This is a genomic window from Tenacibaculum sp. AWR4_210 (assembly GCF_056160945.1).
Window position 1 is genome coordinate 345,366 of sequence record NZ_JBSWYF010000003.1, and the last position, 57,671, is coordinate 403,036.

The 57,671-nt window shown below is 40.0% G+C and carries 35 protein-coding genes and 1 riboswitch (2 of these 36 cut by a window edge); of the genes, 15 read left to right on the forward strand and 20 right to left on the reverse strand.

From position 1 onward, the window contains the following. The 3 genes in view from ACXAG7_RS07540 to ACXAG7_RS07550 are tightly spaced (at most 2 nt apart) and all read right to left on the reverse strand, a layout consistent with a single transcriptional unit that may run on beyond the window. Positions 1-913, reverse strand: partial view of an ABC transporter permease gene (locus ACXAG7_RS07540; RefSeq protein ID WP_408043213.1) — the 5' portion only. The gene continues 305 nt to the left of window position 1, outside the view; the window shows 913 of its 1,218 coding nt (coding positions 1-913); its start codon is at positions 911-913; its stop codon lies off the left edge, out of view. A gap of 2 nt (positions 914-915) precedes the next feature. Beyond that, positions 916-2,145, reverse strand: a complete 1,230-nt coding sequence (locus ACXAG7_RS07545) for an ABC transporter permease (RefSeq protein ID WP_408043212.1) — start codon at positions 2,143-2,145, stop codon at positions 916-918. Continuing rightward, positions 2,138-2,851, reverse strand: a complete 714-nt coding sequence (locus ACXAG7_RS07550) for an ABC transporter ATP-binding protein (RefSeq protein ID WP_408043211.1) — start codon at positions 2,849-2,851, stop codon at positions 2,138-2,140. The genes ACXAG7_RS07545 and ACXAG7_RS07550 overlap by 8 nt, the downstream gene beginning before the upstream one ends. A 146-nt stretch (positions 2,852-2,997) precedes the next feature. On the opposite strand from ACXAG7_RS07550, the gene ACXAG7_RS07555 reads away from it, so the two are divergent. After that, positions 2,998-3,414, forward strand: coding sequence for a thiol-disulfide oxidoreductase DCC family protein (locus ACXAG7_RS07555; protein WP_476666489.1), 417 nt, complete (start codon positions 2,998-3,000; stop codon positions 3,412-3,414). A gap of 46 nt (positions 3,415-3,460) precedes the next feature. Here the strand turns inward: ACXAG7_RS07555 and ACXAG7_RS07560 are convergent, their stop codons facing one another. Then, on the reverse strand, positions 3,461-5,416 hold the full coding sequence (locus ACXAG7_RS07560; protein WP_476666490.1) for a TonB-dependent receptor plug domain-containing protein: 1,956 nt from the start codon (positions 5,414-5,416) through the stop codon (positions 3,461-3,463). A gap of 81 nt (positions 5,417-5,497) precedes the next feature. Beyond that, a riboswitch (cobalamin riboswitch) is annotated at positions 5,498-5,694 on the reverse strand. A gap of 157 nt (positions 5,695-5,851) precedes the next feature. Between ACXAG7_RS07560 and cobU the strand changes: the two genes are divergently transcribed. The 6 genes from cobU to chrA are packed head-to-tail and all read left to right on the forward strand — an operon-like array spanning position 5,852 to position 10,950. Continuing rightward, positions 5,852-6,355, forward strand: a complete 504-nt coding sequence (gene cobU / locus ACXAG7_RS07565; protein ID WP_476666491.1) for a bifunctional adenosylcobinamide kinase/adenosylcobinamide-phosphate guanylyltransferase — start codon at positions 5,852-5,854, stop codon at positions 6,353-6,355. 5 nt (positions 6,356-6,360) lie between these two features. Then, positions 6,361-7,410: a nicotinate-nucleotide--dimethylbenzimidazole phosphoribosyltransferase gene (gene cobT / locus ACXAG7_RS07570; RefSeq protein ID WP_476666492.1), complete on the forward strand. Its 1,050-nt coding sequence runs from the start codon at positions 6,361-6,363 to the stop codon at positions 7,408-7,410. A gap of 4 nt (positions 7,411-7,414) precedes the next feature. Continuing rightward, a complete protein-coding gene (locus ACXAG7_RS07575) occupies positions 7,415-8,182 on the forward strand; it encodes an adenosylcobinamide-GDP ribazoletransferase (protein WP_476666493.1) in 768 nt (255 codons plus the stop codon). Then, complete coding sequence (cobC, locus tag ACXAG7_RS07580; RefSeq protein ID WP_476666494.1) at positions 8,167-8,694, forward strand: alpha-ribazole phosphatase; 528 nt, start codon at positions 8,167-8,169, stop codon at positions 8,692-8,694. Before ACXAG7_RS07575 ends, cobC begins: the two co-directional genes overlap by 16 nt. Before the next feature lies 1 nt (position 8,695). Then, positions 8,696-9,811 carry an ABC transporter substrate-binding protein gene (locus ACXAG7_RS07585; RefSeq protein ID WP_476666495.1) on the forward strand — a complete coding sequence of 372 codons (1,116 nt, stop codon included), beginning with the start codon at positions 8,696-8,698 and terminating at the stop codon, positions 9,809-9,811. Positions 9,812-9,813: 2 nt separating this feature from the next. Continuing rightward, positions 9,814-10,950, forward strand: a complete 1,137-nt coding sequence (chrA, locus tag ACXAG7_RS07590; RefSeq protein WP_476666496.1) for a chromate efflux transporter — start codon at positions 9,814-9,816, stop codon at positions 10,948-10,950. Positions 10,951-11,081: 131 nt separating this feature from the next. On the opposite strand, the gene ACXAG7_RS07595 is transcribed toward chrA, so the two are convergent. The 9 genes from ACXAG7_RS07595 to ACXAG7_RS07635 all read right to left on the reverse strand — a co-directional run bounded on the left by ACXAG7_RS07595 (position 11,082) and on the right by ACXAG7_RS07635 (position 42,806). Continuing rightward, positions 11,082-12,035, reverse strand: a complete 954-nt coding sequence (locus ACXAG7_RS07595) for an acetyl-CoA carboxylase carboxyltransferase subunit alpha (protein ID WP_408043202.1) — start codon at positions 12,033-12,035, stop codon at positions 11,082-11,084. A gap of 93 nt (positions 12,036-12,128) precedes the next feature. Then, positions 12,129-13,034 (reverse strand): DMT family transporter, encoded by a 906-nt coding sequence (locus tag ACXAG7_RS07600; RefSeq protein ID WP_408043201.1) that lies wholly within the window; start codon positions 13,032-13,034, stop codon positions 12,129-12,131. Continuing rightward, positions 13,021-14,106: an LptF/LptG family permease gene (locus ACXAG7_RS07605; protein WP_408043200.1), complete on the reverse strand. Its 1,086-nt coding sequence runs from the start codon at positions 14,104-14,106 to the stop codon at positions 13,021-13,023. Before ACXAG7_RS07605 ends, ACXAG7_RS07600 begins: the two co-directional genes overlap by 14 nt. A gap of 1 nt (position 14,107) precedes the next feature. After that, positions 14,108-15,238: a tRNA guanosine(34) transglycosylase Tgt gene (tgt, locus tag ACXAG7_RS07610; protein ID WP_408043199.1), complete on the reverse strand. Its 1,131-nt coding sequence runs from the start codon at positions 15,236-15,238 to the stop codon at positions 14,108-14,110. 91 nt (positions 15,239-15,329) lie between these two features. After that, complete coding sequence (gene rluF, locus ACXAG7_RS07615) at positions 15,330-16,223, reverse strand: 23S rRNA pseudouridine(2604) synthase RluF (protein ID WP_476666497.1); 894 nt, start codon at positions 16,221-16,223, stop codon at positions 15,330-15,332. Between the two features lie 77 nt (positions 16,224-16,300). Further along, the gene (locus ACXAG7_RS07620; RefSeq protein WP_408043197.1) at positions 16,301-17,248 is read right to left on the reverse strand and encodes a PorP/SprF family type IX secretion system membrane protein; all 948 of its coding nucleotides are present in this window, start codon (positions 17,246-17,248) and stop codon (positions 16,301-16,303) included. A gap of 3 nt (positions 17,249-17,251) precedes the next feature. Further along, positions 17,252-38,680 (reverse strand): T9SS type B sorting domain-containing protein, encoded by a 21,429-nt coding sequence (locus ACXAG7_RS07625; protein WP_476666498.1) that lies wholly within the window; start codon positions 38,678-38,680, stop codon positions 17,252-17,254. Positions 38,681-38,724: 44 nt separating this feature from the next. Next, the gene (locus tag ACXAG7_RS07630; protein ID WP_476666499.1) at positions 38,725-40,566 is read right to left on the reverse strand and encodes a PorP/SprF family type IX secretion system membrane protein; all 1,842 of its coding nucleotides are present in this window, start codon (positions 40,564-40,566) and stop codon (positions 38,725-38,727) included. Positions 40,567-40,574: 8 nt separating this feature from the next. Next, positions 40,575-42,806 carry a T9SS type B sorting domain-containing protein gene (locus ACXAG7_RS07635; RefSeq protein ID WP_476666500.1) on the reverse strand — a complete coding sequence of 744 codons (2,232 nt, stop codon included), beginning with the start codon at positions 42,804-42,806 and terminating at the stop codon, positions 40,575-40,577. A gap of 175 nt (positions 42,807-42,981) precedes the next feature. On the opposite strand from ACXAG7_RS07635, the gene porQ reads away from it, so the two are divergent. Beyond that, complete coding sequence (porQ, locus tag ACXAG7_RS07640; protein WP_476666501.1) at positions 42,982-44,031, forward strand: type IX secretion system protein PorQ; 1,050 nt, start codon at positions 42,982-42,984, stop codon at positions 44,029-44,031. Between the two features lie 342 nt (positions 44,032-44,373). After that, complete coding sequence (gene cmk, locus ACXAG7_RS07645) at positions 44,374-45,063, forward strand: (d)CMP kinase (protein WP_408043191.1); 690 nt, start codon at positions 44,374-44,376, stop codon at positions 45,061-45,063. A 209-nt stretch (positions 45,064-45,272) separates the two neighbouring features. Here cmk and ACXAG7_RS07650 read toward each other — a convergent pair whose 3' ends face one another. Both ACXAG7_RS07650 and ACXAG7_RS07655 read right to left on the reverse strand, forming a co-directional pair. Continuing rightward, positions 45,273-46,310: an RluA family pseudouridine synthase gene (locus ACXAG7_RS07650; protein WP_476666502.1), complete on the reverse strand. Its 1,038-nt coding sequence runs from the start codon at positions 46,308-46,310 to the stop codon at positions 45,273-45,275. A gap of 9 nt (positions 46,311-46,319) precedes the next feature. Then, a complete protein-coding gene (locus ACXAG7_RS07655) occupies positions 46,320-46,883 on the reverse strand; it encodes a PASTA domain-containing protein (RefSeq protein WP_408043189.1) in 564 nt (187 codons plus the stop codon). Positions 46,884-47,096: 213 nt separating this feature from the next. Here ACXAG7_RS07655 and ACXAG7_RS07660 point away from each other — a divergent pair, with 213 nt between their 5' ends. Genes ACXAG7_RS07660 through ACXAG7_RS07670 form a run of 3 tightly spaced genes read left to right on the forward strand, consistent with a single transcriptional unit; the run spans position 47,097 to position 50,297 of the window. Beyond that, a complete protein-coding gene (locus ACXAG7_RS07660) occupies positions 47,097-48,086 on the forward strand; it encodes a D-alanine--D-alanine ligase (protein WP_476666503.1) in 990 nt (329 codons plus the stop codon). Positions 48,087-48,095: 9 nt separating this feature from the next. Then, entirely contained in the window at positions 48,096-48,548 is a 453-nt protein-coding gene (coaD, locus tag ACXAG7_RS07665; protein WP_408043187.1) for a pantetheine-phosphate adenylyltransferase, read from the forward strand. A gap of 3 nt (positions 48,549-48,551) precedes the next feature. Beyond that, a complete protein-coding gene (locus ACXAG7_RS07670; RefSeq protein ID WP_476666504.1) occupies positions 48,552-50,297 on the forward strand; it encodes a M14 family metallopeptidase in 1,746 nt (581 codons plus the stop codon). Positions 50,298-50,375: 78 nt separating this feature from the next. Here the strand turns inward: ACXAG7_RS07670 and ACXAG7_RS07675 are convergent, their stop codons facing one another. Beyond that, a complete protein-coding gene (locus ACXAG7_RS07675; RefSeq protein ID WP_408043185.1) occupies positions 50,376-50,549 on the reverse strand; it encodes a hypothetical protein in 174 nt (57 codons plus the stop codon). Between the two features lie 148 nt (positions 50,550-50,697). On the opposite strand from ACXAG7_RS07675, the gene fumC reads away from it, so the two are divergent. Both fumC and ACXAG7_RS07685 read left to right on the forward strand, forming a co-directional pair. Further along, positions 50,698-52,095, forward strand: a complete 1,398-nt coding sequence (gene fumC / locus ACXAG7_RS07680) for a class II fumarate hydratase (protein ID WP_476666505.1) — start codon at positions 50,698-50,700, stop codon at positions 52,093-52,095. Positions 52,096-52,250: 155 nt separating this feature from the next. Further along, complete coding sequence (locus ACXAG7_RS07685; RefSeq protein WP_408043183.1) at positions 52,251-52,724, forward strand: nucleoside deaminase; 474 nt, start codon at positions 52,251-52,253, stop codon at positions 52,722-52,724. Between the two features lie 46 nt (positions 52,725-52,770). On the opposite strand, the gene ACXAG7_RS07690 is transcribed toward ACXAG7_RS07685, so the two are convergent. After that, positions 52,771-54,240, reverse strand: a complete 1,470-nt coding sequence (locus ACXAG7_RS07690; RefSeq protein WP_476666506.1) for a hypothetical protein — start codon at positions 54,238-54,240, stop codon at positions 52,771-52,773. 178 nt (positions 54,241-54,418) lie between these two features. Here ACXAG7_RS07690 and ACXAG7_RS07695 point away from each other — a divergent pair, with 178 nt between their 5' ends. Beyond that, complete coding sequence (locus tag ACXAG7_RS07695) at positions 54,419-55,291, forward strand: aldose 1-epimerase family protein (RefSeq protein WP_476666507.1); 873 nt, start codon at positions 54,419-54,421, stop codon at positions 55,289-55,291. Here the strand turns inward: ACXAG7_RS07695 and ACXAG7_RS07700 are convergent. The 3 genes in view from ACXAG7_RS07700 to menC are tightly spaced (at most 6 nt apart) and all read right to left on the reverse strand, a layout consistent with a single transcriptional unit that may run on beyond the window. Further along, on the reverse strand, positions 55,288-56,361 hold the full coding sequence (locus tag ACXAG7_RS07700) for an AMP-binding protein (RefSeq protein WP_476666508.1): 1,074 nt from the start codon (positions 56,359-56,361) through the stop codon (positions 55,288-55,290). The genes ACXAG7_RS07695 and ACXAG7_RS07700 overlap by 4 nt on opposite strands. Positions 56,362-56,365: 4 nt before the next feature. Further along, positions 56,366-57,328, reverse strand: a complete 963-nt coding sequence (locus ACXAG7_RS07705) for a lysostaphin resistance A-like protein (RefSeq protein ID WP_476666509.1) — start codon at positions 57,326-57,328, stop codon at positions 56,366-56,368. 6 nt (positions 57,329-57,334) lie between these two features. Beyond that, positions 57,335-57,671: the 3' end of an o-succinylbenzoate synthase gene (menC, locus tag ACXAG7_RS07710; protein WP_476666510.1), read on the reverse strand. It continues 698 nt past the right edge of the window; only the last 337 of its 1,035 coding nucleotides appear in the window; its start codon lies off the right edge, out of view; its stop codon occupies positions 57,335-57,337.

Below are 57,671 nucleotides of genomic sequence, written 5' to 3' on the forward strand. Positions count from 1 at the left end.
CGGTAATCAGTAAGATGTTTCCAATGGCAAACACTCCAGCGATTAAGGTAGCAATCCCAACAAACCAAGTTAAAAACTGCATTCCCGTTAAAAAGCCTGTTACCTTGGCAATTTCTTTCCCGAGGTTAAACCCGTCAAAAGCTCTGTTGTCTTCAGGATGTACTTTGTGCAAATTCTTTAGTAAGAGTTTTACATCCGACTCTACTTGTTCTATATCTGCATCAGCTTTTCCAGTAACTACCATCCAACGAAACTTATCTCCTTGGTTGTATACCAGACGATAGGTACTAAATGGAATGTGGATATTATTACTCCCTTCAAAACGTCCTGGCTTATACACTCCTACGACCATGTATCCGATATTGTTAATTTTGAGAAAACTACCAATAGCTTCTTCATCTATGTCATACAATTGCTTGAACACCTCCGTACTTATCACACATACCTTTCTATTCTGATTTATATCAGATTGATTGATAAAGCGTCCAGCGGTCAACTTTTTCTTTTGAATTTTATCCAATTCTGGGTAATCACCAAAAATAGTCAGGTTGGCGGTTTTCGTCCCCTTTACCACTAAACTTCCAGTCACATTTCGAGGTACGACGAACTCGATTCCATTGATCTCAGATCTAATTTTTTCGACGTCACTATTCGTTAAATTGATCTGACGTCCCTTTTGGAAACCTTTAAACGGCATCGACGTTCTTCCTCCTGCCATAAATACACTGTTGGTCGCAAAATCACCAAACAAGCTGTTAAACCCATTTTCTATTCCTTTTGCTGCTCCTAAGAGCCCCACCAAAAGTAAAATTCCCCAAAAGGCTCCAAAAATGGTAATCGCAGTTCTCATTTTGTTCTTGCGAATGCTCCCGTATATTTCTTGCCAGGTATCTTTGTCAAATAAAAATTTCATAATTAATCAGCTCTTAATGCAACAATAGGTTTAATTCTGGCAGCTCGTTTTGCAGGTAAATATCCGGCGAGCATACCTGATAAAATTAAGGTGATAGTGGCCCCAACAACTACAGGAGTAGAGACACCTGGGTTGAGTATAAAATATTGCTTTAAACTTGGACCTACAACTTCTAATATACCCACTCCGATGGATAATCCTATATATCCTGACAAGGCTGTAATGATAATTGCTTCCAACATAATCATCATAACAATCGATTTCGGAGTCGCCCCTATTGCTTTTCGAATTCCCAATTCTTTGGTACGTTCCTTCACGATATATACCATGATATTACTAATCCCCACCACACCGGCAATTAAGGTTCCAAACCCGATAATAAGAATCAAGATTCCCAAACCAAACATCATACTCGACACCTGCTTGTTATCTGAAGCGTAATTATTGATTCGGATACCGCGTTGATCATTCGGTGCTACTTCGTGTTTTATCTTTAACGCTTTGCGCAATTGATTTCCAAAAACGATGGCCTGATCAACACTTAACTTTGGATTGTACATCATTCCAAACTCATCGATGTGATCGTTATTACCATAAATACGTTGTAAGGTAGTAAAGGGAGCATAAATATAACGTTCATCACTATCGCCTCCTGGATCAGAAAATACCCCAATTACGCGGTACATGATTCCACCGATATTGATTAATTTACCGTAGGCGCTCAGCTGTCCAAACAAATCCTTTTCAACCATACGACCAATAACGACTACTTTCGATCGCTCTTTGATATCGCGATAGTTCAAAAATCGACCTTCAGTAACGGTAGCCGACTCTAACAAGTCGTATTTTGGATATACCCCTCTCAAGGTATAATTATCCTCTTTGGTTTTGTATACCACCTTGACACCGCGTTGAATACGTGGACTAATCATTTGCAACTTATCTGCAAACTTTTCCTTTATAAACTCAAAGTCGTCATTTCTAAATTGGATGCGCCTTCCTATTTGATTTCCTTTATAGGCCTTTGTAGTTCTGTTTGACCAAACGTACATAGAATTGATAGCATCCCCTGCAAACTCTTTTTTAAAGGTATTTTGAAGCCCGTTTCCAATTCCGAACAGCAAGGTAAACAGTAAAATCGCAAACGCCACCGTAAAGCCTGACAATATCGAACGCAGCTTATTTTTACTGATACTCTGAAATATTTCTCTCCAGCGATCTAAATCAAACATACTTATGAACTTTAGCTTTTGATTTACCCGACTCTGTTAATTCATCACTGATGATGACCCCATCTTTCAATCGAACCACCCTATCTGTTTGTTCTGCAACATCTTCTTCGTGAGTAATAACGAATACCGTCATTCCTTCGTCATTAATTTCCTTCAGTAAATCCATTACCGAATCCGTTGTCGATGAATCGAGGGCTCCGGTAGGCTCATCCGCCAATACTACTTTGGGCTTGGTTGCCAAGGCTCTGGCAATGGCTACCCGTTGTTTTTGTCCTCCCGACAACTCATTAGGCAGGTGATTTGCCCACTCCTTTAAGCCTACTTTTTCCAAATAGTCCAACGCTATTTGAATGCGTTCTTTTCGCCCTACTCCTTTGTAATACAGCGGAAGTGCGACATTTTCAACGGCTGTCTTATATGAAATCAGGTTAAAAGACTGAAAAACAAATCCCAAGAATTTATTTCTTAGAATAGCAGCTTTCTTCTCATTTAAATCCTCAATTAACTGATCATTTAAATAATATTTTCCTTCATCGTGTACATCGAGTAAGCCTACTATATTCAGGAGTGTTGATTTCCCAGATCCCGATGATCCCATAATAGAAACAAATTCTCCTTCTTTAATATGTAAGTTCAATCCTTTTAAAACGTGCAGTGAATCTTTACCAATTGGATAAGATTTGTGCAGATTTTCGATTCGTATCATCTGTTAGTTTGTTTTATGATAAGTAATCCTTCTCATCATTAGAAAATTCTTACTCAATATCCGCTTTCTTTTACAAGACGCTCATTTATAATTAATGTTACAAAAACAATTGGTAATTTTATCAAATAAATAACAATCTGAATCAAATGTTCGATATTCCTAAGGGCAAGCGACTTGTTTTATTTGATGGAGTATGCAATTTTTGCGATGCTTCGGTCCAGCGCATTTTAAAATATGACAAAAATAATTTGTATGTTTTTGCGGCCTTGGATTCGAAAACTGGTAGTGCGGTGCAAGCCCATTTAAATCTCACATCTGAAGCTGTGGATTCCATCATTCTTTATGAACCTGGGGGTTCCTGCGATATAAAATCGACGGCAGTGCTCAAAATAGGGACTAGTTTTGGCGGATTTTGGTACCTCCTTGCCATCGGATGGTTGGTGCCGAGATCACTCCGAGATGTACTGTACGATTGGGTGGCCAAAAACCGCTATCGTTGGTTTGGGAAAAGGGCTGCATGCCGCATTCCAACTCCTGTTGAACAGGCAAAGTTTTTACCATAAAAAAAGACGCACCGAAGTGCGCCTTTTTTGGAAACAAACAATTCGTTTAAAAGTTTAAACGAACTCCTAATTTTACATTTCTTCCTAAGGTTGAAAACCCTAAGGTTTCTTCAAAATCAGTATTGAAGATATTCGATACCGTTCCGAAGAAGGTAACTTTTTTGTTTAACAATGAATAATTCGCTGTAAAATCGAGTAAATTATAACTGTCAATGGTTACCGTTTCACCTCGTGGTCCAAAAGATCCGTACTTATCAAATACTGTACGATCACCAATGTGCTTATACACAAAGGCAAAAGCTGCATTTTTAATAGGCGTTAACTCAACTCCTGCCACAACTTTGTGTTTCGGAATATAATTGTTAGCTCCTTCATTATCATCTTTATTCGTATAGGTATAATTTGCCGTCAATTTAACATACTCGAGAGGTTTCGCCTCTGAAAGTACTTCTACCCCATTGGTTTTTACAGTTCCATTAGAGTTTGCATACACTCCCCAAGGAGCAGCTGACAAACTTTGGAATACTATCGCATCGTTCACCTTACGGTTAAAGAATACGGCATTCAACTTGTAATTTTTATAATAAGACTCAAATCCAGCTTCAAAAGTAGCACTGGTTTCCGGGTTTAAAGTAAGTGCTCCGTATTGTGAAAATAACTGGTAAGTACTCGGTGCAATAAAGGCCGTTCCGTACGACGCTAACAACTTCACTCCGTAATCATTAGTATTCATTACATTGTATGATACGTTTCCGTCATAAACAAAATGATTCCCGTAATTACTGTGAATATTAAGACGTCCTCCTGCGTTCACATTCAATCCAAAATCACTGATATAAACCATAGATACGTACGGATCTGAAGTAGTAAAGTTTGCTACGTCCTTATTAATTTGGGCAAAAGGCGTATTGGTTTCGTTCTTGTGCTCTTGGAAATTGAAACCAGTAATCACTTGGAATTTGTTATCCATAAAAGCATATTTGTTTACCACGTCAATGTTTACCGCAGTTCCTTCATACATACTTTCGTTAATCGATTTAGAAAAGCTACTGTACTGCTTTAAATTACGTGTTATTTTATTAAAAGACGCCAACACGTACACTTCTCCATTTTCATAACTAAACTTCGGTTTTACACCGTAGCGAACTTGAGAAAATGCCCAAGTATTTCTCGCTTCATCTCTGTAGGCACCTGCATCAAATTCCGAATCAAACTCATCGTAGTTAAGAAATAATCCTAAATCGAGATTCTCCGTAAAATCATAGCCTAATTTTACCAAGGCATTTTTGCTGTAAAAAGAATCATCTTCAAAAACTTGATCCGTTTTGCTCTTAGCAGCTGACAATCCTTCAACTCCAGTTAAATCAAAATAGGCCAAGTACTTCAAATTCCCAAGCGTTCCGTTGATACTAACGTTTTGATTTTTATTATTTGGACGGGCACTAAACGACTTGCTATCGTTGTACGTACCGATACTCGCTTCATAGGTAGCGCGGATCGCTTGTTTTGACGATTTCTTTAATATGATATTAATTACCCCTGTTGCAGCTCCTGTTCCATACAAGGTAGAAGCAGCTCCTTTTAAAACTTCAATTTTTTCAATCTGGTTTAACGACAACAAACGCAAATCATAGCTCTGATTGATCCCCGATGCATCAGATACCGGAATACCGTCTATCAACACCAACACCTGTCTACTTCTTCCTCCACGGATATAAGTTCCTATTTGACGTCCTCTATTCGAGTTTGCACCATTAATTTCAATTCCTGGTAAATTGTTTAATAACTGAACTACTGTGTTTCCAGCGTTTTGTTGAATTTCCTTTTGAGAGATGGTATAGATCACCTTACCCGTGTGCTCTTTTTTCAAATCAAACTTGGTTGCCGTTACCACAACTTCGTCCAACTCTTCATTTTTCGTTTGCTCATTTTCCTGAGCGTACAAACTTCCCCCTACCATTGATAGTGCCAAGGCACCAACAAAAAATAATTGTTTTCTCATTAGTAAATGTTACTTTAATTTTTAAATATTCAGGAAAAAAATCAGCGCAGTAAACCGCCCCCAAACTTTTATCCCGAAAGTTCGAATTCTTGAAAATTGGCAGGTCTCCTGGCTTGCGTCTTATTATCTACCTTCCCATAAATACAGTGGTAATCTTGAATGATAATAAGCGGTTTAGCTTACAGTTGCGGGAACAGCTTCGGATTTACACCGAATTCCCTTTTAATTTTCCTCGCCCGTTGGGCAACAAAGGAAAAACCAAAATTCGGGGCAAATGTATAGCATTCTTTTAATTACTGAATCATATATTACCGTTTTTTTATCAATATTTTAATTTTTCATTTCTTTTCGTGCTACTTTCTAACGAATTCGTGATAAAAAGTCTTTTTTGCTATCAAAATCTTTCTAATCTTTGTATTTCAAAATTTATCTTCTATGATTTACTACATCTCTGGAGGAGAACGTTCCGGAAAAAGCTCTTACGCAGAGCGACTTGCAGAGTCCTTGTCATCAGCACCAATTTACTTAGCCACCTCTCGTATTTGGGATGCTAATTTTAAAAAGCGCGTACAACGACATATCGATGATCGCGGAGAGCAGTGGAGCACCGTTGAAGAAGAAAAAAAACTCAGTACAGTCATCGCTGCAGGACAAACCGTGGTAATTGACTGTGTAACGCTTTGGCTCACGAATTACTTTACAGATACAGAAAGTGACGTGCAGAAGAGCTTACAACTCGCTAAAGAAGAATTCGACAAACTGCAACAAATAGACGGTAATATCATTATCATTTCTAATGAAATTGGCATGGGACTGCACGCAACGAGTTCTATTGGAAGAAAGTTTGTAGAACTTCAAGGCTGGATGAATCAATATATTGCACAACGTGCAGACAAAGCAACCTTTATGGTTTCTGGACTCCCTTTACACTTAAAATAAACAACATGTTTACGATAGCACCATTACCGACAACCTTAGTACCTGAACTTCAACAGGCCATCGACACCAAAACAAAACCTTTAGGAGCCCTTGGCACTCTCGAAAAAATAGCCTTGCAAATAGGCCAAATACAAGAAACTTGTACTCCTGAAATAGTTGCCCCTACCATCGTTGTTTTTGCGGGTGACCACGGAATCGCAACTACCAATAAAGTAAGCCCATACCCACAGGAAGTTACCCAACAAATGGTGCTTAACTTTTTACATGGTGGGGCAGCAATCAATGTTTTTTGCCAACAAAACCAGTTGGATTTGCGCATCGTTGATGCTGGCGTAAATGCTGATTTTGAGGCACAGGCAAACCTTATACAGGCCAAAATTGCGAAAGGTACTCGCGATTATAGCCAAGGCCCAGCCATGAGCATGGAACAATTAGAAAACGCCATGAATCATGGAGCTGCCATCGTCGATACACTGTATCAGAACGGAACCAATGTCATTGGCTTTGGTGAAATGGGTATTAGCAATACATCCTCAGCTGCCTTGCTCATGAGCTACTTTACCAACACGCCCATAGCTGACTGTATCGGCAGAGGTACTGGACTCGATGATGAAGGACTTGCACTTAAAATAAAAACGCTGAGTGATATCTATGTTCTTCACCGTGAAAAGATAGAATCTCCTTTGGATGCTTTAGCTACTTTTGGAGGATTTGAAATTGCCATGATGAGCGGTGCTATGCTGAGAGCAGCCCACTTAAAAATGACCTTACTCATTGATGGCTTTATTGTAACTGCCGCCCTACTAGCTGTACATGCACTACAACCTAACATCACAGCCTATTGTATTTTTTCGCATACTTCAGGTGAACAAGGACACCTTAAAATGCTCAATTTCCTCGAAGCGACGCCCCTACTCAATTTGGGCTTGCGTTTAGGAGAAGGAACCGGCTGTGCCCTAGCCTTCCCTATTATTAAATCAAGTGTAGCATTTTTAAATGATATGGCAACTTTTAAGAGTGCCCAAGTATCAGCAGCCACCACAAAAAACGCCTAACCCCATGAAAAGACAAGTGCATTACTTTTTAACTGCCGTGCTGTTCTTTACGAGAATTCCCTGTCCTTCTTGGGTAGATCACTCACCTGATTATATCAACAAAAGCAGTCGTTACTTTTCTTTGGTCGGTATATTAATCGGTGCAATTTCCGGTCTATTGTATTGGTTGAGCACACAGGTCTTTGACAACGATATCTCGGTGCTGATAAGTATGATTAGTTCGGTCTGGATAACAGGGGCTTTTCACGAAGATGGATTTGCTGATGTTTGTGATGGATTTGGTGGAGGATGGACCAAAGCCAAAATACTTACCATTATGAAAGACTCGACCTTAGGAACCTTTGGTGTGTTAGGTTTACTCTTTATCATCGCGCTCAAGTTTTTGGCCTTGTATAAACTGAGTACCCTTTCAACTGTACTTCCTTTTATCCTTATTGCCGGACACAGCCTCAGTAGATTTGCAGCAACCTTACTGTTGTATACACATCCGTATGTACGTGATAACGACAGTTCTAAAATCAAACCAACAACCAAACAAATGAGTACCAAAGCACTCATTATATCCGGATTTTTTGGCCTTGCACCTTTGCTGTTATTAGAAAACACCTTGGTTTACCTAAGCCTATTACCCGTTCTTTTGTGCTATTTGTACTTGGGTAGGCTGTATACGAAGTGGATTGGTGGACAAACAGGCGATTGTGCAGGTGCCCTACAGCAAGTTGCAGAAGTTGTATTTTATTTAAGTTTAGTTGCCTTATGGAAGTATATTTGATTCGTCATACCACCCCTGAAATTGCCAAAGGAATCTGTTATGGTCAGTATGATTTAGACCTAGCTACGAGTTTTCCTTCTGAACTAAAGACCATTCAACAAGCGCTTCCAAAGCAAGTATTCAACTATCCCTGTTTTAGTAGTCCATTACAACGCTGTTCTCTTTTAGCTCAGCAGTTATTCAAAACCGTACGCTTTGATGAGCGATTGAAGGAATTGAATTTTGGACAATGGGAAATGCGTGCTTGGGACGATATTCCCAAAGCGGAGCTCGATCCTTGGATGCATGACTTTGTCAATACTCCAACTCCTCAAGGAGAATCGTATGTTGATCTCCACAAAAGAACTACTGAATTTCTAGAAGAACTCAGACAACAAAATCTCACGAATGCTGTGCTCGTTACCCACGGAGGAGTCATGCGAAGTATTTGGGCTCATGTCCACGATATCCCTCTCAATAAATCATTTGATCTTAAACTGTCTTATGGTTCCATTTTAAAACTACAACTATAACATGAAAAAATTATACGCTCTTTTCCTACTCTTGATACTGAGTTATCAATGTACTTCTCCAAGTAAAAAGACAACGCCTACAAAAGAAGTCACTACTAGTACCATTAAATACGCGAATGGTTTTGATATTCGCATAGAAAATGGCGAAAAAAAACTCATCGTTAAACGGGTTTTCCAGAAAGGAAACAAAACTACTACCTATACGCTTGGTGCTACTACCGATATTGAAGGCAATAGTCTTCAGGTTCCTGTTGAGAATATCGTGGTTACGAGTACCTCTCATATTCCTATGTTAGAGCTACTGCAGGCAGAAAAACGAATCGTTGGCTTTCCTAATACCCGTTATATTTCCTCTGAGAAAACAAGACAGCGAATAGCCGATGGACTCATTGTTGACTTAGGCTCTGAACGCAGCATGAATACCGAAAAATTACTGGAACTGAACCCTGCTCTGGTCGTCGGTTTTTCATTGCACCCTAACAACAAACTCTACGAAAACATTAAAAAAGCCGGCATTCCTGTGCTCTACAACGGAGAGTGGCTTGAGGAAACTCCTTTAGGACGTGCAGAATGGCTTAAATTCTTTGGAGTACTCTTAGGAAAGGAAAAGGAAGCTGACAGTATTTTTAATCATATAGAACAGGAATACTTGAACGCAAAAAAACTAGCTCAAAATGCCCAACACAAACCGACCGTGATCTCAGGAAGCCTGTATAAAGACGTTTGGAATGTACCCGCCGGTAACAGTTATACCGCCCGCTTTTTTAAAGATGCCAACCTAGACTACTTGTGGAGTGACACCTCCGGAACAGGTAGCCTACAACTCGGGTTTGAAAGTGTACTCGAAAAAGGGCAACATGCCACCTACTGGATCAAATGCGGTTCATACGGTACCAAGGAACAAATGCTCACCGCGAATAAAAACTATGCAGAGTTTGATGCTTTTAAACAGAACAAACTGTATTCTATTGGAGTTCACAGAGGTCCTACTGGAGGTATTATCTATTACGAACAGTCTCCCGTTCGCCCTGATTTAGTATTAAAAGATTTGGTTAAAATTACACAGCCAGAGATACTTCCTGACTATGAATTGCACTTTTTTAGTCCTTTGCAATAACGATGGCTACAGTTGAAACTAACTCAAAAGGAAACCTCAGAGAAATTGCTGGTTTATTTTTTAAACTAGGCTGTATTGCCTTTGGTGGACCTGCAGCGCACATTGCCATGATGGAAGAAGAAGTTGTTCAAAAGCGAAAATGGATGACCGAACAGCACTTTTTAGATTTAATCGGTGCTACCAATTTAATTCCTGGTCCAAACTCGACAGAATTAACCATGCACTGTGGTCAAGAACGCGCTGGATGGAAAGGCTTGCTCGTAGCTGGGATCAGTTTTATCTTCCCTGCAGCCCTGGTTACCGCTCTATTTGCACACCTCTACCTAAGCTATGGAACACTCCCTGACGTTGCTCCGTTTATTTTTGGTATCAAACCCGCTGTGCTTGCCATTATTGCTAGTGCCGCTCACAAGCTCAGCAAAAAAGCCATTACATCGAACTTCTATGCAGTTGTAGGAGTTCTTGTTTTCTTATTAAGCCTTAAAGGTATCAATGAATTTACCTTACTATTTGCAACGGCCATACTCGGTATTCTCTTAAGCTTTAGATCTGCTAAAAGTGTACCCTCAGTCACCATTGTTCCTTATTTTTTAGGGACTACAGGAATCAGTCCTATGCCTCCTTTACAATTGTTTTTAAGTTTTTTAAAAATTGGAAGTATCTTATACGGAAGTGGATATGTATTATTCGCCTTTCTAGACACTGAACTCGTTCAAACTGGTTGGCTCACTAGGCAAGTATTGCTCGATGCTGTTGCAGTAGGACAACTAACACCAGGCCCTATACTTACGACAGCCACATTTATAGGCTGGCAACTACATGGATTTTACGGAGCTTTATTAGCCACTTTAGGCATCTTTCTGCCCTCTTTTGTATTTGTATTACTCCTCAACCCTATATTGCCTAAAATACGAGCATCCGCTAAAATTAGCCGTGTATTAGACTTGGTTAACGTAGCTGCCGTAGCTCTTATTTTTAGCGTATGTGCTCAAATGGGAACCGAAATTCTAATCGATTGGAAACCTTTAAGCATAGCCATCCTATCGTTTATCGCTGTGTTCTTTTATAAAAAACTGAGTAGTATCTATATCATCATCGGTGGTTCTATACTCGGGTATTTGTTGCATCTCATCGGATAAACCTTACCATACACCAATCGAGCATCATCGGGCTTCGGTGCTCGGCTAACCGAATACACGTATAAAACTAGATACAAAACAAAAAACACACCCTAAGGTGTGTTTTTTTATGTTCTTTATATCAGTGATTACTACTCTTTGTAAACACCCATATTTGCATACTTATCCATTCTTTTCGCTACTAAATCAGTATCGTTTAAGTCTTTCAACTCAGAAAAAGCACTCAAAATTTGATTTCTAACAGCTTCGAATGCACCCTCTCTGTCAGTATGTGCACCTCCTGCTGGTTCTTGGATAATTCCATCGATTAACTTCAAATTTTTCATATCCTCACCAGTCAACTTCAATGCCTCAGCAGCTTGTTCTTTGAACTCCCAGCTTCTCCATAAAATTGACGAACAAGATTCTGGTGAAATTACGGTATACCAGGTATTCTCCATCATATAAACACGGTCACCTACACCAATTCCTAAGGCACCTCCTGAGGCTCCTTCACCAATAACGATAGAAATGATTGGAGTTTTTAAGCGTGTCATTTCAAAAATGTTACGAGCAATAGCTTCTCCTTGTCCTCTTTCTTCAGCCTCCAAACCAGGATAAGCTCCAGGAGTATCCAAGAAAGTTACTACAGGAATACCAAATTTCTCAGCCATACGCATTAAACGCAACGCTTTACGGTACCCTTCTGGGTTTGCCATACCGAAGTTACGGTATTGACGGGTTTTGGTATTGTAGCCTTTTTGTTGCCCGATAAACATAAAAGATTGGTCTCCAATTTTTCCAAGACCACCGATCATGGCTTTGTCATCTTTTACGCTTCTATCACCATGTAGTTCCATAAAAGTATCGCCACACAATGCCTTGATGTAATCTAAAGTATAAGGTCTATTCGGGTGACGAGACAACTGAACACGTTGCCATGGTGTTAAATTTTTATATATATCTTTTCTAGCTTTCTCTAATTTTTTTTCGATTTTTTTACATGTTTCTGTCACGTCAACATCGCTCTCCTTTCCTATGTCATAACATTTTGCCAATTGTTCCTCTAATTCCTTAATCGGCATTTCAAAATCTAAATATTCCATAGTATACAGTTTGATTTTCTACTTAATTAATAAGTTGTTTGTAAAAGCAAACATACTAAAAATTTGTACAGCTCAAATACAACACCTTATTTTTTACTCGTTTTTTAGTTTAATTTTTAACTTAGAATTTAACTTATTTTTTATCAGACCATTAACCAACACAACTCCAAGTACGATTACTGCCCCTAGGTAAAACTCGGGTTTCATTTCCTCCGATTCACCAAAAATTAGCAGGGCTAAAACGATCGCATATATGGGTTCCAGATTAATTGTCAACATGACCGTATAAGGGGTCAAGTATTTCATAACTTTTACAGAAGCGATAAACGCATAGGCAGTGCACACACTACTCAATACGAAGAGATATACCCAATCCATTGTTGAAATTGCGAAAAAAGAACTCGTAAAGGTTGCTTGACTCGCCAAATAACAACTCACTCCCACCACCCCAAAGAGCAGCTGGTAAAACGAGATTGTTGTGGCATCGTACTTTTTTACATACAGGCCATTCAATACTGAGAACAACGCCGATAAAAAAGACGATAATAGGGCATACAAAATACCTAAAGTGTATTGGCTCTCAAAATTAAAAATGATATACAACCCAACTACCACCAAAAAGCCCATTAAAAATTCTACGGGATTCATTTTCCTTTTAAAAAAGATGGGTTCTAAAAAAGCGGTAAAAAAAGCTCCTGTACTCATGGTTACCAAGGCTACTGAAACATTAGAAACTTTTATAGCCTTAAAAAAAGTAATCCAGTGTACCGCAATAATGATTCCTGAAAATACAAACTTTAGGACAGCCTTCTTTTCCAAACGGAACTTAGCGGGTGTACGCAACAAATAAAAAGCGATAAAGATCACAGCCAATAACATTCGGTACCAAACCAAGGAAACCGCCTCTATTTGAATTAATTTACCGAGTATTGCAGTAAAACCCCAAATAAAAACTATGAAGTGGAGCTGCAAATAATTTTTCAACTTACTTCCTGGCATTTAGGTAAAGGTATATCGAATACAAGCCAAAGAAGATATTTGGCATCCATACGTTCAACCACGGATTTGCTCCTGGCACCGCTCCTAAGACCTCTCCTATCTTCATAAAGAAGACGTATATAAACATCGCTGCCAAGCCCAAGGCCAGGTTTACTCCTAGTCCTCCTCGCTTTTTTTTATGCGCCAAACCAATGGCTATCAAGGTTAAAATATAAGAAGCGATTGGTAAACTGGTACGCTTGTACAATTCAACGTAATATTGGTTAAGGTTTTTAATCCCTCGCTTTTTGGATATTTCAATGAATCGCATCAATTCGCCAGAGCGCATTTCCTGCGCTACAATCGACTTGTAATTTAAATCGCTAGGATAAAAGGCAAAGATCGTATCCATGGTATTACCATAGCTAATGCTATCTCTATCTTTAAAAACCCAACGCTTTTTCCAGTTGTACAATTTATAAGTACTATCTGTATGATTCCAATTAATGTTATCGGCAATCAACTTGTACTTCAACTGTATACCGTTGTATATTTCCTTCGAAAAATTGTATCCAGAATTGCGATCTAAATTAAAGTTTTGGATGAATACAAATGTCGAATCATTTAATTGCAGACTAAAATCTCGAATCGTATTGTCTTCGTATTTTGTCGATGACAAATATTTCTTTTCAAAGGTCCTACGCGTTTTACTACTCGACGGAACAAAGAAATGATTCATCAACAAGGCCACCACGGTAACGATAGTAGCTCCAACAAAATAAGGGTATAAAAACCTAGTAAAGGATACTTGAGAGCTATTGATCGCAACTATTTCCGTGTTGTTCGCCAATTTAGACGTAAACAGGATCACCGCGATAAACAACGCCAACGGCATAAAAGTATTTGCATAGTAGATGATGAAGTTTTTATAATAATCGTCAACTACTTCCAACAAAGTAAGGTTTTCATGACGTAAAAACTTATCGATTTTTTCAGCAATATCAATCGCTACTGCAATAGGGATCAAGATAAGTAACGTAAATAAAAACGTTACTAAATACCGTTTTAATATGTACCAGTCTAGTATTTTCAAATTACAAACGTTTATTCATTTGCTTTACCATTTTATCTTTCCACTCCGCAAAATCACCTGCGATAATATGCTTACGAGCTTCACGCGTCAACCAAAGGTAAAATCCTAGATTATGAATAGAAGCTATTTGTTTCCCCAACATTTCGCGCGCAGCAAACAAGTGGCGTAAATATGCCTTTGAATACATGGTATCTACATAAGTAATGCCCATTTCATCAATTGGTGAAAAATCATTTTCCCATTTCTTATTTTTGATATTGATGGTTCCGTGGGCGGTAAATAACATTCCATTTCTGGCATTTCTCGTCGGCATCACACAATCGAACATATCTACTCCTAGCGCGATATTCTCAAGTATATTAATCGGCGTTCCTACTCCCATCAAATAACGCGGCTTGTCTTCTGGTAAAATACTACATACCACATCGGTCATCGCGTACATTTCCTCAGCAGGTTCTCCTACAGACAATCCTCCAATGGCATTTCCTTCAGCTCCAACAGAAGCGATAAATTCAGCCGACTCTTTTCTCAAATCGGTGTAGGTACTTCCTTGTACAATAGGGAACAAGGTTTGGTTATAGCCGTATTTTGGCGGCACCTTTTCTAAGTGATTTATACAGCGCTTTAACCATCTATGCGTCATATGCATAGACTGCTTCGCATAGCGAAAATCACATGGGTACGGAGTACACTCATCAAAAGCCATGATAATATCAGCCCCGATAGAACGTTGAATTTCCATGACATTTTCAGGAGTAAAGAAGTGTAATGATCCATCAATATGACTCTTAAACTTCACTCCTTCTTCGTTAATTTTACGTCTTCCCGAAAGCGAATACACCTGGTATCCTCCACTGTCGGTAAGTATATTGCGATCCCAATTCATAAACTTGTGCAAACCTCCCGCTTGTTCAAGAATTTCCGTTTGAGGACGCAAATACAAATGGTAGGTATTCCCTAAAATGATATCGGGGTTAATTTCATCTTTTAATTCAGACTGATGTACGCCTTTCACCGTCCCAACGGTTCCCACAGGCATAAAAATTGGAGTTTCAATTGTTCCGTGATCAGTAGTAATAACTCCTGCTCGAGCTTTACTTTTAGGGTCTTTATTTTTTAAATCGAACTGCATAGTTGGCAAAGATACGGATGAATGGTTAATGTTAATAAGTAGAAAGTTAAAAGTTTCTTATAGTTTGTTCAGAAGTCGCTATTTGAGTTACTTAACGTCTTTTCCTTCCGAATTTATTTGAGAAATTCCCTGGCTTTTTGGAGTTATTTGCTCCTTTTCTTTTAGAAGTATTCCCCCTCGTACCAGCATTTCGACTTGGTTTTCGTCGCGAGTTAGCACGTGACTTGGTTGGCGTATTCTTTTGCAGTGAAGCTTCTTCGGTTTTGACAGAAGACTTTACCATTCGGTTAATTTCTTCCATTTCTTTCGCAGTGAGTTCACGCCACTCTCCCACCTTTAAGGTATTCAAGTGTACATTCATAATTCGCACGCGCTTTAATCGAGTTACTTCGTACCCCAAGTATTCACACATTCGTCGAATTTGGCGATTTAATCCCTGGATCAAGACTATTTTAAAAGTAGTATCATTGATTTGTTCCACTTTACATTTCTTGGTCATCGTTCCGAGAATAGGTATTCCATTTCCCATTTTTCGAACAAACTCTTGTGTAATTTTTTTATCGACACTTACGATGTACTCTTTTTCGTGATTGTTACCAGCTCTGAGTATTTTGTTTACAATATCTCCATCGTTCGTAAGAAATATTAAACCTTCAGAAGGCTTGTCTAAGCGACCTATAGGGAACAACCGTTCCGGATGTCCTACAAATTTTACGATGTTCTTACGTTCTTTGCTGTCTGTAGTACACACGATGCCTACGGGCTTATTTAAGGCGATATAAAGCGTTTTTGGCTTTGCTTGTAAAGCTTTCCCATCAACCGTTACTATATCTCCTTCAAACACTCTATTTCCAAGCACAGCTACCGCATTATTGATACGGACTCTACCTTCTACTATTAGTTTTTCAGCGTCTCTACGCGAACACACACCAGTGCTACTGATAAACTTGTTAATATTCGTAGACGCTTCATTCAAATTTTCCATGACCACAAAGAAAAAGAAAAATCCCCAAGCAAGCGAAAGCTTTCCTGAGGATTTCAAATTATTGAGCTATATTTTTCTTAAAATATCATCATTTTTTGGGTACAACGCGCTAAACTAGGTCTACGCTCGTAATCAAACCCAATGGTAATCATATGCGTTCCGTAGTTAAAATCTTGCGTTTTATTCATATTAATACTAAATCCGTACGAAGCGTAAAAATTACTTTTCTTTAACCCGAACAATGGCGCTATAGCATTTGGCTGAAAAAACTGATCGTTCAAGAAAGTATAACTTACCCCTGCCCAAACATAACCATCGCGAATTCCTTTACGAGCCTTTACATTGACATCTGTTCTAGAACGTTGATCAAACTCTCGGTATTCCATCAAAATCGAAGGCTCTATTTCGAAATTTCTACTCAAACGCGCAAATACATAAGACGAATACAACAAGTACTTACGAAGTACCTTAGGCTCGTTAGAAGCAAAGTCTCGAATCTTCTTATCTAATAAATTAGTCACGTTGGCACTGATACTAAAACGCTCGTATCGGTATAACATACCCACATCGAAATTCGAATTTCCAAACGATCTGTTAGGCACACTCGATCCGATATTGTTTTGAGAAGTATCAATTCCAAATTGAATATAACTATACGTCAAGGCAAACGATAAAAAGCTATCGTGAAAGTCACTCAACGTTAAGTGACTCGCCAAAGATAATTTTGCTCCTTGCTGAGAGGTAAAACCGTTTTTGTCGTTAAAAACGGTAATTCCACCACCAAATCTATCTGCCAAACGCGCTTCTACGGTTAGCGACTGTGTGTCTGGTGCTCCTTTTACACCAATCCATTGGCTAACCCCGTTGAGGCGAATTTGCAACCCCGATCCAATACCAGCATACGCTGGTGAAATTAGAAAGGGATTATCCGCTAAATGACTTACGTAGGTAGGAAGTTCTACTTCTTGGGTATATGCCTTTACACTAGACAATAAAATCCCTAATACTATTATTATTTTTTTCATTTTTTATCTGTATAAAGTAAAGTGACCCATTATTTTTCTTTCCTGTCCTGATAACTCTTTAAAGTAAATAGTATACCAGTAATCACCTGAAGGTAAGTCTCTACCTTCGTACTTACCGTCCCAACCTTGTTGAGAACCCGTAAATACCTTTATTTGACGTGCATATCGATCATAGATGAATACGCGTACTTCATGATAATCTTCTACTTGAGTTGGGTACCAGTAATCGTCTTCTCCATCGCCATCAGGCGTAAATAAGTTCGGTACTTCAATAGTGATGTAAACTCCTTCCACAATCATTTCAACAATACATCCTCTACTATCTCTCACGCGTATTCTGTAATCACGTGTTTCAAGTATGGTCATTTCGTTGTCAGATGAAAAGTCTCCATCATCGAAGCTATACTCATACGGAGGTAATCCGAAGTTACCAGAGGCAATGAGTTTATTTTTCTGTGAATCATCTACAGCCATTGCTAAGGCAGTAATATCACGTACTTCTGGAATGGTTACACTTACCGGACACGAACTCACTACGTGTTCAACGCTCACCGTATAATTAGCACTTGGAGCCACGTTGGTAAAGATTCCTGTATCATTTGATGCGACTATCGATCCGTTGTCTAATAACGAATACACCACTACTGATTTGTATTCATCCTGAACTCCGGCATTAATTACATTTCCTGTCGGACAAGTATAGGTCAATCCTGCTTGTAATTGTAGGGCGATTGGTTTTACAGTCTCAATTACCGTTGGGATAAACACTGGTGAACATCCACCGCTTACACTGCGTACTCCAATACCGTACTTCTTATTCGCTTCAATACCTTCTGCTGCACCAAGAACTACAGTTCCGGCATTATAAGTACCTGGTAAATCAATTCCGTTTAGGCTAATGATGTACGTTGTAGGTCCTCCAGCTGGTAAGATTCCTCCTCCAATAGTAATCGAAATCGTCGGTGTCGGATCAGCACTACAAACTTGTTGTGTTACATTCACTAGGGCTGCAGTAACCGCTGATGGCTGTGCAATTTGAACCGTAATGGTATCGTAACATCCTACCTGATCTTTTACAGTAATCGTATAGGTACCTGGCGCCAAATTGTCAAATACATTATTAGACACAAATTTACTTGGAGCAAAACCAGGACTAATGTTGTATTGGTAACCACCATTACCTCCTCGTGAATTAATAGTAATTCTACCATCGTTTCCTCCGTTACAACTTACTTGTTTCACGTCAGAAGCAATTCGCAAGGCATCAGGTTCCGTAATTTCATGAACGCTCGTATCTATCTGACAAATATCTCCTCCTGCATTAGAACTATACACTCTAATCTTGTATCTACCTGCTGATAACTGATCGAAACGACTCGTAGTTTGTAATGGACGAACTACATTATTGGCATCATCCAATAATTCGTATCGATAGTTTCCTAATCCTCCCACAACAGTAGCAGATAATACCCCGTTGTTTTCTCCATTACAGGTAATAACTCCGGCATTCACTACTAATCTCGAACGAATTTCTTCGTAAGGATCTACGGTTACTAAACTTACAGGATCAGAAATACATCCGTTAGCATCTCTTACATAGAATTGGTGTTTACCAGCATCTACGTTAAATACATTGCTCGCAACGAAGTTCGTTCCGTCCATACTGTACATATAGGCTCCAGTTCCTCCTGTTCCTGATACTTGCACTGACGATTGCGATCTCGTACACGTAATAGGCGCTACGATTGTAGCCTGAGCAACTACTCTAGTCGGATCAGTAATAGTTACTGGGATTGGAGCACTTTGACACGAATAATCATCGTATACTCTAATCTCATAATTACCGGCTTTTAAATTCGTAAACACGTTTCCAGTCTGAATCGCTGAAATTGTACCATTTGGATACGTTAAGCTGTATCGGTACACGGCTGGAGTTCCTTGACCACCTGTAGGGTTGGTTACTGTTATACTCGCAGCTGCATCAGCGTAACACGCGTTATTAGCTACAGTAAACGTAGCTGTAATCGCCGTAGGATCTGTTAATTCAAAACTTACTGTTGTTGTACATCCATTAAGGTCTCTTACCGTTGCTTCGTATCTACCCGCAACTAAACCGTCAATCACATTCTTGTTCGCATAAGCCTGAACCGTCGTACTGGTTGTCGTATTCACCAATTGGTACTGGTACGATCCCCATCCTCCTGCTGCAGTTAATTGAACTTCTCCTGAGTCAGGACGCACACAACTAATTAACGATGGATTCGCTGTAAGTGTCAAGGCCGCTGCAGGTGCTTCAATGGTAATGTTACCCGAACGAACTGGACAGAATGGCGATGCTACCATTGTCAATTGTACATAGTACGTACCCGCTGGTAAAGTTGAAACGGTTGTTGTACCATTTACATTATTACCTGTGATACCTGTCGTGGTTCCACTTGACTGGAATACCTCGTAGTTATAGTTTCCTGTATATGCAGGAGCTGCACTAAATCCGAATGAAATTGCTCCGGTTGCAGTTCCTAAACACGCTACATTGCTTACTTTATTAATATCTACCGTGTGGCTTGGTGGTGTACTTACACTGTGTGAAGTTGTCAATACACATCCCGTACCTGTATTGGTTACAGCGATATTATAAATATCCGTAGCTAAATTGGTAAATACTCCAGTGCTATTTGTTGCTGTAAATCCAGTATTTGCACCAGTAATAGTATAGCTAATATTCGCTGCAGGAATTGGATTACTCGACGTAAAGGTCACAGTAATATTTTCACCAGTAGCACAGTCAATTGCTTTATCAACCGCTACAGGAGCCGTTAATAATTTAGCAAACGGTGCAATGGTTGCCGTAGTACTACCCACACATCCTCTATCATCATATACATTAATTTGATAGGTACTACCTGCTTCATCCGTAGTTGAATATGTAAAGTTATTACTGTCTTGAACTACAAAGTCATCAGCCGTATCAGGAGTTCCTTTCGTATCGATAAACTCAACTCTAACATAGGTTCCACTACCTCCAGTAATCACTGTTGCTCCAGTATTTGGAATTGTGATTGTTGCTGGGTTTGTCGTATTCGCAGTGGTACAACCAAATTGGTTGACAACTGGTGTTGGTACCGCAATGGCAGCAAATTCTGTAATGACAATGTTGTTCACTGTCGTTGTACATGAGTTTGCTCCTGTCGCTGTAATACTATACGTATTTGGTGGTAAGTTCTCGAAGCTGCTAGTTGCAGTATTGAACGTACCCGCCGCTGGTGTTATAGCATAAGTTAAAGGTTCTGCTCCGTTAGCAACTGCAGTAACTCGGATGCTTCCTGAATTACTTCCGTTACAAACGCTATTGGTTACCACATGTGTAAAGCTAGGGTTGATACTCGGTGCAATATTAATTGTCTTCGTTTCCGAACAGTTAGGAGTTACTCCTACATCAAACACACGAACGGTATAGGTGTCAGCAGTAGCTGCACTAAAGGTAACTGTAGTACCAGCAATAGCAACTCTTGTTACAACATTTACACCCGCACTGTTCAACACTTCGTATTCGTAGTTTCCTGACCCCGAACTAACCGCTACCTGAACCGTTGCTGCCGGACTTGCCGTACAGTCAATTTTCTTGGTCTCAGTTACCGTAAATTCTAGTTCTGGTAACAATACGATGTTTTGTGCTGCCGCAGTACATCCTTTACTATCTCTTACTTCAACGGCATAATTTCCTGCACCAAGGTTGGTAAATACATTAGATGCTTGAGATCTAATGACTGTACCTCCACGTGATAAAATATAAGTATACGCTGGGCTACCTCCTGCTGCTGTTACCGTAATACTACCTCCTGAGGTAGCCGTACATGCATTGTCGTCTTTTACCATGGTAAAGGTTACTGGCGTCGGATTGTTAACTACTGCGTTGTTAGTAACGATACATCCATTCGCATCACGTACACGTACTACGTAGGTATTTGCACTCAATCCGTTAAAGATGTTCGTCGCTGTATACGCTGTTAATACAGTTCCACCAGTACTCTCTAATTGGTATTGATAACTTCCCCAACCACCTGTGGCATTCACAGTGATAGATCCGTTATTTCCTCCTGTACAATCAATCTCTCCAATAGTCGAAGTAAAGGTCAAGGCTGCTGCAGGAGCTTCAATGGTAATATTACTAGACTGTACTGGACAGAATGGTGATGCTACCATAGTTAAACGTGCGTAGTATGTTCCGGCTGCTAAATTAGAAACCGTAGTTACTCCAGTTACGTTATTTCCGGTAATTCCAGTGGTCGTTCCGCTTGATTGGAATACTTCGTAGTTGTAGTTTCCAGTATACGGTGTACTTGCACTGAATCCGAATGATATTGATCCTGTTGTTGAACCTAAACACGTTACATTACTCAAACGGTTGATGTCAACCACGAAACTAGGCGCTGCTTTAACTTCATGGGCTGTCGTTAACACACAACCTGTTCCTGCATTTCTTACCGTTATTGTATAATTATCTGTTGCTAAGTTTGTAAATACTCCAGTTGCATTCGTCGCTGTAAATCCAGTTCCTACTCCGGTTACCGTATAGCTGATATTCGCTGCTGGTACTGGTGTACTCGATGTAAAGCTCACTGTAATATTTTCTCCAGTTGCACAATCAATGGCTTTATTCACTACCACTGGTGCTGTTAACAGCTTTCCAAATGGTGCAATTGTAGCCGTGGTGCTTCCTGAACATCCACTGTCATCGTACACATTGATACGGTAGCTTCCGCCTGCTTCGTCTGTTGAAGTATACGTAAAGCTCGCTCCGTTTTGTACAACTACATCATCAGCTGTAGTCGCTGTTCCTTGTGTATTGATAAACTCAACTCTTACATAAGTTCCACTTCCTCCTGTCACTACAGTAGCTCCAGTGTTAGGAACAGTAATCGTTGCATTGTTAGTCGTATTTCCTGTGGTACATCCAAATTCTGTTACCACAGCGGCAGGCACTGCGATCGCAGCAAATTCAGTGATCACGATGTTATTCACAGTCGTTGTACATGAATTTGTTCCTGTAGCTGTAATACTATAGGTATTTGGAGGTAAGTTTTCAAAAGTATTCGTCGCCGCATTGAACGTTCCTGCTGCCGGTGTAATGGCGTAGGTCAATGGTACAATTCCGTTATCTACAGCAGTCAAACGAATTGAACCGCTATTGCTTCCTTGACAAATACTGTTGGTTGCTACATGCGTAAAGTTAGGTTCGATACGCGGAGCTATTACCACAGTTTTTGTTTCTGAACAGTTTGGTGTTACTCCAACATCAAATACGCGAACGGTATAGGTGTCGGCGGTAGCCACATTGAATGAAACGGTAGTTCCTGTGATTGCTACTCGTGTAACCACAGTTGCTCCTCCACTGTTCAATACTTCATATTCATAATTTCCTGAACCAGAACTCATCGCTACTTGGATGGTAGCATCTGGTGCTGCTGTACAGTCAATCTTCTTCGTTTCGGTTACCGTAAATTCTAATTCTGGTAACAATACGATGTTTTGTGCTGCTGCAGTACATCCTTTACTATCTCTTACTTCAACGGCGTAATTACCTGCACCAAGGTTGGTAAATACATTTGAAGGTTGCGTAGCAACTACAGTTCCTCCACGCGATAAGATATAGGTATACGCTGGGCTACCTCCTGCTGCTGTTACCGTAATACTACCTCCTGAAGTAGACGTACATGCATTGTCGTCTTTTACCATGGTAAAGGTTACTGGTGTTGGATTGTTAACTACCGCGTTGTTCGTTACGATACATCCATTCGCATCACGTACACGTACTACGTAAGTATTTGCACTCAATCCGTTAAATACATTAACGCCAGTATACGCGGTAATAACCGTTCCAGTCGTAGACTCTAATTGATACTGGTAACTTCCCCAACCACCTGTGGCATTCACAGTGATAGATCCGTTATTTCCTCCGGTACAATCAATCTCTCCAATAGTCGAAGTAAAGGTCAAGGCTGCTGCAGGAGCTTCAATGGTAATATTACTAGACTGTACTGGACAGAATGGTGATGCTACCATAGTTAAACGTGCGTAGTATGTTCCGGCTGCTAAATTAGAAACCGTAGTTACTCCAGTTACGTTATTTCCGGTAATTCCAGTGGTCGTTCCGCTTGATTGGAATACTTCGTAGTTGTAGTTTCCTGTATACGGTGTACTTGCACTGAATCCGAATGATATTGATCCTGTTGTTGAACCTAAACACGTTACATTACTCAAACGGTTGATGTCAACTACGAAACTAGGTGCTGCTTTAACTTCATGTGCTGTCGTTAACACACAACCTGTTCCTGCATTTCTTACCGTTATTGTATAATTATCTGTTGCTAAGTTTGTAAATACTCCAGTTGCATTCGTCGCTGTAAATCCAGTTCCTACTCCGGTTACCGTATAGCTGATATTCGCTGCTGGTACTGGTGTACTCGATGTAAAGCTCACTGTAATATTTTCTCCTGTTGCACAATCAATGGCTTTATTCACTACCACTGGTGCTGTTAACAGCTTTCCAAACGGTGCAATTGTAGCCGTGGTGCTTCCTGAACATCCACTGTCATCGTACACATTGATACGGTAGCTTCCGCCTGCTTCATCTGTTGAAGTATACGTAAAGCTCGCTCCGTTTTGTACAACTACATCATCAGCTGTAGTCGCTGTTCCTTGTGTATTGATAAACTCAACTCTTACATAAGTTCCACTTCCTCCTGTCACTACAGTAGCTCCAGTGTTAGGAACAGTAATCGTTGCATTGTTAGTCGTATTTCCTGTGGTACATCCAAATTCTGTTACCACAGCGGCAGGCACTGCGATCGCAGCAAATTCAGTGATCACGATGTTATTCACAGTCGTTGTACATGAATTTGTTCCTGTAGCTGTAATACTATAGGTATTTGGAGGTAAGTTTTCAAAAGTATTCGTCGCCGCATTGAACGTTCCTGCTGCCGGTGTAATGGCGTAGGTCAATGGTACAATTCCGTTGTCTACAGCAGTCAAACGAATTGAACCGCTATTGCTTCCTTGACAAATACTGTTGGTTGCTACATGCGTAAAATTAGGTTCGATACGCGGAGCTATTACCACAGTTTTTGTTTCTGAACAGTTTGGTGTTACTCCAACATCAAATACGCGAACGGTATAGGTGTCAGCGGTAGCCACATTGAATGAAACGGTAGTTCCTGTGATTGCCACTCGTGTAACCACAGTTGCTCCTCCACTGTTCAATACTTCATATTCATAATTTCCTGAACCAGAACTCATCGCTACTTGGATGGTAGCATCTGGTGCTGCTGTACAGTCAATCTTCTTCGTTTCGGTTACCGTAAATTCTAATTCCGGTAACAAAGTGATATTTTGAGTTGCTGCTGCAGTACATCCTTTACTATCTCTTACCTGAACTGTATACAAACCAGCTCCTAAGTTGGTAAATACATTCGAAGGTTGCGTAGCAACTACTGTTGCCCCTTGCGATAAGATATACGTATACGCTGGGCTACCTCCTGCTGCCGTTACCGTAATACTACCTCCTGATGTAGACGTACATGCATTGTCATCCTTGGCTAAAGTAAAGGTTACTGGCGTTGGATTGTTAACTACCGCGTTGTTCGTTACGATACATCCGTTGGCATCACGTACACGTACTACGTAAGTATTTGCACTCAATCCGTTGAATACGTTAGTTCCAGAGTACGCCGTAATGATGGTACCAGTAGTAGACTCTAATTGGTATTGATAACTTCCCCAACCACCTGTAGCATTCACAGTGATAGATCCGTTATTTCCTCCTGTACAATCAATCTCTCCAATAGTCGAAGTGAAGGTCAAGGCTGCTGCAGGAGCTTCGATGGTAATATTACTAGACTGTACTGGACAGAATGGTGATGCTACCATAGTTAAACGTGCGTAGTATGTTCCGGCGGCTAAATTAGAAACCGTAGTTACTCCTGTTACGTTATTTCCGGTAATTCCAGTGGTTGTTCCGCTTGATTGGAATACTTCGTAGTTGTAGTTTCCTGTATACGGTGTACTTGCACTGAATCCGAATGATATTGATCCTGTTGTTGAACCAAAACACGTTACATTGCTCAAACGGTTGATGTCTACTACGAAACTAGGCGCTGCTTTAACTTCATGTGTAGTCGTTAACACACAACCTGTTCCGGTGTTTCTAACCGTAATAGTATAGGTATCCGTTGCTAAATTCGTAAATACTCCAGTTGCATTTGTCGCTGTAAATCCAGTTCCTGCTCCCGTTACCGTATAGCTGATATTCGCAGCTGGGATTGGGTTACTCGACGTAAAGCTCACTGTAATATTTTCTCCAGTAGCACAATCAATGGCTTTATTCACTGCCACTGGTGCTGTTAATAGCTTTCCAAACGGCGCAATTGTAGCCGTGGTGCTTCCTGAACATCCACTATCGTCATAAACGTTAATTTGATAACTTCCGCCTGCTTCGTCTGTTGAAGTATACGTAAAGCTTGCTCCGTTTTGTACAACTACATCATCAGCTGTAGTCGCTGTTCCTTGTGTATTAATAAACTCAACTCTTACATAAGTTCCACTTCCTCCTGTCACTACAGTAGCTCCAGTGTTAGGAACAGTAATCGTTGCATTGTTAGTCGTATTTCCTGTGGTACATCCAAATTGTGTCACCACCGCTGCTGGCACTGCAATCGCAGCAAATTCAGAAATTACAATATTATTTACGGTTGTTGTACATCCGTTAGCTCCTGTCGCTTGAATACTATAGGTATTCGGTGGAAGGTTCTCATAAGTACTAGTAGCCGCATTATAAGTACCGGCTGCTGGTGTGATTGCAAAAGTTAATGGTAAAATTCCATTATCAACAGCTGTCAATCTAATTGACCCACTATTGCTTCCTTGACAAACACTGTTCGTAGCCACATGAGTGAAACTTGGTGTTACCGAAGGAGCAACAGTAAAGTTTCTAGTTAAGCTACAATTAGAACCAGTATCGGTCATTACCACACGGTAATCTCCAGCTGTCGCTATGGTAAAGTTAGCAGAAGCTCCTGCGAAAACAGTTGCTGGGATTACGTTAGTTCCGGCAGGTACCGTTTCAACTACATAGCTGTAATTACCCGTTCCTGAAGCTACATTTATACTATAGCCTGCTGCTGAAGTACAATCTAAGGTCTTCGTCAAGGCTACTGTATAGTCTAAACTCGGGTGAATTGTTCTAACAAGTGTTGAACTCTCACAACCGTTGGCATCCTTAACCTGAACCGTATAATTATTAGGTGCTAAATTTTCAAACAACGCATTTGATTGATACGTAGTACCTCCATCTATAGAGTACGAATAAGGTGCTGTTCCTCCAGAGGCCGTTACCGTAATCGTCTTATTGGTACCACAAGTACTAGTCACCGCACTGTCTAAACTCGGTAAAGGACTTACATTTAAACTAACAGTTCCTAAATTCTGTGAACATCCACTAGCATCGGTTACTACCACTTCTACCGTAACTGGATTCGCTGGATTCGTAACATTTGCATAAGGAATACTCACTGTCGTTGCTGTCGTTGGTGTAGTGATACCTGTTGCATTGGTAACCGTTAATGCATAACTATAGCTACCAAAACCTCCTACTACATTTTGAATATTTACAACACCTGGAGTGTTACAAGTAATATCGTTTGCCTTCACTACAGTTCCAGTAATAGCATTACCTGCTTTAATTTCAGTGTCTGCACTACCAAATTTACATCCTCCTACTCTATTAGAAATTTCAATATAGTATTCACCTGCTGCTAAACCTACTGACGATGTGATTGTCAAGCTAGTTTCACCTGCGGCTGCCGAATTTTCTACAGGAGTACTTACTGTTGGTGAATCTTTTCGATAAATCGTCCAATCAAATGGCAACACTAAATCTCCACTCGCATTGTTTATCGTAAAGGTCATTTGTCCGTTTGTCGAACCAGCACATTGATTATTATTAACCGTTACGCTAATTGGTACTGACGGTGTGAAGGTATTGTAGATATCTTCATTATTCTGACGAATACATCCAGAAGCATCACGCACGTAGAAATCATAAGTTCTACCAGGTGTTAAGTTCGGATAGGTTCTCGTTCTAGTTTGATCTGGTTGTACCGTTGTTGGACTCGTTGTATCATGTGGTTGCCAACCAGTAGGTGTATCTTTTGCAAATTCGAAAGGTCCTGTACCGTTTACAGCTTCCACTGTTACACTAAATCCTGACGAACAGTCTGTCGGATTGGCTACAGGGTTTACAATAAGCCCTTCTACGTTGTACGCAATTTCGTAACGTCCGTAGTTCACCAAACACCTTGTTGTATTTGTAGCTGTATCGAATACGCGAAGTGCTGGGAAGATTACATCTCCAGAATTATATCCTCTCACTTGACCATTGGTCGTTGTAAAGTCTACCCAAGTAGTTCCGTTATCTACACTGTATTGTAAAGTATACGGTGCAAATGAAGCTGGAGAAATATTGATAAAATTAAATCCAGTATTCGCAGGATCTACCGCACAATTCGGTGGTAATACATCGTCAATATCAATTACTAACGGTGCAGGGTTAACGATGTTCACAGTTTCGGTATCTGTACATCCATTTGCATCTGTGATCGTAACATTATAAGCTCCTGCTACCAAATTCGTATAGGTATTTGATGCATTTACAAAATTCGTTACATTGTTAGTATATCCTCCCGGACCAGTCACCGCAATTGCATGTGGCTGTAATCCTCCTGTGATATTCAATACAAAACTTCCTCTATCACCATTACAAGTAGGTTGCGTTGCCGTATGTGATAAACCTACCGTAGCAGTAGTATTTACCGTTACATTCAATACTGACTCTTGACAGTATCCCGCATTTCCTGAATTATCACGAACGTATACGTCGTAACGAGCTGGAGTAGTTGTCCCCACAGCAATATTAAAAGTATTCGCCGCTCCAAAGTCTCCAGGTGCTGGAGTCGCTCCTTGATTTACAAAAGCGAATACATAAGTACCAGCTCCTGTTCCACCACCTGCTGTCGCTGTGATTGTTCCGGCATTACAGTTAACGTCTACTACGGTCGTACCTAAAGTAAGTTGACCATTAATAGTCTCAGTCGAAGCTGTAGATACACAACCTAAGGCGTCTTGCACCTGTACGGTGTGATTACCAGCTGCCAAGCCAGTAAACGTATAGCTTGTTGCCGTTGCAGGAGATGGTGTTTGCCAAGCTCCTCCGTTAATTCTAAATAAATAATTTTGAACGCCACTTGCTGCAGTTACTACAATCTGACCATTGGCTCCATTGTAACAATTGGTAACTGTTGCTGTATGGGTTACTGTTGATGGAGGGTTTACCGTGATCGTTGCATTCGTTGTAGAAGCACAGTTTCTGCTATCTCTTGCTTGGATAGTATATGCAGTTCCACTCGCTGCCACGTTGGTAAATACTCCTGAACTCTGCCAAGTAGTTCCTCCATTTATACTGTATTCATAAGGAGCTGTTCCTCCGGTAGCTACAGCTGTTATCGTAGCTCCTGGAGTTGCTGTACAGTTGGCCGGGCTCGTTATCGTTGCCGTTACTCCTACTGCTGCTGGCTCTGTTATGGTTACATTTCCTAAATCACGCTCACAAACTCCTGCTGAAATTCGTACGCGAACATTGTTCACTCCGTCAGGAACATTGTTTACCGTTACCGGACTTGAAGTCGCATTGATCCAATTGGTTCCTCCATTTACTGTATAGTCAAATGAAGCTCCGAAGTTCGATGCTGCAATGGTAATGGTACCATTATCAGCTCCGTTACACGTACTGTTCGTACTTCCGGTTACACTTGCTGTAAATTGTTGATTTGCTAATACTGTTACTGATACGTTTGTTGTACATGAACGTCCGTAGTTAATAGTAATCGTATGAGGACCTACTGCTACATTATTAAATACATTGGTAGTTACCGCTGCAGCTCCGTCTAAACTATAGGTATATCCTGCTCCGGTCGGAGTTACAGTTACGTTTCCTGTTCCATCACAGTTATATGCTACCGCTGTTGCAAAACTCGGTAATGCTGGTAAAGGATCGATAGTAATATTAGGTAAAGTACGTACACAATTGTTCGCATCTCTAATTGTCAATATATACGTTCCTTCCGTTAAACCAGTCTTTACAGCTGCTGTAGAATACACTCCATTAATACCATAACTATACGGTGCTGTTCCTCCTGATACTCCAGCGAAGGTTATTTGACCTTGCTGTGTACACGTGTAGTTTTGTGTTAAACTCGCTGTTCCTGCAATAGTTGTTGGTACTGTAATCGTTGCTGATACTTGTGTACTTGTACATCCATTGGCATCGGTTACCACAAAATTATACGTGTCTGCTCCTAAGGTATTGAATACCGCGGTAGTACTAGCGCTTGGTCCTACAGTTGTAGTAGTTCCGGCTGTAACTGCCGTCATTCGTACTGTATAAGGACCGACTCCTTGCGTAATTGCCACACTGATACTTCCTGTATCTCCGTTACAATTTGGTTGGGTTGTAGTTAACGCTGCTACAGGATTGGCTACTGCTGGTACCGTAATTCTATTAGTGAACTCACAGTATCCGGCATTTCCTGAATTATCTCGAACGTAAATATCATAAGGTCCTCCTGCTGGAATCGCAATCGTATTGCTCGTTCCAAATGTCGGTGTTCCTCCTGCAGCTACGGCAGCATAACGGTAGTTTCCGTCTCCTCCTGCGGCTGTTATTACAACACTTCCTGGGTTACAGGTAACACTTGTAATTGCTGTAGTAGCTGTCAAAGTGTCATCTAACCTGTGGTTACTTACTGTAGAAACACAACCTAAAGCATCTTGCACTTGAATAGTATATGCTCCTGGTGTTAATCCTGTAAAGGTATGACTCGTCGAAGTTGCTGGACTTGCATTTACCCAAGCACCTCCGTTGATTCTGAATAGATAATTTTGAACGCCATTCGCTGCAGTTACTACAATCTGACCATTGGTTCCGTCGTAACAATTGGTAACTGTTGCTGTATGGGTTACTGTTGATGGAGGGTTTACCGTGATCGTTGCATTCGTTGTAGAAGCACAGTTTCTGCTATCTCTTGCTTGGATAGTATATGCAGTTCCACTCGCTGCCACGTTGGTAAATACTCCTGAACTTTGCCAAGTAGTACCTCCATTTATACTGTATTCATAAGGAGCTGTTCCTCCGGTAGCTACAGCTGTTATCGTAGCTCCTGGAGTTGCTGTACAGTTGGCCGGGCTCGTTATCGTTGCCGTTACTCCTACTGCTGCTGGCTCTGTTATGGTTACATTTCCTAAATCACGCTCACAAACTCCTGCTGAAATTCGTACGCGAACATTGTTCACTCCGTCAGGAACATTGTTTACCGTTACCGGACTTGAAGTCGCATTGATCCAATTGGTTCCTCCATTTACTGTATAGTCAAATGAAGCTCCGAAGTTCGATGCTGCTATGGTAATCGTACCGTTATCAGCTCCGTTACACGTACTGTTCGTACTTCCGGTTACACTTGCTGTAAATTGTTGATTTGCTAATACTGTTACTGATACGTTCGTTGTACATGAACGTCCGTAATTAATAGTAATCGTATGAGGACCTACTGCTACATTATTAAATACATTGGTAGTTACCGCTGCAGCTCCGTCTAAACTATAGGTATATCCTGCTCCGGTCGGAGTTACAGTTACGTTTCCTGTTCCATCACAGTTATATGCTACCGCTGTTGCAAAACTCGGTAATGCTGGTAAAGGATCGATAGTAATATTAGGTAAAGTACGTACACAATTGTTCGCATCTCTAATTGTCAATATATACGTTCCTTCCGTTAAACCAGTCTTTACGGCTGCTGTAGAATACACTCCATTAATACCATAACTATACGGTGCTGTTCCTCCTGATACTCCAGCGAAGGTTATTTGACCTTGCTGTGTACACGTGTAGTTTTGTGTTAAACTCGCTGTTCCTGCAATAGTTGTTGGTACTGTAATCGTTGCTGATACTTGTGTACTTGTACATCCATTGGCATCGGTTACCACAAAATTATACGTGTCTGCTCCTAAGGTATTGAATACCGCGGTAGTACTAGCGCTTGGTCCTACAGTTGTAGTAGTTCCGGCTGTAACTGCCGTCATTCGTACTGTATAAGGACCGACTCCTTGCGTAATTGCCACACTGATACTTCCTGTATCTCCGTTACAATTTGGTTGCGTCGTAGTTAACGCTGCTACAGGATTGGCTACTGCTGGTACCGTAATTCTATTAGTGAACTCACAGTATCCGGCATTTCCTGAATTATCTCGTACGTAAATATCATAAGGTCCTCCTGCTGGAATCGCAATCGTATTGCTCGTTCCAAATGTCGGTGTTCCTCCTGCAGCTACGGCAGCATAACGGTAGTTTCCGTCTCCTCCTGCGGCTGTTATTACAACACTTCCTGGATTACAGGTAACACTTGTAATTGCTGTAGTAGCTGTCAAAGTGTCATCTAACCTGTGGTTACTTACTGTAGAAACACAACCTAAAGCATCTTGCACTTGAATAGTATATGCTCCTGGTGTTAATCCTGTAAAAGTATGACTCGTTGAAGTTGCTGGACTTGCATTTACCCAAGCACCTCCGTTGATTCTGAATAAATAATTTTGAACTCCGTTCGCTGCAGTTACCACAATCTGACCATTGGTTCCGTCGTAACAATTGGTAACTGTTGCTGTATGGGTTACTGTTGATGGAGGGTTTACCGTGATCGTTGCATTCGAAGTGGAAGCACAGTTTCTGCTATCTCTTGCTTGGATAGTATATGCAGTTCCACTCGCTGCCACGTTGGTAAATACTCCTGAACTCTGCCAAGTAGTTCCTCCATTTATACTGTACTCATAAGGAGCTGTTCCTCCGGTAGCTACAGCTGTTATCGTAGCTCCTGGAGTTGCTGTACAGTTGGCCGGACTTGTTATCGTTGCCGTTACTCCTACTGCTGCTGGCTCTGTTATGGTTACATTTCCTAAATCTAATTCACAAACTCCTGCCGAAATACGAACGCGAACGTTGTTCACTCCATCAGGAACATTGTTTACCGTAACCGGACTTGAAGTCGCATTGATCCAATTGGTTCCTCCATTTACTGTATAGTCAAATGAAGCTCCAAAGTTCGATGCTGCTATGGTAATCGTACCATTATCAGCTCCATTACAAGTACTGTTAGTGCTTCCGGTAATACTCGCAGCAAACTGTTGATTTGCCAAAACAGTAACTGCCACATTAGTGGTACATGAACGTCCGTAGTTAATCGTTACTGTATGAGGACCTACTGCTACATTATTAAATACATTGGTAGTTACTGCAGGTGCTCCGTCTAAACTATAGGTATATCCAGCACCAGTTGGTGTAATAGTAATATTACCACTTCCTGTACAATTGTACGCTACTGCCGGTGTAAAGGCAGGTAGGGTTGGTAAACGATCAATTGTAATACTAGGTAAAGTTCGTACACAATTATTAGCATCTCTAATTGTCAATACATACGTTCCTTCGGTCAAACCAGTTTTCACACGGTTTGTAGAATATACTCCGTCGATACCATAACTATAAGGAGCTGTTCCTCCTCCTGCAATTGCAAAAGTAATTTCTCCTTGTTGCGTACAGGTATAATTCTCTGTCAAACTGGCAGAACCCGTAATAGTCGTTGGGACTGTTATTGTTTCAGATACTGCTGCACTAGTACAACCATTTGCATCCGTTACCACGAACGTATAGGTATCTGCACCAAGTGTATTAAAGACTGCTGTAGTACTTGCACTTGGTCCAACCGTTGTAGTAGTTCCTGCGGTGGTAGCAGTCATTCTTACTGTGTAAGGACCTACCCCTTGTGTAATAGCTACACTAATACTTCCCGTATCACCGTTACAGTTTGGTTGACTTGGAGTTAAGGTAGCAACTGGGTTCGCTATAGCACGCACTGTTACGTTATCACGGAACTCACAATACCCTGCATTTCCAGAATTATCACGTACATAAATGTCGTATACTCCAGGAGCCGTAGCTGCGATTGTGTTACTCGTTCCAAACGTTGGAGTTCCTCCAGTTGGCACGGCTGCGTATCTATAATTCCCATCACCACCGGTTGCATTAATGGTGATACTTCCTGGATTACACGTTATATTAGTTACAGCTGTTGTTGCTGTCAAAGTGTCATCTAACCTATGATTACTTGCTGTTGAAACACAGCCAAGAGCATCTTGAACTTCTATGGTGTAAGCCCCCGGTGTCAAACCTGTAAAAGTATGACTTGTTGCCGTAGCCGGTGTTGGTGCTACCCATGCTCCACCATTAATTCTGAACAAATAATTTTGTACACCTTGAGTTACATTCACCGCAATCTGTCCGTTGGTTCCGTCATAACAATTTGTTACCGTTGCTGTATGGGTAACTGGAGCTGGTGGATTTACAGTTACACGCACAGGGGTACAAGTAACTTTTGTAATTCTGATATTTACATTATCGATGAAATTACCAACAGTCAAACTTCCCGTTGCAGTTGACACTGCTTCAAAAGCGATAACCGTAGTTGACTGACCAGCAGGTACTGTATATGTTCCGGAGTAACTTCCCCATGCAGTATTTCCGTCAGTCATTGTTCTTTGAACAGTAGCCGAACCTAAATCTCCACCGATTTTAACATTCGCAACATCGGTACCGGCACGACCTCTGTGATCTAATGACCATGAAATAATGTCACCAGGTTGTGTACAATATTCTTGGTACAAGGTAGAAACAGCATTTGCATTTAACTCTGCAAATGAAACTCCTTCAGAAGCAGTTACTCCGTTAAAACCGTTTGACCAAATTTCAATTCTGTTATCTGAAGCCGTAGTGTCCCAACCTGGAACTTGGTCTTCATGCAAACTTCTATATCTTCTACCAGTAGTTGTTGGTAATTCAAATCCTCCATTTACAAAAGGATCTACCGTACAACCACATTCGTCACAATTTCTACTATCACGAACATTGATAATATAATCGGTTGCACTCGGAGCTACATTCGTAAATACTCCTGATGATTGCCAAGTAAGTCCTCCATCTATACTATAGGTATACGGTGGTGTACCACCAGTAGCTACTGCTGTTACTGTCGCTCCAGTTGTTGTACCTGTACACGATGGATTCGAAGTTACCGTCGCTGTTAAGTTTAACTGTGGTGGTTCAGTGATAGTTACATTTCCTAAGTCTACCACACAAGTAGCTCCACCAAAAGTTTCTCTAATTCTGATATTGTGAGTTCCATCAGGAACCCCCACAATACGAGATGGATTGTCAACTGCTGTCAACCAATTCGCTCCACCGTCAATAGAATATTCATAATCTCCTCCTACAAAATTACTCGCAGAAATTGTTATCGTTCCATTATCAGCACTGTGACAAACACTATTTGTACTTCCTACCACTGTTCCTGTAAAAGCCTGATTAGCAGCAACATTGAATGAAACATTTCTTGTACAATTACGTCCGTAATTTACAGTCACTGTGTGATTTCCTACAGAAACGTTAGTAAACACGTTGGTAGTCACCGGAGTAGCTCCATCTAAGCTATAAGTATACCCCGCTGAGAGTGGCGTAATTGTAACATTACCTGCACCAGTACAGCTATACGCGATTGTCGCGGCCAAGGTAGGCGCTGTTGGCAACGGATCAATAGTTATATTTGATAGTGTTAATACACAATTATTAGCATCTCTTATTGTTAAAGCATAGGTTCCTTGTGTCAATCCACCTTTTACTCGGTTGGTAGAATACACTCCATCAATACCATAACTATACGGTGCCGTTCCTCCTGACGCTGCCGCAAAGGTAATTTCACCTTGTTGCGTACATGTATAATTTTGCGTTAGGCTTGCTGAACCTGTTATTGCAGTTTTGTTATTGATTAAAACCTTATCAATAGTATACAAACATTGGTATGAAGTTTTTGTCGCTCGGATGTTAATGTCATACGATCCAGGAGCTAAACCAGTAAAGTTACCTGTTGTATTCCAGCTAGTTCCACCGTCAATACTATACTCTACAGTATATCCTTGGTTACTTCCATTCACTGATACAGCAATTGAACCATCCGAATTTCCGACACACGAAACATCATTGGCAGTATGGTTGAATGCCAATGGTGGTTCAACAGTAATCGTTACTGGGTTCGAAATTGTAGCACAGTTATTACTGTCAACCACTACAAAACGATAAGTACCTTGATTACCATTCGTAACATTATAAGTTGTATTGGTAAAATAGGCAGACGACGGTATGTCTGCTACATTTGTATATAAATCAGTTCCTTTATCAGTCCAAACTGCAAAAGTATATTGTGCTCCAGTAGTTAACGTTCCTCCAGCCGCAGTCAAATTGATGATTCCTGCTGAGGATCCGGCAGTACAAGAAATATTTTTAGTTGCTGCAGCGGTTAGGGTTAATGCAGGTGCTTGCGTAATCACCACATCCTGAGTTGTGTTACAGCTTGGAGTTGCTACACGAACCGTATAATTACCACCAGTACTAACTTCAAAAGTATAATCATTACTATTGATAGGACCTTGAGTTGCTACCGTAGTTGCTCCTTGTAATAAGGTATAGGTATATTGTCCAGGTACATTGTTGACGCGTACTCTAATTCGACCGCGATCACCTGCACATAAAATATTCGTCGTTGTTACATCCAACGCAATTGAAAGATCACGGATATTAATTGGTCCAAAATCGTAAACACAAGAAGCTGCTGTTGGATTGTTGATACGAATACGTAAGTTATAATCTCCAGGATTAGTTACCGTAAACGTATTAGAATTTTGAAAATCTACAAAATATCCTCCAGGTCCTGAAAGACTGTATTGATATCCTGCAGGAACATTGTTGATGATAATCTGCCCGTTATTTCCACAAGTAATATCAGTTTTAACGATATCCGGATTCAATGTAGCTTTGAATACATTAAAGAAATACTCACTCGGACAACGTCCATCGTATAGTACCTCTACTTTATATTCACCAGCATCTGTTACATTATAAGTAAGGGCTGTACTAACTTCATTCCAAGTACAACTCGTATTTTTATTAGCACATCCTGCAGTAGTTTCATCAGGACATGAAGTTTCGTCAAGTTTGAACCAACGTACGGTAGTTCCCGAACCAGGTGTAATTGGTAGATTAATACTTCTAGATCCTCCCACACCACATAAATACATTTCTGCCAAATCGCTACCATCACTAGGACAGGTCAGCATTCTGTCAGCGAAAGGAATTAATGGGTTAGGTTGTGTAGTATAAGGAATTACATTAATGGTTTCCGTTGCATTGATACAACCTACAGGAGCTACTTTGTTAACGGTATACGTTCCCGTTGCGTTTACTGTTATTGATTGTGTATTTCCAATTACTGTTCCTGCACCATTACGCCATTCATATGATGCAAATCCAGCTCCCGCCGTTAGTGTAATACTAGAACCACATAATACTTCATCACGGGTAAAAGTACAACCAGAAGTATCTGCTAAGAAATTAGAGGTACCTACAATACCAAAATTACAGGCGTCTAACCCGGCAAAACTCGGTTCATTTATTTTTCTAGGCAGTCCACCTCGGTCACTATCGTAATTGGCAAAAGCCTGATTTTGTACTACATTTGAACATACATCTCTTAAATCATTACAGGTAGCCGCTACTTTTACTTTAAAACGGATATTGTATTTAGCGCCATTTTCCTGAACCATACTGTCAGGAATCTGAATTGTCAATCGTCCTCTAAATCCATTAGCTAATGACGGAGCAACATACGTTGCGTTACTCGCAGGAATTCCTGCTGGTAACTGAAGATCTCCAGCTACTAAGTCAACATTTTTAGGCAGAAGATCTACGATTTCAGCATTCAATGCGTTGTCAGTTCCTACGTTTTGGAAACTAATATTATACCACAGTTCACTTCCTAATGCTACTGTTTGCCCTGATAAATCATTTCCTGCACCATCGTCAATCGTTTTAATCAACTGTAATTCAGGTTCAATAATTTCTACAGACAGCGCATTTAAAAACGGCCAGTACACATCTCCTCCCGTTGTAAAACGAATATTTGCAGAGGTATCACCATTTCCTATAATACTATTACTTGGATTATTTAGAACTACATGATCCATATCAAACCCTAAAGTATTGGTACTTTGAGGATTTCTTGTAGTCGTATGATTATTATTTCGGGTAATACTTCCGTTAAAAAAGTTATTTGCTGGATTCACCGCATTGGAAATATCTTCATAAGTTCCCACCTTATTACGAATCTGGAAACGATCACCAGAAATATATCCGTCTCCTTCAAGGGTCGCGGCCATAATTTCTGCACGTACTGGACCTGCAGGAATGGTTTTGAATCCAGAATAGCTGATATCTTGACTCGAACTACCATTAACAGAAACAAAACCATCAAAAATAGAAATATTCTTACTTGATTCGTTTTGATTTTCATAGATAATTACCAAGGTCCAACCTGCGGATCCCCCAATACCGCGAAGATTGTCAATACCTCTAGCACCTTTTACATTAGCTACGTAATAATTACCATTGGCGTTTGCCTGACCCGCAACCATAGCGGTAACATCCTTGAAACAAACATAAGCACCATCACTGTTATTATCATAGACTTCTTTGTCAGCAGTAACTGTGCTCGCTGTTAAATCCACATAATTTGCATTCCCTGGGATCTTGAATTTAATACTTCTCAATGCAGCTGCATCACGCGCCGTCTGAGTCGCAAAATCTTCATAGGGATATACTCCTGCCCAATACAATCCCGCAAAAACCACACGAGAACAATTAGGCAACGCTAAAGTAGATCTACTCGAAGAAAATGTCGATCCACTGCCAGGAATTCCGTCTGCATTATCAATATCAATATACTGCATGTTGGCCTGTCCATTATTCAATGTATTAATATTTGAATAATAATGACGATTACATGCATCTGTACTCCTCCTATAATACCTAGTTGGTGATGAAGGGTGGCTGTCATTGGCATCTAAACTTCCTGCTGCGGTATATACATAATCCCAATACCAATCACCACAATTATCGAGTTGCCATTGAGCAGAAGAGCTTCTCCTGTATATAGTGGTATACTCACGGTTCATGATATTATTGGCTATGAATGTCATATTTCCTCGGACATTCAAACCTCCGGCACCTAATCGCTGGGTAAATGGGACGTCTGGTCTTGATTTAACAAGGCTCTCTTTGTATTCAATCTTTTTGTCTGGGTCTCCTTTAACACGGTTTTCAAGACTTTTGTCTTGTGCCAACGCATTAAAAGTATACAAGCATAAAGCAATACTAACTAATAGTAATCTTTTCATGGGGTAAGGGGAAAATTAATGTTGTACTAGTTCTTACTTCTAATTTATTTAATATTTATGATAGATTTTCTGTCATAATAGGAACCATTAAGGTTGTTGTTGTACATCTTAATCGCTTCACTTCGGTCATTTGTTTTAAAAATATATACATGTCTATATCCTGTTGCTGGATCTATATAAAAATTTGCGTCAATATTATCTGCTCTCAATTCGTCAATCATACGATCGGCAAAGGCCTTTTTAGAGAATACATTTACTCGTAAATAATATCCTTCTTCCATAGCTCCTTGCTTTTTCATCGGATACACTTTTGCTGGTGGCTGTTTTTTAGGCTCTTGGTAACTCTCACCACTTCCGCCTAAGGTAATTTTCATTACAAACACTGCTTCTTTGTATCCTTTATCCTTCGAAAGTTTTAACGGATCATCATCGCCACCTTCAAAAATCTTCTTTTCTTTAAACTCATCGGTCATCTCTTCAGCATCTTCTTTCTTAGCAAACCTATCGAAGTATACATAATAGTATTCAGTAGCTGGATCGTACACGTATTTTGCTTCTATTTCTTCTTTTTCAAACTTGCGCTTCTTTTCTTCGATATAAGCTTCTACGTTTTCCTTGCTCTTAAATTGATTCGCAGCCACGTAGTACATGGTTCCACCTCCACCAGAACGCGTAATTGTCGCCTGACGCCAAGGAGCATTATTTCTCCTTCTAAGTGAAGTATCTTTTTCCTCAGGACCAGCGGTAGTGGCTGAATCACGAGGTGTTGTAACTGACGTTTTCACTTTTGGTGGTTGATTTTTAAGAATTCTTAAAATCTCGTCGATTTTTTCATTCAGAATTCTAATTGAATCGTGTGCTTGCTCTATTTCAATTGATAGATTCGCGCGTTCTTTATTTCTGTATTCCTTTTTAGGCTGGCGTTGCGGTAACTTTACACTTACCGTTCCTTGTGGCCTTCTAGAAGGTACTCTTCTCGTAAATGATTTGGCTCCAAAATTATAGAGCAATCCAATTTCGTTGGTCGATGCAAAATCGCCTTTCTCATAAGAGAATCCAATCGATAATCTATCTGATAAATTCACCCCTAAACCTGCTGACAAACCGTATTGCTTATCATATCCTGCTTTAATCCATCCAGCTTTTGGTAAATCTAAAATGGCGTTACCTCCAAAACCAAAACTACCCTCACCAGGTTTTCTGGCTTGGGCTAACACTCGTAAATCGGCTCCTTCAAAAATACCACTCGCATAGGTAAATTCATGTGAATACATGGCGTGGGCTGAAAAGGTTTTTTTCCCGAAATCCGTTGCCATCTTATTTTCTTTCAAATTATAATCTAAGAGGTTTTCAAAAAACAATCCTACATCAAACTTCCCAAAAGAAACCGTTACTGCAGGTTGAAAATTAATAATCGGAATATCTTGAAAATTACTAACTGCCGGATCGGGCACTTGTGAATTCACTTTTAGTCCATCGGCACTTCTTCGACTGTACAACACATTGAACCCAAAGGTTAAATCCATTTCTTCGCTCAACTGAATACGCTGTGCATAATTTGCTATGGCTCCAAAATCTTTAAAAACTCCAACTTCCTGTTGATAGATAGCCAATCCTGCCCCTACATTTTCTCTCATTTTACCAGAGTAACTCAGCATATATAACTTAGGAGAATCCTCAAATTCCACAAAACTATTACGCACGATAGCACTGATTGAAGTTTTATTTTCACGCAAAGCCGAAAACGTCGGTACGGTCAAAAAACGGTTAAACTTCATAAAATTACGAGATGTAAAGCTATTATATACCTCCCCACTACCAGACCCTTGTGCATACACACAAGTGCTTAGTATTAATAATAGACAAAACGTACATTTTCTTATCATATCCCTTCTTAATCTATAACTGAGATGCTTCCTGATTTAACCAATTTATCATCTCGTATAATTTGATAATAAAATATTCTTTGATTTCCCAAACTTTCACTTGGCCAATCGTTTTTATACTCTGTAGTACTCAACACCTGAACACCATTCGAATCGTAAATTGCGATACGAACAGAAGGTTGAAAAGCGTAACGATTTGATAATTGCCAGGTATCATTGATACCATCAACGGTATTGGGGGAAACAATATTCGGCACAATTATCTGATCATCTTGCTCTACTACTTCAATCGTTTTTCTTACTTCACAACTATCAACGGTTGCTACTAAAATATATTTTCCAACCTTATTAACTTGTAAGGTTGCTGTTGTTGACAATACTGCTCCCGTAGCTTCATCTAACCATTGGTACGAGTTAGCTCCACTTGCCGTAATGTTTGTTGCTTGCCCTTGCACGAGCACTACTTTTACTGATGGCGTCACCTTGACAGCCGAATCATCAAAAGGCACTACTTTAATCGGCGTAAGGTCCTTTGTACATCCAAAGCCTGAAATCTGCAATGTATACTCTCCTGTAGCGTTAACATTTAAAGTTTTCGGATCCGGAACGGTAATTTCCGTCCCATCTTTAAACCACTTATAGGTGAATCCAGCAACAATATCAGAGACCGTGTACACAATACTTCCTCCCGAACACAGGGAATTAGAACCTGTTGAAGAGGAAATTGTCGGATCCGCTACTGTTAATTTGACATCTAAAGGATCGGACTTCATCCCAGTTAAGGTCGGTCCGGCAGACACTACTAATTCATAAGAACCATTTTCGGTATAAGAAGTCACATCTAATTCATTAGTTGTAAAAGGCCCAGCAGAAGCACCATCCTTTAACCAACTGTAGGTCAAGACACTTAACTGTTGTGTTGTCAAATCATATTCAACTCCATCTACACCCTGTGCCTTAATACCAACGGTTAACAAACGCGTGCGATCGACAGCACATTCCTTGTAATCATTAGCTCTTCGAATTGTAGGTATTAATTTTTTGGTTTCAACCAACACAAAACGATCTGAATCTTTGGTAAACGCACAGGCTCCTGAACCGTCAATGACACGTACGAAATACTCTCCATGCCCTGGTGACAATACCGAAATAGTATCCCCAGCCCCTATATTAATACGTTGCGGAGTTCCTGTAGCATCTAGCTTGTACCATTCGTAGGTATAACTCCCTGGAGGAGTAACCTCCACCTTTAATTGACGCGTTTCTCCTGGCACCCAAACTGTTTTTGTATAATTCTCTTGTTTAACGGTAAACGTGGCTGCAGTCTTTTGCTTAAGCTTTACATCTTGACTACGAGCAGTACAAGAAGGATTCCCAGCAACAGCCGGGGTCTCTACTTCCAATCGGTAGATTCCGAACTGCCCTGTATTTGGAGTCGTATAGCTCCCTGTATTTGAAGTATCTACCAACTTACCATCCTTATACCACTTATACGTCAATTTGGTATTTACATGATCTGCTTTAAACGTATGGGTGTCTCCTCCACATATACTCACCTCGGACACTCCCTTTTCAATCTGGGCTTTTGCTCCATCAATTCTGAATAAAGAAGATACGGTAGAAACCCTTCTACCACAAGTTCCGTAGAAAACCTCAACAGTGTATGCCCCTTCTTGAGTAACCGTCAAATTAGGCTGGTTGGTAGTTTGTAAAAAACTTCCATCCAAAGACCATCTATACTCTGCTACAGTATTTGTATTAAGTACCATTTGAGCACTCCCTCCACTTCCACAGAGATAAACATCACTAAAATTATTGAGTACCAATTGACCACTAGGAATATCGTAGGCAGAGAAGGGATCAGACGGCGGCCCTGTCATGGCAGGTGATGTTGATCTTACTCTTACGCGATATCCTGTTCCGTACGAACCTGCAGGAATTCTGATAGTCGCGGGAATTTTTCCAAAATTCGTATTTTGACCAGTTACCGACCCGACGTCAGTAGCACTTGAAAAATCACCAGAAGCGTCTGAAATTTCCAAAATAAATTTATTGGCGTTATCAAAAGGTGTCGTTGTAAATCGGAATGTAAAATTAAAATCGATGGTAGTCCCACAAACTGAAGGTGTTGCACTAGGCAACTCAGGTTTCAACAACACTTGCGAAACCGAGGTTAAGGGGATACATAGCAACCACGCTACTAAAAGTATGTTAAGCCTTTTAGCTATAATTTTACTCATCTAAGGAATTCTTTAGGGGTAGGCAAAGGTACATATAGTTTTCAAAAAGCAAAATTATATGGACAGTTTTACCTCGTGAAAGGTAAAAAAAAATGTCGACTTTAACAAGAAAAGATAATTACAATGAAATAATCAATAATTTTTACGTTTTTTGTAGTAACGTAGATTTTTATTTGTGAAGAAGAGTATTATAGTAATAGTAGTAGGCTTGTTCAGTTACTCCTTGTGGAGCCAAACTGGAGGTGAATCTGTATACAGTTTTTTAAATACCCCGAGCTATGCTCGACAAATTGCCTTAGGTGGTAAAACCCTTACCCTTATTGACGATGTAAACCAACCTACTTGGAATCCTGCGACTATCAGCAACGCTTTACACCAACAACTCGCCGTCAATTATACGAGTTACTTGGCCGGTATCCATATGGGTTCCGTCTCTTATGCCTATGAAATAAATAAGCATGTTGAGACCCTTCACGCCAATATTAAGTATATTAACTACGGAACCCTCATTAGGGCTGACGAAGAAGGCAAAGAACTAGGTACATTTAACGCCAACGACATTGCCCTGTCTATTGGATATGCCCGTAACATTCCACGTAGTGACTTTTATTACGGAGCCAACATTAAACTTATTTACAGTGCCATCGATAATTTTTCATCCACAGGGATTGCCCTCGATGTAGGACTTAGCTATTACAGTGCCGACCACCCTTTTACTTTTGCTTTGGTGGCACGAAATATAGGTACTCAGATTAGTAGTTTTAACGGTACTCGAGAAAAACTACCTTTTGAGGTTGCCTTAGGGGCTTCGTACAAACTAGAACGCGTTCCTTTACGCTGGTACTTGACGCTCGACAACCTTCAAAAATGGCAAGTCGGTATCGCTAACCCCTCCAATGCAACTACCGATTTGGAAGGAAACACTACTCAGGAATCTGTTTCTTTCCTCAACAATGCCTTCCGACACGTTATAATCGGTGCTGAACTATTTCCGGACAGCGCTATTAACTTACGTGTAGGATATAATTTCAGAAGAAGTCAGGAACTTAAATTACAAAATGTACGTTCTTTTGGTGGGCTTTCCTTTGGCTTTGGGCTCAAAATGAACAAGGTTAAACTCAACTACGCCTACTCTAAGTTCCACGCCGCAAGTAATGTAAGCACCTTTAGTCTACAAATAGATTTAGACAAAAGAATCCGAGGAAAAGAACCAACGAGATATTAGTTCATAGGTAAATATACTCATGCTAAATATTTAAAGTTGATCTTCGACAAGACACTATCAATTTATACGTGTTGAGAAGCTATAGTGTACAAACCATCAATAATACATAAACCAACAACTGACAGTAAAATTTCTGTACGAAGTACTACTACCATTCCAGTATACGACATTCCTGCCGGACAATACATACTGAGAGTTAGCACGAACTACGGAGTTCTAACGAAGCTGTTTGTAAAACTATACTACCGAGCACTCATCGTACTATCAAGGCAATTGTTTTTATTAACAATTGCCTTTTTTTTCTACTGCATCCCCTATCTTTGCGCCCGATAAGTAGAACCCATGACAAAGAAAATTACCATAGCCATCGATGGCTTTTCATCTACAGGAAAGAGTACAATCGCAAAACAACTTGCGAAAAAACTCGCTTATATCTACGTAGATACAGGTGCCATGTACAGGGCAGTGACCCTTTATGCCATGCAACAGCAGTATATTTCAAAAGAACAGTTTAATAAAGAAGCTTTAATTGCCGATTTGAACAACATAGAACTCAGCTTTACATTTAACGAAGACCTAGGTTTTGCGGAAATGTATTTGAATGGTAGCAATGTTGAAAAAGACATTCGTACTATCGAAGTTTCTAGCTTTGTAAGCCAGGTAGCTGCTGTATCAGCAGTGCGTAAAAAGCTCGTTCGTGAACAACAATTGATGGGCGCTAACAAAGGAATTGTGATGGATGGTAGAGATATCGGTACCGTGGTATTTCCGGATGCAGAACTCAAACTTTTTATGACTGCTTCGGCCGACAAAAGAGCCACGCGACGCTATAAAGAACTATTAGATCGCGGAGATAACGTAAAGTTTGATGAAATTTTACACAATGTACAAGAACGAGATCGCATCGATTCAACCCGTGACGATTCGCCGCTAGTGCAAGCTGCTGACGCCATAGAGTTTGACAATTCTGATATGGGACTAGAAGAGCAATTTGAACGTATTATGAGTCTTGTAAACGATAGGTTGGCATAACTACTCGTGCTGAAAATTTCGTATTTCATACTTTTTACAAGAAAAAATAAAATACGCGATTCTCAGAAGCATTAAACTGCCTCAACTACATCACAAGATATTTATTTTCAAAATACTTACGTAAGATAAATACTCTTTTTGTACATCCACCTTTTGAACGAGGATTTCACAAAAATAAAAAAGCACCTAAAGTTAGGTGCTTTTACATTTTAAATATCTTGCTGTGTCGAATTTCTGGAATAACTACGCCACTTTTCTAAGCAGTTGGTAATATCCTCTGGAATTTCTGAATTGAACTGCAAAAACTCTCCTGTTTTCGGATGCGTGAATCCTAGAGTTTTCGCATGCAGCGCCTGACGCGGTAATACTTTAAAACAATTGTCCACAAATTGTTTGTATTTAGAAAACGTCGTTCCCTTAAAAATTAAATCACCTCCATAGCGTTCATCATTAAACAAGGTATGTCCTATGTATTTAAAATGAGCGCGAATTTGATGTGTACGTCCTGTTTCCAATTTACATTGCACCAAAGTAACGTAATTGAAACGTTCAATAACCTTGTAGTGCGTTACCGCTGGCTTTCCGTATTCACCATCAGGAAATACCGCCATCTGCATTCGATCTTTTAAACTGCGTCCGATATGCCCAGTGATGGTTCCTTCATCTTGTTCCACACTTCCCCAAACCAACGCATAGTACAAACGCTCCGTTGTACGATCAAAAAACTGCTTTGATAAATGCGCCATGGCAAATTCAGTTTTTGCGACCACCAAAAGCCCACTAGTATCCTTGTCGATACGATGCACTAGCCCCGGACGGTCACTACTGTTATTCGGGAGATTTTCGATATGATGGATCAACCCATTTACCAAAGTTCCAGAGTAATTCCCATGTCCAGGATGCACAACCATCCCAGGTGGTTTGTTCACCACAATTACTTCGTCATCCTCATATACTATATCGAGTGGAATGTCTTGAGCCACCAACAAATTTTCGTGAGGTGGATACGACAGCACCACACGAACAACATCGTTTGGTTTTACCTTATAATTCGACTTCACCACAGTGTCATTAACTAAAATGTTCCCTGCTTTTGCCGCCTGTTGAATTTTGTTTCTAGTTGCGTTTTCAATAAAATTCATTAAAAACTTATCGACGCGCAAAGGGTCTTGCCCTTCGGTTGCCACAAAACGATGGTGTTCGTACAACTCCTCGTTTTCTAGTTCATTTGTGTTTCCTTCCTGCATCTGCTATGATTAATTTCCTCCGTTACCGTCACCTAATACCAAATTAATGGTTGTTTGTTTAGGTAGTTTGGTTCCAGGAGCTATCGTATTTCCATTGTATTTCAATCCGCGAACTACATTTTTTCCTAGGTCTTTTACCCACGTTACTTGTGTTCCTACTTTAAATCCTATAGAACGTAAATGCGTAGTAGCCTGACGTCTTGTTCTACCATTTAAATCGGGTACTTCAACATCTCTGTATTTTGACGGATTTAAGGTCAAATATATCTTTCGACGCTCTTTTACAAAATCTCCCGGTTCAGGATTTTGTTCAATCACTGACTTTTTTGGATACGTAGGATTAAAACTAGCACTATCAATTACTTTGTAATCTAGGTCTGCAGCCGCTAAAATACGCTCGACTTCATCGAGGGTCTTCTTCGACAAATCCGGTACCTCAATTTTTTGTCCGTGATTTGTAGTCACACCTAACCACCAACGTAAACCAAATACCAACAGTAGTATACCGACGATAGCGATTCCTATTTGTTTTAAAAATACCTTACTCTTCAAAAATTGAACGATTCCTTTCATATTAGCTTAAATTATCTGTGCCTTTTTTTAAAGCAGCACAAAGTTACTGTAAAAATAGCAGAATTAATTAAATCCACTATCGATTTTCCCAGTTCTCCTTACAAGGCATTTTGCCACTGCGTGTTCTAGACGAATCTTTCTACTCCTAGATAAAGTAAGGAGTTTTTTTGGTAAGTTTGTATCCTAGGGAACTAATTGCCCCTTGTAAACAAAATGAAAAACACCATCGCTATAGTCATGGGTGGCTATTCATCAGAAGTAGCTATATCCCTTCAAAGTGGAGCTGTAGTATACAAACATCTCAATAAAGATCACTACCGAGTATTTAGAGTACACATACTACCCGACCGTTGGGTAGCTTTGGACGCTGAAGCTAATGAATACCCTATTGACAAAAACGATTTTTCCTTTATCATCAATAAGGAGAAAATTACCGTGGACTGTGTATTCAATGCTATTCACGGTGCCCCAGGTGAAAACGGTGCACTCCTGGCCTATTTCGATTTGATCAATATACCTCATAGCTCTGCACCCTTTTACCAAATGGCCTTAACTTTTAACAAAAGGGATACCCTCAGTGTTGTAAGGCAGTACGGTGTTCCGACCGCTACTTCCGTATACCTCAACCAAGGAGACCCTATTGACGAAGTTGCGATCATCGAAAAAGTTGGACTCCCTTGTTTTGTAAAACCCAACAATGCAGGTTCTAGTTTTGGAATTTCTAAAGTCGCTAAAAAGGAAGAGTTGTTAACCGCCATAGAACACGCGTACAAAGAAGACAATGAAATTTTAATCGAGAGCTTTTTAAATGGAACAGAAGTTTCGGTGGGTGTCATTGAATACAAAGGAGAAGTTGTAGTCTTGCCAATTACCGAAATCGTATCGGAAAACGACTTTTTCGACTACGAAGCAAAATACCTAGGGAAATCTCAAGAAATTACCCCTGCTCGCCTGAGTAAAACACAAGAAGAGAACGTTCGTGCCTTGGCAAAACGCGTCTACGAAATTTTAAATATGAGCGGATTTTCGCGCTCAGAATACATCTTTGTAAATGACGTACCTCATTTTTTAGAAATGAATACCGTGCCAGGAATGACTGAAGCCAGTATTCTACCTCAACAAGCAAACGAATATGGTATTTCTCTTTCTGAGTTATTTGCAAATGCCATAGAGCAAGCCCTACAAAAAACAACACAAAACTAACTATCACGTATGAAAAGAGCTATTTTTCCGGGGTCATTTGACCCCATCACCTTAGGTCATGTTGACATCATCGAAAGAGGTGTTACCCTATTTGACGAATTAGTCATTGCCATCGGTGTTAACGCAGATAAAAAATACAGTTTTTCACTCGAAGAACGCAAGCGGTTTATTGAAGAAACCTTTAAAAATGAACCCAAAATAAAAGTTGTTACCTACAGCGGATTAACGGTAAATTTTTGTAAAGAAATCGATGCTCAATTTATATTGAGAGGACTCAGAAATCCAGCTGACTTTGAATTTGAAAAGGCTATTGCACACACCAATAGAAAACTCTCAGAAATAGAAACCGTATTTTTACTCACCTCTTCTGGTAAGAGTTATATCTCCTCATCCATCGTTCGAGATGTTATCAGAAATAACGGTGATTATACAGGGCTTGTACCCGATGCAGTAAGAATCTAAGCCATGAAAAAACTACTATTTCTCATCGGTATTTGTGCTGCCTGTGTCACGCCACCTCCTACCCAGGAAACCAGCGATCTTACGACCCTTTTTGAACGCTCAAAAGGAACGGAAACACCTACCTATAGCGAAGTAATTTCGTACTATCAGAAACTGGCCGACCACTCTAAGAAAATTTCACTCTTTGAAATGGGAAGCACAGATGCTGGTCGTCCTTTGCATTTAGCAGTGTACAACCCCGAAGGACCTACCAAACTTTCCGATATTCACAAAAGTAAAAAGGTTCGATTTCTCATTAATAACGGAATACATCCGGGTGAATCGGACGGTATCGATGCGTCCATGTTGTTGTTGAGAGATTTGATACAAAACGATTCTCTGCAACAAGCCTATAGCAACAGCTTAGTATGTGTGATTCCTATTTACAATATCGGGGGAGCTTTACAACGAAACTCTCATACCAGAGCGAATCAAAATGGTCCTAAAGAATACGGATTTCGTGGCAATGCGCGAAATTATGATCTGAACCGCGACTTTATTAAAGCGGACACTAAAAATGCAGCTTCCTTCGCTAAAATCTTTCATCTAGTAGCACCGGATATTTTCATAGATAACCACGTAAGCAATGGTGCCGATTATCAATACGCTATTACTCATTTATTCACCCAGCACAATAAATTGGGTAGCCCTTTAGGAAACTACCTCGAACAAACGGTTCGTCCAAAATTAGAGGCCCGGTTAGCGAAGAAAGGCATCCCCATTACCCCTTATGTCAATGTATGGGGAAGCACTCCTAAAAAAGGTTGGTCACAATTCTTCGATTCACCACGTTACTCTACCGGATATACTAGCTTGTTCCACACTTTAGGAATGATGGTTGAAACCCATATGCTTAAACCCTACCAGCTTCGCGTTACGCAAACCTATGAACTCATGGGAAGCATGTTAGCCATTGCTCAACAAGAACAATCAAAAATTAAAGACTTACGCAAACAAGCCGAGCACTATTGGTTGGGTCAAAAAAAGTACCCAATTCATTATCAGGTAAACAAAGAAACTCCAAGTGCACTGACTTTTAAAGGATATGAAGGTAAGTATGTTCCGAGTAAAGTTACCACCGGCCAGCGATTGTTTTACGACCGTGACAAACCCTATACCGAAACGGTTAATTACTACAATACTTTTGAACCCACCGAGTACGTGGAAATTCCGAAAGCCTATGTACTCAAATCAGGATGGAATAAGGTAGTAGCACAATTGAAAAATAACCAAATTCAATTTAGGACCTTTACAAAAGATACTGTGATGACTGCTGCTGCTTTGCGCATTGAAAACTTCGAAACACGCACCATGCCTTACGAAGGACATTACTTACATTATGGGACTCAAATTTCGACAACTGAAAAGACTTTCCAATTTAAAAAAGGAGACCTTTATATCCCTACTCAACAAATTGGTATACGCTACCTCCTTGAAACCCTAGAACCGGCCGCAACGGACTCTTTTTTTAACTGGAATTATTTTGATACCGTACTCCAACGCAAAGAAGGATTTTCGGCTTATGTTTTTGAAGATATTGCTGAAAAACTACTCGCAGAAGATGAGGAATTACAAATGGCTTTCCGAAAAAAAATGACTGAGGATGCCGATTTTGCGCACAGTCCGTATGCCCAATTAGATTATATATACAAAAATAGTCCTCATTACGAACCTACTCACATGACCTTGCCTATTTTTAAAATACACTAGTTCGCAAGAAAAGTATCTCATATAAAAAAGCTCGTTTCTATGAAACGAGCTTTTCTATATATCTTATGAATCCACTGCTTACTTACCTTCAGCAGCTCTCTTAGCTTCTCTCTTTAATTTTATATTTTCCCAGATAGTTCCACCAATCCAGTAAGGAACTACAAATGTTAATAAGAAAATTAACAGCCAAAAACCAGCTGTAAAAATGAACATGAATAAAACTAAACCTGAGAATTCCGAAAAATCTAACATCTGTATTTTATTAATATAAGTTACGAGCCACAAAATTAAAACTATTTTTCTGATCATCCAATAAAATGTGACAAAAATCAACAAGTAAACGTTTAAGAATTTGTAATTTTGAGCATCATTAATTTTTAGTATTTTAAATTCATTCAAAATGAAGTACAGAATTGAGAAAGACACTATGGGACAGGTAGAAGTACCTGCTGATAAATATTGGGGAGCTCAAACAGAGCGTTCACGAAATAATTTTAAGATTGGACCAGCAGGTTCGATGCCTTTAGAGGTAGTATACGGATTTGCCTACCTTAAGAAAGCTGCTGCTTTTGCCAACTGCGAATTAGGAGTATTGGCTGAGGACAAGAAAAATTTAATCGGTCAAGTATGTGACGAGATTTTAGCTGGTAAGCACGATGACCAATTTCCATTGGTTATTTGGCAAACGGGTTCAGGTACTCAATCAAACATGAATGTTAATGAAGTTATCGCTAATCGCGCACACGAAATTGCAGGAAAGGTAATTGGTGAGGGTGAAAAAACGATTCAACCGAATGATGATGTAAACAAATCTCAATCGTCAAACGATACTTTCCCTACGGGAATGCACATTGCTGCTTACAAAAAAATAGTAGAGGTTACTATTCCTGGTGTAGAGCAATTACGCGACACTTTACAAGCCAAATCAGAAGCATTTAAAGATGTTGTAAAAATTGGACGTACCCATTTAATGGATGCTACTCCACTTACCTTGGGACAAGAATTTTCAGGATATGTGGCGCAGTTAAACTTTGGATTAAAAGCCTTAAAAAACACCTTAGAACACTTAGCACAATTGGCACTTGGTGGAACTGCGGTGGGAACTGGATTAAACACCCCTAAGGGATACGATGTTTTGGTAGCAAAGTACATTGCTGAATTTACAGAACTTCCATTTGTTACTGCTGAAAATAAATTCGAAGCATTAGCAGCTCACGATGCCTTAGTAGAAACTCATGGAGCTTTAAAACAATTAGCAGTTTCTTTGAATAAAATTGCCAATGACATTCGATTGATGGCTTCAGGTCCTCGATCAGGAATTGGTGAATTAATCATTCCTGCAAATGAGCCAGGATCTTCTATCATGCCTGGAAAGGTAAACCCAACACAAGCAGAGGCTATCACTATGGTTTGTGCACAGGTAATGGGTAATGATGTTGCGGTAACTGTTGGAGGAACACAAGGACACTACGAACTAAACGTATTTAAACCTGTGATGGCTGCCAACGTATTGCAATCTGCACAACTTATCGGAGATGCTTGTGTTTCTTTCGAAGCGAACTGTGCGGCAGGTATTGAACCTAACCACACCAGAATTAACGAACTCTTAAACAACTCATTAATGTTGGTTACTGCTTTAAACACCAAAATCGGTTATTACAAAGCAGCTGAAATAGCAAATACTGCGCACGCCAATGGTACTACCTTAAAAGAAGAAGCTATTAATTTAGGCTATGTTACTGCCGAGCAGTACGACGAGTGGGTAAAACCAGAAGATATGACTGGAAGCTTAAAATAAGCACCAACCTTATAACCTATTAAAAAAGAGAGTTTTCGAACTCTCTTTTTTTTGTACCTATTCTCACCTCTTCATACTTTTCTAAGAACAAGTCATCCATTTCTAAAAAAACTCGTATTTTTACGGGCTTTTTTATTTATAAAAACCCAAAAAAAATGAACAAACACGAAGCGTATATGAGTGAAGCTGTCAAAGCAGCTTTAAGAGGAATGCAAAATAATGAAGGAGGTCCTTTCGGTTGTATTATTGTAAAAGATGGAGAAATTGTTGGTCGTGGAAACAACAAAGTAACTTCTACCAATGATCCTACTGCGCACGCAGAGGTAACAGCTATTAGAGATGCTTGTAAAAACTTAGGTTCTTTTCAATTAGACGGTTGTATCGTTTATACTTCTTGTGAACCTTGCCCTATGTGTTTAGGTGCTATTTATTGGGCTCGTCCGGATAAAGTATTCTACGGAAGTAATCAAGTAGACGCTGCCAACATCGGGTTTGATGATGAATTTATTTATAAAGAAATTCCATTGCCTTATGAAAAGCGAAGTATCCCATTCGAACAAGTTGGTAGAGAAATCGCATTGGAGCCATTTCAGAAATGGTCTGAGAAAGATGACAAAATAGAATATTAATATTCAAAACAGCCCTCAGTTTTTTTAAGCTAAGGGCTGTTCTTTTTTACTTCATTTGCATTTTCTCCTGAATAGCTTTTAACTTTTCAATTTCTCTGTCACTTACTTGCTCCCTGCTCAAGGCATACGAATTAAAGACGTGACTAATATACATGGGTGATCGGATATCGGAATCCTGAAAACTTTCTGAATTGTGACATGAAAAACAATTCACAAGCGTACCAGCATTGATGTCTCCTAAACTAGACTTAAACGTTTGTGTAAACGTTTCCATGGTGACATTCGCACAGTTTAAAGACCCTCTTGCAAAAGAACCTGGAGTTGCATTTTTGATATTCCCACCTAGTGAGTCAACCACAAACAATTGGCGTTCTTTCGACGTTTTATCTGTATTGATCCATATAGATCCATTGTAGAAATAGTTATTCCAAACATCGGTCAAATTATCCGCTACGCAGGCATTGATATCTTGGATGTTCTTAAAATTCGTTTTTCCGTCTTGTGAGGTTTCCATAAATTCACCACCGACATCACGAGGAACCCCATAGGCAAAAAGATCGTATACTTTTGAAGGTACTACCCCACTTTGCGTTGTTCTATTCCATTTAATTCCGTCAATGGTATTGATGTTTCCTTTCGCAAATAGCAACTTATCAGTAGCAGCTGTAGCTCCTTCTAGTTCCCCATCAGATCTTTTATTCCAACTAAAATTAGGAGCCATATCGCGATGCTCAAAAGTTGCCCAAATAAATTCTGGGTGATTTTCTACTATTCCGACCACGTGCATCCCTAACATCGCTACTGACACTCCTTCATTACCTTCATTTAAACCTGTTGCGTCCGGAAAATGCGCTTTTGTTATAAAGTAATTTTTGCGATTTTCCTCCTTAATGGCCTCCACGGGTACCCATGATACTTTTAGCTCAAAACTCCCGACAGGAAATGCCTTGTTCTTTAAACTAGTAATTTTTCCTGCCACCAGATCGTCCATAACTGTTACCGCTGCGTTGAGCATAGTGCTGTTCATATGAATGGAATAATAGACTGTTTGTGAGTTTCCTGTGGCACTGTAAGCTTTATTCGTATGTAAAACGGCCTGTTCAAACCCGGCTTGTTCCGTATCAGTTAACACCAATTGAACACCCTTTGGGACTGCTACCGTATCCATTGAAGCATCGACCTGTAAAATAGTAGGATCAGCCAAAAAAAGCGGTAAGGTCCCTTGAGACTGTGGAATCGGCTTGGTCAACCATAAGAACTTTTGCCATGACCAACGATGAAACAAAATATTCGAAGTTGTATCACGGGCAAATAAACTGTTAGGTCCCTCAGCAGGTGCCTTTGTAGAAGCATGAGGAAACCAGGTTGTATCGCAAGCCGTTTGTGTGTTCGTCTTTACATTCTGGTAGTGGTCGGTTGCAGCGACCGGCTGTTCTTTTTTGTTTTTGCACGAGGTTGCAAACACCAGGCTCAATATCAATAAAGAGCCAAGCCAAGTTTGTTGGTTTAATTTCATGATTAGTTAGTTTTTGATATTTCTAAGGTCTCGAATTTCTTCATGCCTCATAAAAAAAATGTCACGAAACTTGATTTTTCGGTTACAAAACCTCTTATCGAGTCCTCGACCTTCAAAAACCGATTTGCGATACCTCAATATTTAGTATCTTTACTTTACTGATTACACCTTACTGTCTATGATAAGCCTTGAAAATGATATCCTAAAAGTACAAATCAACACTCACGGTGCGGAGTTATGCGCTATTTACCATAAAAAAACGCAATTAGAATACCTCTGGAATGGAAACCCCACTTACTGGAAAAGACATGCTCCCGTATTGTTCCCAATCGTCGGAAAGCTAAAGGAAAATCAGTGTGTTATTGATGGTAAAACCTATGAAATGAATCAACATGGATTTGCTCGAGACATGGAGTTTAGGGTAGTGGAACAGGAAACTCATAAAGCAGTTTTGGCCTTAGACGCCAATGAAGAAAGTTTGATAAAGTACCCATTTCTATTCTCACTTCGCCTTGAATATGAGTTGTACGACGACAAAATCATAACGAGCTATGAAGTCCTAAATAAAAACAGTACTACCATGCCATTTTCAATAGGCGCACATCCTGCTTTTAATTGCCCTTTGGTTCCCGGTACTCAATTTGAAGATTACCACCTCTGTTTTGAACGTGAAGAAGTAGTTCGTAAATACGATTTAGACAAGGCTACAGGCACCGTAAAACCTACACCTACGAAGGTTAGTATTCCGAAAAAAACCCCGTTAAATCAGCGCTTATTTGCTAACGATGCTCTAATTTTTGAAAATGTCAAATCTAAAAGTTTCAAACTAGCTTCTGAGCTGCATGAGCACGGTCTTGAAATGACCTTTGATCAATGGCAATACATGGCCTTTTGGTCCCCAGTAACGGGTGCGCCATTTATCTGTTTTGAACCTTGGATGGGAATTGCAGATACCACAGATCACAACGGGCAATTTATCGAGAAAATGGGGATGCTTCATTTAGCACCTAATGCCACGTATAACAACGCATTTACACTTCGTTTTTACTAGTGCTTCTCCAAAGCTTTTTCCAAGCATTTTGAACGTTGAATTTTATGCGTTTCAGTTTCTATAAACTTCGGTAAGACGAAGACCTCTTTTGGTATTTCATAGCGGTTCATCGTTGTGATCAAAGCGAGGTTTTTTAATATTTCTCGCCCCGTTGTGAAGGATACGCCTTCGAGTAGAAGCACCAATTTTTCACCTAGTATTTTATCGGGAATTCCCGCGACAAAGAATCGCTGTTGAATGTATGCACCAAGCGATGCTTCAATGTGCTCAGGTTGTAATTTAATCCCTCCTGAGTTAATCACATTATCCACGCGTCCCCTCCACTCGAAAGCCGTAGTCGAATTCAACTGTACCACATCATTGGTCACAACCATTTCGTCAGAAACCCGAGGGGCACTAATACACAAACAACCGCGGTCATCCAATTCAAAGCTAACCCCGGGAAGTGCATTGTAAACTGATGAATCTCCATTCTTCTGAGCCGACCTATTTAAAGGTTTAACAGCAATATGTGTTATGGTTTCCGTCATGCCATAGGTAGCGTATACCTCCGTAGAAACAGTTTGAATTTTCTCATTTAATTCCTTGGATACTGCCCCTCCTCCTACTATGAGTTTTTTGACCTTGTGAAGGTCATTCAAAGAGGCCTCGAGCTGCATAGGCACCATGGCGCTAAAGTCGACTGTCTTTTCCAAAATTTGCAATGGATTGGCTACCGGTGGTGTATAATACACCTTCCAACCCAATTCCAAAGCTCGAATCCACATCATCTTACCAGCAATATAGTTTACTGACAAACAGATTAATGCCGAAGTTTTTGCTGGCAACTCAAAAAACGTTCCCGTGGCTAAGGCCGAAGCCTTCATTGCTTCTTTGGATAAGGCTATGGGTTTGGGAACTCCTGTAGACCCCGATGTTCTCACTGTTAGGGTTGGCGTAGTATCAAACCATTGCTTCAAAAAACCAGCAACCTCTGTATCAGATTGTTCGGCATATTCCAATAACTGATTTAAAGATGAAAACTGACAATCGTTCCAAGAGAAATCGCTATGCATTTGTGGAGTATTCATACTATTAGCCTCCTATTCCGTTCAATTCATCCGACTTCACCGGAGGCTCTATTGTTCCAAAGAGCTTGTCTTTCCAATTTGACCATTGGTATTTTCTTCCAAACAAAAACAGCAATATCGGATACAAAACAAATACTGGAAAAAACATTTCCATTCCTACTGATGGCTCAGAAGTATCAATATACAAAGCATTGGTTTGAAATACTGTCCAATCGGTAGTTACCATAAATGCAGCCACTATATTATTAATTGCATGTAAACCTAATGCCAATTCGGTACCTTCATCCATCAAGGTCACGATACCAAATAAAAACCCGGTACCTATGTAAAATACCATCACTATAGGCCCTAATTTATCCACTTCAGGATTGGCCATGTGAAGTACCCCAAAAATAATAGAGGTCACGATCAAGGGAAACCAACGATTTTTCACCATGATTCCTAATCCCTGCATGAGATACCCTCTAAAAAGTAATTCTTCAAAACTGGTTTGTAGCGGAATAAAAAGAAAAGATATGGCTACGAGGATAAAAAACGGCTTGGCATTAAAATTCCAAACATAATCCTCTGGGCTCATAAAAATACCGATAAGGATAAAACTTATAGAAATACATCCCCACAATACAAAAGCGAACCAAAAGCGTTTCCAATCAATCTTGGTCCTACTCGTTACTAAAGAAGTGATACTTCTTTGATGAATGCTTCTGACGCATAATAACAATGCTGCTAAACCTACGATAAACGTAAAGATCATCAAGAAGAGATAGAGGTTTTTATCAATTCCTATATTCGTAAAATTGGTAGCTGCTTCTGCCGCAAAATCTGCCGGATTTGACAGGTGCATCATAGCGGCGATTATAAAAGGTATTCCTCCTAGGAATTGCCATGCAATTCCAACTATGGAAATAACGATTATATACCAATACCAATCGTTTCTCCCTTTGTATGCTTGTTCTATAAAATTCATATCAAATTACATATTAAACTCCCAACGCAAGGCTGGATTATAGGTTAATTGTCCACTTTTAACGACCAGTGGACTCGTGATATTATTTGTAAATAAACTTCCCGTTCCTAAACCTTGTGGTAAGGGGTTGTTTAAAGTAGCAGTCCATTGCGCTATAGCATTCAGCCCAATATTGCTTTCCAAAGCACTCGTTATCCAATTATCAGCTCCTTGTTTCGCTGCTAACTCAATCCACTCCGCACTACCTTGAAATCCTCCAACCAAACTCGGTTTTAAAATAATAAACTGAGGTCGAATTGTTTCCAAACAACGCACTTTGGCTTCGTAATCAAAGATCCCGATA

Excerpts from the sequence above, each read along its gene's own strand:
- ACXAG7_RS07545 (WP_408043212.1), bottom strand. The coding sequence starts at position 2,145 with ATGTTTGATTTAGATCGCTGGAGAGAAATATTTCAGAGTATCAGTAAA.
- ACXAG7_RS07550 (WP_408043211.1), bottom strand. The coding sequence starts at position 2,851 with ATGATACGAATCGAAAATCTGCACAAATCTTATCCAATTGGTAAAGAT.
- ACXAG7_RS07555 (WP_476666489.1), top strand. The coding sequence starts at position 2,998 with ATGTTCGATATTCCTAAGGGCAAGCGACTTGTTTTATTTGATGGAGTA.
- ACXAG7_RS07560 (WP_476666490.1), bottom strand. The coding sequence starts at position 5,416 with ATGAGAAAACAATTATTTTTTGTTGGTGCCTTGGCACTATCAATGGTA.
- cobU (WP_476666491.1), top strand. The coding sequence starts at position 5,852 with ATGATTTACTACATCTCTGGAGGAGAACGTTCCGGAAAAAGCTCTTAC.
- cobT (WP_476666492.1), top strand. The coding sequence starts at position 6,361 with ATGTTTACGATAGCACCATTACCGACAACCTTAGTACCTGAACTTCAA.
- ACXAG7_RS07575 (WP_476666493.1), top strand. The coding sequence starts at position 7,415 with ATGAAAAGACAAGTGCATTACTTTTTAACTGCCGTGCTGTTCTTTACG.
- cobC (WP_476666494.1), top strand. The coding sequence starts at position 8,167 with ATGGAAGTATATTTGATTCGTCATACCACCCCTGAAATTGCCAAAGGA.
- ACXAG7_RS07585 (WP_476666495.1), top strand. The coding sequence starts at position 8,696 with ATGAAAAAATTATACGCTCTTTTCCTACTCTTGATACTGAGTTATCAA.
- chrA (WP_476666496.1), top strand. The coding sequence starts at position 9,814 with ATGGCTACAGTTGAAACTAACTCAAAAGGAAACCTCAGAGAAATTGCT.
- ACXAG7_RS07595 (WP_408043202.1), bottom strand. The coding sequence starts at position 12,035 with ATGGAATATTTAGATTTTGAAATGCCGATTAAGGAATTAGAGGAACAA.
- ACXAG7_RS07600 (WP_408043201.1), bottom strand. The coding sequence starts at position 13,034 with ATGCCAGGAAGTAAGTTGAAAAATTATTTGCAGCTCCACTTCATAGTT.
- tgt (WP_408043199.1), bottom strand. The coding sequence starts at position 15,238 with ATGCAGTTCGATTTAAAAAATAAAGACCCTAAAAGTAAAGCTCGAGCA.
- rluF (WP_476666497.1), bottom strand. The coding sequence starts at position 16,223 with ATGGAAAATTTGAATGAAGCGTCTACGAATATTAACAAGTTTATCAGT.
- ACXAG7_RS07620 (WP_408043197.1), bottom strand. The coding sequence starts at position 17,248 with ATGAAAAAAATAATAATAGTATTAGGGATTTTATTGTCTAGTGTAAAG.
- ACXAG7_RS07625 (WP_476666498.1), bottom strand. The coding sequence starts at position 38,680 with ATGAAAAGATTACTATTAGTTAGTATTGCTTTATGCTTGTATACTTTT.
- ACXAG7_RS07630 (WP_476666499.1), bottom strand. The coding sequence starts at position 40,566 with ATGATAAGAAAATGTACGTTTTGTCTATTATTAATACTAAGCACTTGT.
- ACXAG7_RS07635 (WP_476666500.1), bottom strand. The coding sequence starts at position 42,806 with ATGAGTAAAATTATAGCTAAAAGGCTTAACATACTTTTAGTAGCGTGG.
- cmk (WP_408043191.1), top strand. The coding sequence starts at position 44,374 with ATGACAAAGAAAATTACCATAGCCATCGATGGCTTTTCATCTACAGGA.
- ACXAG7_RS07650 (WP_476666502.1), bottom strand. The coding sequence starts at position 46,310 with ATGCAGGAAGGAAACACAAATGAACTAGAAAACGAGGAGTTGTACGAA.
- ACXAG7_RS07655 (WP_408043189.1), bottom strand. The coding sequence starts at position 46,883 with ATGAAAGGAATCGTTCAATTTTTGAAGAGTAAGGTATTTTTAAAACAA.
- ACXAG7_RS07660 (WP_476666503.1), top strand. The coding sequence starts at position 47,097 with ATGAAAAACACCATCGCTATAGTCATGGGTGGCTATTCATCAGAAGTA.
- coaD (WP_408043187.1), top strand. The coding sequence starts at position 48,096 with ATGAAAAGAGCTATTTTTCCGGGGTCATTTGACCCCATCACCTTAGGT.
- ACXAG7_RS07670 (WP_476666504.1), top strand. The coding sequence starts at position 48,552 with ATGAAAAAACTACTATTTCTCATCGGTATTTGTGCTGCCTGTGTCACG.
- ACXAG7_RS07675 (WP_408043185.1), bottom strand. The coding sequence starts at position 50,549 with ATGTTAGATTTTTCGGAATTCTCAGGTTTAGTTTTATTCATGTTCATT.
- fumC (WP_476666505.1), top strand. The coding sequence starts at position 50,698 with ATGAAGTACAGAATTGAGAAAGACACTATGGGACAGGTAGAAGTACCT.
- ACXAG7_RS07685 (WP_408043183.1), top strand. The coding sequence starts at position 52,251 with ATGAACAAACACGAAGCGTATATGAGTGAAGCTGTCAAAGCAGCTTTA.
- ACXAG7_RS07690 (WP_476666506.1), bottom strand. The coding sequence starts at position 54,240 with ATGAAATTAAACCAACAAACTTGGCTTGGCTCTTTATTGATATTGAGC.
- ACXAG7_RS07695 (WP_476666507.1), top strand. The coding sequence starts at position 54,419 with ATGATAAGCCTTGAAAATGATATCCTAAAAGTACAAATCAACACTCAC.
- ACXAG7_RS07700 (WP_476666508.1), bottom strand. The coding sequence starts at position 56,361 with ATGAATACTCCACAAATGCATAGCGATTTCTCTTGGAACGATTGTCAG.
- ACXAG7_RS07705 (WP_476666509.1), bottom strand. The coding sequence starts at position 57,328 with ATGAATTTTATAGAACAAGCATACAAAGGGAGAAACGATTGGTATTGG.